This window comes from Pseudoalteromonas sp. SANK 73390 (assembly GCF_054966645.1).
Map to the genome: position 1 here is coordinate 1 of NZ_ARPN01000047.1, position 57,671 is coordinate 57,671.

General features: G+C 39.5%; 59 protein-coding genes and 1 pseudogene (1 of these 60 running past the window's edge). 26 read left to right on the top strand and 34 right to left on the bottom strand.

Going from position 1 to position 57,671, the window contains the following annotated elements; translation table 11 throughout:
• Positions 1-64: 64 nt before the first annotated feature.
• Positions 65-469 carry a DUF4267 domain-containing protein gene (locus SANK73390_RS05430; RefSeq protein ID WP_462764469.1) on the top strand — a complete coding sequence of 135 codons (405 nt, stop codon included), beginning with the start codon at positions 65-67 and terminating at the stop codon, positions 467-469.
• Between the two features lie 115 nt (positions 470-584).
• On the opposite strand, the gene SANK73390_RS05435 is transcribed toward SANK73390_RS05430, so the two are convergent.
• Complete coding sequence (locus SANK73390_RS05435) at positions 585-2,705, bottom strand: TonB-dependent receptor (RefSeq protein ID WP_462764471.1); 2,121 nt, start codon at positions 2,703-2,705, stop codon at positions 585-587.
• A 25-nt stretch (positions 2,706-2,730) separates the two neighbouring features.
• Positions 2,731-4,155, bottom strand: coding sequence for a hypothetical protein (locus tag SANK73390_RS05440; protein ID WP_462764473.1), 1,425 nt, complete (start codon positions 4,153-4,155; stop codon positions 2,731-2,733).
• 437 nt (positions 4,156-4,592) lie between these two features.
• On the opposite strand from SANK73390_RS05440, the gene SANK73390_RS05445 reads away from it, so the two are divergent.
• The 9 genes from SANK73390_RS05445 (at position 4,593) to SANK73390_RS05485 (ending at position 8,683) form a co-directional block, all read left to right on the top strand.
• Complete coding sequence (locus SANK73390_RS05445) at positions 4,593-4,820, top strand: sulfurtransferase TusA family protein (RefSeq protein WP_462764475.1); 228 nt, start codon at positions 4,593-4,595, stop codon at positions 4,818-4,820.
• A 15-nt stretch (positions 4,821-4,835) separates the two neighbouring features.
• Positions 4,836-5,006 (top strand): hypothetical protein, encoded by a 171-nt coding sequence (locus SANK73390_RS05450; RefSeq protein WP_462764477.1) that lies wholly within the window; start codon positions 4,836-4,838, stop codon positions 5,004-5,006.
• 218 nt (positions 5,007-5,224) lie between these two features.
• Positions 5,225-5,635, top strand: coding sequence for a hypothetical protein (locus tag SANK73390_RS05455; protein ID WP_462764479.1), 411 nt, complete (start codon positions 5,225-5,227; stop codon positions 5,633-5,635).
• Positions 5,625-6,101 (top strand): aminotransferase class V-fold PLP-dependent enzyme, encoded by a 477-nt coding sequence (locus tag SANK73390_RS05460; RefSeq protein WP_462764481.1) that lies wholly within the window; start codon positions 5,625-5,627, stop codon positions 6,099-6,101. The genes SANK73390_RS05455 and SANK73390_RS05460 overlap by 11 nt, the downstream gene beginning before the upstream one ends.
• 29 nt (positions 6,102-6,130) lie before the next feature.
• Positions 6,131-6,796, top strand: a complete 666-nt coding sequence (locus tag SANK73390_RS05465; protein ID WP_462764482.1) for an aminotransferase class V-fold PLP-dependent enzyme — start codon at positions 6,131-6,133, stop codon at positions 6,794-6,796.
• 135 nt (positions 6,797-6,931) lie between these two features.
• Positions 6,932-7,096 carry a hypothetical protein gene (locus SANK73390_RS05470; protein WP_462764484.1) on the top strand — a complete coding sequence of 55 codons (165 nt, stop codon included), beginning with the start codon at positions 6,932-6,934 and terminating at the stop codon, positions 7,094-7,096.
• Positions 7,093-7,290, top strand: coding sequence for an EamA family transporter (locus SANK73390_RS05475; RefSeq protein ID WP_462764485.1), 198 nt, complete (start codon positions 7,093-7,095; stop codon positions 7,288-7,290). The genes SANK73390_RS05470 and SANK73390_RS05475 overlap by 4 nt, the downstream gene beginning before the upstream one ends.
• A 23-nt stretch (positions 7,291-7,313) precedes the next feature.
• Positions 7,314-7,985, top strand: a complete 672-nt coding sequence (locus SANK73390_RS05480) for a DMT family transporter (RefSeq protein WP_462764566.1) — start codon at positions 7,314-7,316, stop codon at positions 7,983-7,985.
• Positions 7,982-8,683: an aspartate/glutamate racemase family protein gene (locus tag SANK73390_RS05485; RefSeq protein ID WP_462764487.1), complete on the top strand. Its 702-nt coding sequence runs from the start codon at positions 7,982-7,984 to the stop codon at positions 8,681-8,683. Before SANK73390_RS05480 ends, SANK73390_RS05485 begins: the two co-directional genes overlap by 4 nt.
• Positions 8,684-8,883: 200 nt before the next feature.
• Here the strand turns inward: SANK73390_RS05485 and SANK73390_RS05490 are convergent, their stop codons facing one another.
• Together SANK73390_RS05490 and SANK73390_RS05495 are read right to left on the bottom strand one after the other, a co-directional pair.
• Complete coding sequence (locus tag SANK73390_RS05490; protein WP_462764488.1) at positions 8,884-10,050, bottom strand: LamG-like jellyroll fold domain-containing protein; 1,167 nt, start codon at positions 10,048-10,050, stop codon at positions 8,884-8,886.
• A 315-nt stretch (positions 10,051-10,365) separates the two neighbouring features.
• On the bottom strand, positions 10,366-10,929 hold the full coding sequence (locus SANK73390_RS05495; RefSeq protein ID WP_462764490.1) for a DM9 repeat-containing protein: 564 nt from the start codon (positions 10,927-10,929) through the stop codon (positions 10,366-10,368).
• 595 nt (positions 10,930-11,524) lie between these two features.
• On the opposite strand from SANK73390_RS05495, the gene SANK73390_RS05500 reads away from it, so the two are divergent.
• Positions 11,525-11,695: a hypothetical protein gene (locus tag SANK73390_RS05500; RefSeq protein WP_462764491.1), complete on the top strand. Its 171-nt coding sequence runs from the start codon at positions 11,525-11,527 to the stop codon at positions 11,693-11,695.
• 9 nt (positions 11,696-11,704) lie between these two features.
• Here SANK73390_RS05500 and SANK73390_RS05505 read toward each other — a convergent pair whose 3' ends face one another.
• Positions 11,705-13,192, bottom strand: coding sequence for a winged helix-turn-helix domain-containing protein (locus SANK73390_RS05505; RefSeq protein WP_462764493.1), 1,488 nt, complete (start codon positions 13,190-13,192; stop codon positions 11,705-11,707).
• A gap of 280 nt (positions 13,193-13,472) precedes the next feature.
• On the opposite strand from SANK73390_RS05505, the gene SANK73390_RS05510 reads away from it, so the two are divergent.
• Positions 13,473-14,984, top strand: coding sequence for an amidohydrolase family protein (locus tag SANK73390_RS05510; protein ID WP_462764494.1), 1,512 nt, complete (start codon positions 13,473-13,475; stop codon positions 14,982-14,984).
• Between the two features lie 178 nt (positions 14,985-15,162).
• On the opposite strand, the gene SANK73390_RS05515 is transcribed toward SANK73390_RS05510, so the two are convergent.
• The 12 genes from SANK73390_RS05515 to rpoE all read right to left on the bottom strand — a co-directional run bounded on the left by SANK73390_RS05515 (position 15,163) and on the right by rpoE (position 25,074).
• Positions 15,163-15,699: a GNAT family N-acetyltransferase gene (locus SANK73390_RS05515; RefSeq protein ID WP_462764496.1), complete on the bottom strand. Its 537-nt coding sequence runs from the start codon at positions 15,697-15,699 to the stop codon at positions 15,163-15,165.
• Between the two features lie 40 nt (positions 15,700-15,739).
• Positions 15,740-16,585, bottom strand: a complete 846-nt coding sequence (locus tag SANK73390_RS05520; RefSeq protein ID WP_462764497.1) for a kinase — start codon at positions 16,583-16,585, stop codon at positions 15,740-15,742.
• Between the two features lie 85 nt (positions 16,586-16,670).
• On the bottom strand, positions 16,671-17,405 hold the full coding sequence (gene pdxJ, locus SANK73390_RS05525; RefSeq protein WP_462764499.1) for a pyridoxine 5'-phosphate synthase: 735 nt from the start codon (positions 17,403-17,405) through the stop codon (positions 16,671-16,673).
• A 4-nt stretch (positions 17,406-17,409) separates the two neighbouring features.
• Positions 17,410-18,099, bottom strand: a complete 690-nt coding sequence (gene recO, locus SANK73390_RS05530; protein ID WP_462764501.1) for a DNA repair protein RecO — start codon at positions 18,097-18,099, stop codon at positions 17,410-17,412.
• Positions 18,100-18,999: a GTPase Era gene (gene era, locus SANK73390_RS05535; RefSeq protein WP_462764502.1), complete on the bottom strand. Its 900-nt coding sequence runs from the start codon at positions 18,997-18,999 to the stop codon at positions 18,100-18,102.
• Positions 18,989-19,666, bottom strand: coding sequence for a ribonuclease III (gene rnc / locus SANK73390_RS05540; protein WP_261593302.1), 678 nt, complete (start codon positions 19,664-19,666; stop codon positions 18,989-18,991). The genes era and rnc overlap by 11 nt, the downstream gene beginning before the upstream one ends.
• A gap of 2 nt (positions 19,667-19,668) precedes the next feature.
• On the bottom strand, positions 19,669-20,607 hold the full coding sequence (gene lepB, locus SANK73390_RS05545; protein ID WP_462764505.1) for a signal peptidase I: 939 nt from the start codon (positions 20,605-20,607) through the stop codon (positions 19,669-19,671).
• A gap of 13 nt (positions 20,608-20,620) precedes the next feature.
• Positions 20,621-22,408 carry a translation elongation factor 4 gene (gene lepA / locus SANK73390_RS05550; protein WP_261593300.1) on the bottom strand — a complete coding sequence of 596 codons (1,788 nt, stop codon included), beginning with the start codon at positions 22,406-22,408 and terminating at the stop codon, positions 20,621-20,623.
• A gap of 67 nt (positions 22,409-22,475) precedes the next feature.
• Positions 22,476-22,925 carry a SoxR reducing system RseC family protein gene (locus SANK73390_RS05555; RefSeq protein ID WP_462764507.1) on the bottom strand — a complete coding sequence of 150 codons (450 nt, stop codon included), beginning with the start codon at positions 22,923-22,925 and terminating at the stop codon, positions 22,476-22,478.
• A complete protein-coding gene (locus SANK73390_RS05560; RefSeq protein WP_462764509.1) occupies positions 22,922-23,872 on the bottom strand; it encodes a MucB/RseB C-terminal domain-containing protein in 951 nt (316 codons plus the stop codon). The genes SANK73390_RS05555 and SANK73390_RS05560 overlap by 4 nt, the downstream gene beginning before the upstream one ends.
• 4 nt (positions 23,873-23,876) lie before the next feature.
• A complete protein-coding gene (locus tag SANK73390_RS05565; RefSeq protein WP_462764511.1) occupies positions 23,877-24,491 on the bottom strand; it encodes a sigma-E factor negative regulatory protein in 615 nt (204 codons plus the stop codon).
• A 1-nt stretch (position 24,492) separates the two neighbouring features.
• The gene (rpoE, locus tag SANK73390_RS05570) at positions 24,493-25,074 is read right to left on the bottom strand and encodes an RNA polymerase sigma factor RpoE (protein ID WP_462764513.1); all 582 of its coding nucleotides are present in this window, start codon (positions 25,072-25,074) and stop codon (positions 24,493-24,495) included.
• Positions 25,075-25,340: 266 nt separating this feature from the next.
• Between rpoE and nadB the strand changes: the two genes are divergently transcribed.
• A complete protein-coding gene (gene nadB, locus SANK73390_RS05575; RefSeq protein ID WP_462764514.1) occupies positions 25,341-26,936 on the top strand; it encodes an L-aspartate oxidase in 1,596 nt (531 codons plus the stop codon).
• A 393-nt stretch (positions 26,937-27,329) separates the two neighbouring features.
• Here the strand turns inward: nadB and SANK73390_RS05580 are convergent, their stop codons facing one another.
• Positions 27,330-27,581, bottom strand: a complete 252-nt coding sequence (locus SANK73390_RS05580) for an FAD assembly factor SdhE (RefSeq protein ID WP_462764516.1) — start codon at positions 27,579-27,581, stop codon at positions 27,330-27,332.
• Positions 27,582-27,772: 191 nt separating this feature from the next.
• Here SANK73390_RS05580 and ygfZ point away from each other — a divergent pair, with 191 nt between their 5' ends.
• Together ygfZ and SANK73390_RS05590 are read left to right on the top strand one after the other, a co-directional pair.
• Complete coding sequence (ygfZ, locus tag SANK73390_RS05585) at positions 27,773-28,687, top strand: CAF17-like 4Fe-4S cluster assembly/insertion protein YgfZ (protein WP_462764518.1); 915 nt, start codon at positions 27,773-27,775, stop codon at positions 28,685-28,687.
• Positions 28,688-28,699: 12 nt separating this feature from the next.
• On the top strand, positions 28,700-29,185 hold the full coding sequence (locus SANK73390_RS05590; RefSeq protein WP_261593288.1) for an FKBP-type peptidyl-prolyl cis-trans isomerase: 486 nt from the start codon (positions 28,700-28,702) through the stop codon (positions 29,183-29,185).
• A gap of 21 nt (positions 29,186-29,206) precedes the next feature.
• On the opposite strand, the gene SANK73390_RS05595 is transcribed toward SANK73390_RS05590, so the two are convergent.
• The 3 genes from SANK73390_RS05595 to SANK73390_RS05605 form a co-directional block, all read right to left on the bottom strand.
• Positions 29,207-29,647, bottom strand: a complete 441-nt coding sequence (locus SANK73390_RS05595) for a hypothetical protein (RefSeq protein ID WP_462764521.1) — start codon at positions 29,645-29,647, stop codon at positions 29,207-29,209.
• Positions 29,648-29,658: 11 nt separating this feature from the next.
• Complete coding sequence (locus SANK73390_RS05600) at positions 29,659-30,447, bottom strand: DUF481 domain-containing protein (RefSeq protein WP_462764568.1); 789 nt, start codon at positions 30,445-30,447, stop codon at positions 29,659-29,661.
• A 63-nt stretch (positions 30,448-30,510) separates the two neighbouring features.
• Positions 30,511-30,834 (bottom strand): DUF440 family protein, encoded by a 324-nt coding sequence (locus SANK73390_RS05605; RefSeq protein ID WP_462764523.1) that lies wholly within the window; start codon positions 30,832-30,834, stop codon positions 30,511-30,513.
• A 165-nt stretch (positions 30,835-30,999) separates the two neighbouring features.
• Here SANK73390_RS05605 and SANK73390_RS05610 point away from each other — a divergent pair, with 165 nt between their 5' ends.
• The 4 genes from SANK73390_RS05610 to SANK73390_RS05625 all read left to right on the top strand — a co-directional run bounded on the left by SANK73390_RS05610 (position 31,000) and on the right by SANK73390_RS05625 (position 33,756).
• Entirely contained in the window at positions 31,000-31,791 is a 792-nt protein-coding gene (locus SANK73390_RS05610; RefSeq protein ID WP_462764525.1) for a crotonase/enoyl-CoA hydratase family protein, read from the top strand.
• A gap of 88 nt (positions 31,792-31,879) precedes the next feature.
• Complete coding sequence (locus tag SANK73390_RS05615; protein ID WP_462764527.1) at positions 31,880-32,236, top strand: CidA/LrgA family protein; 357 nt, start codon at positions 31,880-31,882, stop codon at positions 32,234-32,236.
• Positions 32,229-32,915 carry an LrgB family protein gene (locus SANK73390_RS05620; RefSeq protein ID WP_462764529.1) on the top strand — a complete coding sequence of 229 codons (687 nt, stop codon included), beginning with the start codon at positions 32,229-32,231 and terminating at the stop codon, positions 32,913-32,915. The genes SANK73390_RS05615 and SANK73390_RS05620 overlap by 8 nt, the downstream gene beginning before the upstream one ends.
• Positions 32,916-32,928: 13 nt before the next feature.
• The gene (locus SANK73390_RS05625; protein WP_462764531.1) at positions 32,929-33,756 is read left to right on the top strand and encodes a mechanosensitive ion channel family protein; all 828 of its coding nucleotides are present in this window, start codon (positions 32,929-32,931) and stop codon (positions 33,754-33,756) included.
• Positions 33,757-34,043: 287 nt separating this feature from the next.
• On the opposite strand, the gene SANK73390_RS05630 is transcribed toward SANK73390_RS05625, so the two are convergent.
• A complete protein-coding gene (locus tag SANK73390_RS05630; protein WP_462764533.1) occupies positions 34,044-34,910 on the bottom strand; it encodes a mechanosensitive ion channel family protein in 867 nt (288 codons plus the stop codon).
• Positions 34,911-34,990: 80 nt separating this feature from the next.
• Positions 34,991-36,370 (bottom strand): cysteine--tRNA ligase, encoded by a 1,380-nt coding sequence (gene cysS / locus SANK73390_RS05635; protein ID WP_462764535.1) that lies wholly within the window; start codon positions 36,368-36,370, stop codon positions 34,991-34,993.
• Positions 36,371-36,570: 200 nt separating this feature from the next.
• Between cysS and ppiB the strand changes: the two genes are divergently transcribed.
• Entirely contained in the window at positions 36,571-37,065 is a 495-nt protein-coding gene (gene ppiB / locus SANK73390_RS05640; protein WP_261593278.1) for a peptidylprolyl isomerase B, read from the top strand.
• 70 nt (positions 37,066-37,135) lie between these two features.
• Complete coding sequence (gene lpxH / locus SANK73390_RS05645; RefSeq protein WP_462764537.1) at positions 37,136-37,870, top strand: UDP-2,3-diacylglucosamine diphosphatase; 735 nt, start codon at positions 37,136-37,138, stop codon at positions 37,868-37,870.
• 48 nt (positions 37,871-37,918) lie between these two features.
• Here the strand turns inward: lpxH and miaE are convergent, their stop codons facing one another.
• On the bottom strand, positions 37,919-38,677 hold the full coding sequence (gene miaE, locus SANK73390_RS05650; RefSeq protein ID WP_462764539.1) for a tRNA isopentenyl-2-thiomethyl-A-37 hydroxylase MiaE: 759 nt from the start codon (positions 38,675-38,677) through the stop codon (positions 37,919-37,921).
• Positions 38,678-38,957: 280 nt separating this feature from the next.
• Here miaE and SANK73390_RS05655 point away from each other — a divergent pair, with 280 nt between their 5' ends.
• Entirely contained in the window at positions 38,958-39,749 is a 792-nt protein-coding gene (locus SANK73390_RS05655) for a PhzF family phenazine biosynthesis protein (RefSeq protein ID WP_462764541.1), read from the top strand.
• A 43-nt stretch (positions 39,750-39,792) separates the two neighbouring features.
• Here the strand turns inward: SANK73390_RS05655 and SANK73390_RS05660 are convergent, their stop codons facing one another.
• Positions 39,793-42,747: an LVIVD repeat-containing protein gene (locus tag SANK73390_RS05660; protein ID WP_462764543.1), complete on the bottom strand. Its 2,955-nt coding sequence runs from the start codon at positions 42,745-42,747 to the stop codon at positions 39,793-39,795.
• Between the two features lie 405 nt (positions 42,748-43,152).
• On the opposite strand from SANK73390_RS05660, the pseudogene SANK73390_RS05665 reads away from it, so the two are divergent.
• Positions 43,153-43,359: pseudogene (locus SANK73390_RS05665) on the top strand (PhzF family phenazine biosynthesis protein); the annotation flags it as partial.
• Between the two features lie 96 nt (positions 43,360-43,455).
• Here the strand turns inward: SANK73390_RS05665 and SANK73390_RS05670 are convergent.
• Positions 43,456-43,920 carry a DUF2846 domain-containing protein gene (locus SANK73390_RS05670; RefSeq protein WP_261625734.1) on the bottom strand — a complete coding sequence of 155 codons (465 nt, stop codon included), beginning with the start codon at positions 43,918-43,920 and terminating at the stop codon, positions 43,456-43,458.
• Between the two features lie 352 nt (positions 43,921-44,272).
• Between SANK73390_RS05670 and SANK73390_RS05675 the strand changes: the two genes are divergently transcribed.
• From SANK73390_RS05675 to SANK73390_RS05685, 3 genes are all read left to right on the top strand, one after another.
• Entirely contained in the window at positions 44,273-44,872 is a 600-nt protein-coding gene (locus SANK73390_RS05675; RefSeq protein ID WP_261593270.1) for a Yip1 family protein, read from the top strand.
• A 174-nt stretch (positions 44,873-45,046) separates the two neighbouring features.
• On the top strand, positions 45,047-46,471 hold the full coding sequence (locus SANK73390_RS05680; protein WP_462764546.1) for an alpha-xenorhabdolysin family binary toxin subunit A: 1,425 nt from the start codon (positions 45,047-45,049) through the stop codon (positions 46,469-46,471).
• Between the two features lie 68 nt (positions 46,472-46,539).
• Positions 46,540-48,927 carry a hypothetical protein gene (locus tag SANK73390_RS05685; RefSeq protein WP_462764548.1) on the top strand — a complete coding sequence of 796 codons (2,388 nt, stop codon included), beginning with the start codon at positions 46,540-46,542 and terminating at the stop codon, positions 48,925-48,927.
• Between the two features lie 41 nt (positions 48,928-48,968).
• Here the strand turns inward: SANK73390_RS05685 and SANK73390_RS05690 are convergent, their stop codons facing one another.
• The 8 genes from SANK73390_RS05690 to accD form a co-directional block, all read right to left on the bottom strand.
• On the bottom strand, positions 48,969-49,595 hold the full coding sequence (locus SANK73390_RS05690) for a response regulator (RefSeq protein ID WP_462764550.1): 627 nt from the start codon (positions 49,593-49,595) through the stop codon (positions 48,969-48,971).
• Positions 49,596-49,599: 4 nt separating this feature from the next.
• Positions 49,600-51,330 (bottom strand): sensor histidine kinase, encoded by a 1,731-nt coding sequence (locus SANK73390_RS05695; protein ID WP_462764552.1) that lies wholly within the window; start codon positions 51,328-51,330, stop codon positions 49,600-49,602.
• Positions 51,331-51,338: 8 nt separating this feature from the next.
• The gene (locus tag SANK73390_RS05700) at positions 51,339-52,814 is read right to left on the bottom strand and encodes a transporter substrate-binding domain-containing protein (RefSeq protein ID WP_462764554.1); all 1,476 of its coding nucleotides are present in this window, start codon (positions 52,812-52,814) and stop codon (positions 51,339-51,341) included.
• Between the two features lie 206 nt (positions 52,815-53,020).
• On the bottom strand, positions 53,021-54,547 hold the full coding sequence (gene purF, locus SANK73390_RS05705) for an amidophosphoribosyltransferase (RefSeq protein WP_462764556.1): 1,527 nt from the start codon (positions 54,545-54,547) through the stop codon (positions 53,021-53,023).
• 17 nt (positions 54,548-54,564) lie between these two features.
• Complete coding sequence (locus SANK73390_RS05710) at positions 54,565-55,059, bottom strand: CvpA family protein (RefSeq protein ID WP_261593268.1); 495 nt, start codon at positions 55,057-55,059, stop codon at positions 54,565-54,567.
• 61 nt (positions 55,060-55,120) lie between these two features.
• A complete protein-coding gene (locus SANK73390_RS05715) occupies positions 55,121-55,759 on the bottom strand; it encodes an SPOR domain-containing protein (protein WP_462764557.1) in 639 nt (212 codons plus the stop codon).
• Positions 55,760-55,777: 18 nt separating this feature from the next.
• Complete coding sequence (gene folC / locus SANK73390_RS05720; RefSeq protein ID WP_462764559.1) at positions 55,778-57,028, bottom strand: bifunctional tetrahydrofolate synthase/dihydrofolate synthase; 1,251 nt, start codon at positions 57,026-57,028, stop codon at positions 55,778-55,780.
• 25 nt (positions 57,029-57,053) lie between these two features.
• Positions 57,054-57,671: the 3' portion of an acetyl-CoA carboxylase, carboxyltransferase subunit beta gene (accD, locus tag SANK73390_RS05725; protein WP_462764560.1), read on the bottom strand. The gene runs 258 nt beyond the window's last position; the window shows 618 of its 876 coding nt (coding positions 259-876); its start codon lies beyond the right edge, outside the window; it ends in the stop codon at positions 57,054-57,056.

The window sequence follows — 57,671 nt, forward strand, 5'->3', positions numbered from 1 at the left end:
TTATACAGTTTGATATTTTAAGCAATTAAGCGCGAAACACTCCCTAGGTTTAAGTAAATAAAATATGACAAATAACACAACTAAATTAGAAAAAGTAGCAATCACTTTAGTTTTACTAATGATTCTACTACAGGCCTTTTATGGTGCATTTGCATACTTTGACCCTATGTCGTTTGCAACTGTCAGGGGAGCAGGGTTATTTGCCATTGCTGATGCTGATTGGATAGTAATATATGGTTCGCGAACAGTTTTTATCTCTGTGGTTCTTGGTTACCTTCTTTATTCAAAACACTATGTTGTTTTAATGTGGTGTGCCTTATTTGGCATCGTTATGCCAGTTACCGATGGTTGGCTTGCCTATGAAGCTCAAGCACCATATAAAGTGGTTTTAAAGCACATAGCTACTGTGTTGTATTTGTTAGTTACCTTTGCTGTTTTAAAAAAGCTGGCTGACCAAAAAAACGTTTAAAGAATTTAGCTCAAGAATGTAAGTCTTACCATCTTATATGAGCTGAAAACACACAAAGATAGATACGGCCATATACAAGCCTCTACCTTTCTAACTTTGCGTGCTATTTACATCGCTAAAATTGGTACTTTAGACCAACATACAGTGTTCTCGGCGCGCCCGGTTGAATACGCGTTCTACCATAGCGAATTTCATTTTGTAAGGCATACTTTCTATCGTTGAAGTTGCTTACTCGAGCGTGCAGCTTCAGCTTATTTGTTAACGCATAATTGGCTTTAAAATTAATTACGGTATAGCCCGAATACTGCTGTGTATTTTCAACATTTAAGTAATAGTCACCAATGCTTTGTACCTCTGCTGTAACAAGCAGCCCTGCTATTGTTTGGCTGGTATAATTAAACCTTATATTGGCAACATAATCAGGTGCCATTTGCAGGCTTTTACCTGATAAGTCTTGCTCTAGCATTTGCTGAGTTTTGCGGTCAATCCGTCCTTTATCTTGAATATAATGTTTAAACTTATGTTTAGATTGACTGTATGCTAATGCAAATGAAAACGCTTTATTAAAATTATAAGTGAGTCCTAACTCAGCACCAATGTGCTCAACGCTTGATGCATTCACACGATACGAAGCACCCAAGTCATCATAAGCGGTAACTATGGCGTCGTTTACATCCATTAAGTAATAGGCAAGTTCAATAGATAATTTATCAAAATTGGCTTTGTACCCTATCTCGTAAGTATCAGAGGTTTCCTCATTAATGCTGCCCAATTGCGCGCTACTTTGTTCGGTTTTTAGGTTATACAATTGTGCAGCAGTTGGAATGCGAATAGCTTGAGCATATCGACTATAAATACTCGACTGTGCATTTAGCAAATAATTTAAGCTCAGTTTAGGACTTAAATGCTTAAATGTATCAGAGCGAGATGCAATCGACCGATTACCAAAACCATCATCACTATAAACTGGCAAAGCATTATCAAACGTGTACTTATTATGATCAAAGCGAACACCCAGTGAATAGCTTAAATTCGGTGAAAAATAGCCTAAGTGCTGAACATAAGGAGAAACGCCGATAAAGGTAGTATCGTTTTTATAAAACACATGGTCTTTTGGGTAAGTCGCAGCCCCCCAGCCACTGGTTGTGCGTTCAGTCGGCTGAAAAGAATACCCCTCACCTGATGAGTGCTCAACATCAACACCTAATGTGGTTTCTCCACCACTACTGTGAATAAAGTTGCTAAGTGCAAGCACCCCAAATGACGTGACGGTTGACTCCACTTTAGGCATGTTAGGTTGCCATGTGGCAATATAATCGTTGGTTCGATAACGTGCATAGGGTATCACCGATGCGTAGAAATCATTACTATCAAAACGATATTCTGTACTTAAACGAAAGTAATCGGTTTTACGCTTAGGGTCTATCTGCAACACTTCCTCAGGTAAACCGGCCTGCATTGGGTCTTGAATAAATTGCGCTTCAGTCAACGTATTCAGCATTTGTTGTTCTAAAGAAGAAACAACTAAAGATGTTTTAAAATGCTGCTTGTCATCAAGCTGTTTTTCATGAAGTAAATTAATTTCCGCTTTATCTACAGCGCTATGCGTACGCCATCCGGCATTACTAAGGTATGCCCCTGATACACGAAAACCATCATTAGTCTCATTCAGCTGTGTAAAGCTGCCTGCAAAACGCTTATACCCCTGCTCTGCTAATGTTAAAGAAAGTGTATTGCTATTAGTTGCTATAGGCGCTGAAATAACATTCACAGTGGCTGCCACGGCACCGGATCCATGCAAGCTTGTACCAGCTCCTTTTAATACTTCTAAACGCGACAAACTGGCATTACTACTTGCCCACCATAACGCGTTGTGATTGTAGAACGCAGCAGATTGTAATGGGATATTGTCTTGTAAATACAAAGTATAGCCACCAAAATTAATCGGCATGCGTATAGCTGCATTATGCCCTTGCCCACCAGATAACTGGTTCAATAACACACCTGAAATCGTTTGTAGTGAATCTGATATGTGCTGCGCGTTATCATTGGCTAACGTTTGCGATGAGACACTGCCAATACTTAGTGGTAAATCTATATTTGCTTTAGCTGTGCGCGTGGAAGTAACCGTGATCCGCTCAACATTATCATCTACTAAGGTCTCTGCATTTGCTTTATATGGGTAAACTTGCACCAGAGTAAGGGCGAGCAAAGAGTATGAAAAGCGAGGATCCATGATATTCCTTTTAGTTTTATTGTGATTAGATAGTTGATAAACGACGTTGTAAAGCTTGCTGCTGCCTTTTTCGGCGCGCTAAATATAAACAAAGTCCCATGGCTGCGCTAAATACCAAGCCCAGTATAATTAGGGTAATAATGATATCTCTTACTTCTTTAGAAAGTAGATTTAAGAAATGATACTTGTGTAAGTATCCAAAATGCAAACTCCGTGCTTTTTGCCAGCTATTCTCGATAGCAGCAATATAGCCTGAACTAAGCTCTATACTATACAATACGTCTGGCTGTGATTGATAACGAAGCTGCATAACGGGTAAGCGTTTATTGATAAAACCATAAGTTGGCCCAAATTTATCAACTTTTTGGCTATGAATCAGCTCACCTCTCACATTTAACTGGTTTTGCAAGATACTTTTTGCAAGTATAGTATTGCTTATAGCCGCTTGATTTTGCTGCCAGTATTGATAATGCTGAGTGCGGTTTTCACTTGTCACAACTTGACTATAAACACCTTGCCCTACACTCACCAACACAAAATTATCGCCTTGCGCTTGCGCTAGTACTGATATCGGGTCATGATTTATCTGAGCAGTTTGAATCGAATTTGCTGGTATTAATGTACGGAATATTTGCGGATAAAACTTATCGATTAAAATATGTGAACTACTCGATGCAAAACCCAACATACATAAACTTAAAACCAAACCGGATACTCGGTGCAATTTAGCCACTTTCCACTGCTTGTTGCTGAGCTTTTTCCATAATACGCTGTAAGCAATTAAGCCCAGTAGACCCATAAAAAATAGTGCTACGGTCACAATCAACATAGGAATAATGCGAATATAACTATGCTTATCACCTATAAAGCTAAAGGTGTGTAGTGTTCTAAACCAATAAGAGAGCTGTTCACGTAATTGCGTATTATGCGCTGAAATTCTCTGCCCTAGGGTGTCTATATATAGACGGTTACCATTATCTAGCGATACACGATAAACAGGTAAAATACGATTGATTTCCCCATACGCTGTATCAAATTCAGTAAGCTTTTCAACACTGATAGTACCCTGTAACGCCCATTTATGGGCCAAGTATTCTGCATATTGAGGGTCTGAAAGCGATGCCGCCACCTTACTCTTACTAAGAGGAAAATAAGCAATTTTCCGCAGCCCTTGTTCCAAATAAGCCACTTGGTAATAATAGATATTTTGGTACTCAACAAGGCTGGCATGACTAAAGCGTACTATGTTCTCTCGCTGTAAAACTTCTTTAATTGGCTGATAATTTTCAAGTTTTGAGTAATCAATAGGTGATACACGGTCACTGAGCCGCTCAGCTTTTGTAAAGTGCGACATCATAGGATGGAGTAAACCACTTAATGCCCACACCATAAAAGGAATGACAGCAAATAAGGCAAGCTTTTTATGCCAGGATAACAAAAGTTTAAGCATATTTTGACAGCGTTGTTATTATTTTCTTCGTATTATAGAAGCTCACGTGCTTTTACAGATGTGACAAATTGTCGCACCCTTTTACGCTACACATATCGTTACTTATTGATAAATAAATAGTAAAAATAATAACTAAGTATTGTTTTTTAGTCAAAAAACTAATCCTAAAAAAGGTAATGCGTTGAATCTAATGATTTAGTTCAATTCTGCTTTTTGTAAATCTATATTCATTAAAATTCGAGTAAAAATAAAATGTAAAAACAAAGAAACAAAAAAGAAACGCAACAGTTAATTTTTTAGGTTAAGATGACAGCGATGTTTTATTTTCATGCGTATGAAGGTTGCTCAGCAATCTCGCTGCCAACCGGAACTGCATGCACGTCGTGTAATACAGTTTAGTGTACGAGTAAATTATTATTCTAAAAAAGGAATGAACGATGAATATAGCACAGGAGTTGGATTTAAAAGGCTTCACCTGCCAAGTCCCGCTATTAAGAACAAAAAAAGCACTGAAGAATATAGCTTCAGGAGATTTACTTAAATTACTTATCACAGATCCAAATACAAAAAGCGACTTAGCACGCTTTTGCCAACGTGGAAGCTGTCAAGTTATCGAAGAATCCAAAAATACAGATCACGACATTTATATCATCGAAAAATTATAAGTGGAGTGATATGTTATGCAAAGTCATTTGCCTCAAGCACCATCATCTTTAGTCGCAAAGATCATTCAGACCAAAACAGCAAAACAGAATAAAGAGGTTGCCATACTTGCAGGTCACTATTATGTTGCCCCCCAATTGTCAGAGTTATCTCACGAAGGGAAGCTGAACATTTTTCATTTGCTTTAGGTGTCGCAGTATACCGTGCCCTTGTCAAACAATCGATTACTGCTCGTCTGATCTTATGGGTCAATGATATTGGTATTAGTTCTGAGCAGCGAGAACAGCTAAAACAACAATTTGCCCTGCCACAAAACTATGTCAGTATTTTGCAGCACGCTCAAATTCCAGTCACTACAGTGGAGGTGATTTTTGAGAGCGCATCACGAAATAAGGCCTCCACACTATTGCGCCAAAAGATTAAAAAAAACCCCGAGGGCTTTCAAAAATTAACGAGTGAAGACCCTGACTTAGTACGTTGTATCGACCTTGATAGTTGCAGTATTGAAGTAGGTAAAAGCGTATATGCAATCACCGGTCCTGAAGGGTTACCACTGGTCATGAAAGAAGGCAGTAACCCCAAGTGTAACCTAATTTTAGCAACGCTATTTTATCGTATCGCACAAAGTAATCCAGACTTACTATTTGTGAATATATTCAACGATATCTATATAGAAAGAATTCGTCTTGGCATATTTGTGGCCAAACAAGTTTATGAGTTACCACAACCGTTCATTAATTTGTTTTGTGATGATGATAGCTATTTTGAGGAAAATTTTACCGAAATAAAGCACAAGGAAGAAGCTGATGTCGTTTAATTGTTTTAAAAAAGCCTTTATAGGTACTGATCTTATGTGTGTTAATGCACAGGGTAAAAACCTCCCTCGAACATATTTAGACTCAGCCGCTTCAACTTTAGCATTGTTGCCAGCACAGCAAGCAACTCAAGCGTTCTTAAAATATTATTCAAATACGCATTCATCAGTTCATCTGAGTGCAAAAGTTAGCTCCGGCGTGGTAACTTGGGCTCACCAAAGTATTTTATCATTTTTCGGTGCAGAACAAGGTTACAGTGCCATTTTCCATGGTAATGGTGCTACATCGCCTTTGAATCGCCTTGCTAAAGGCCTGAGCGAATTACGTCGCGACAAAAAAACGGTATTAGTATCTTTAATGGAGCACCACTCTAACGACTTGCCACACCGAGCTCATGGTAATAAAGTAATCCACATCGACATTTATGACAGCGATGGAGAGTTTCAAGGCATTGATTTAAAAAAATAGAGTTACTATGCCAGCAGCATCAACTGCAATTGAATTATATTGCGGTGACTGCAGCAAGTAATGTCTCGGGGCACATCAGTCCAATCTATGATATTGCCGAAATCGCTCATAAGTATGGTGCGTATATTGTTGTCGGTGGCGCTCAGATAGCAGCACATGCCCCCATTGAACTTGCTCAAGAAAACCCTCAAAGAAATATCGACTTTTTTGTGTTTTCTGGCCATAAAACGTATGCCCCAGGCTCTCCTGGAGTCTTGATAGGAAAAACCCAGTTGCTGAGTCAATTAAAACCAGAGTTTTATGGGGGAGGCATGGTTGCACAAGTTTCAAAATTCGATTTCACCCTCTCTGAACAGATATTTGATAAAGAGCACGCAGGCACCTTAAATATTCCTGGAACCTTTATGTTGGCAACAACATTAGAGTTTTTAAGGCAAATAGGCATGCCAGTCATTTATCAAAAAGAATGTATGCTCACTCAGTATTTAATCAATACTTTAAAACAGTTGGATGGCATAAAAGTGTATGCTGATTCTGTTAAAACGCAGCGAATTGGTGTAATCAGCTTTAATATTAGAGGTTTACCTCATGAACTGTTAACACTAATACTAAATGATTACTTTGCCATAGTAGTTCGAAATGATTGCTTTTGCGCCCACCCATTTGTGCGAGAATGCCTCGTTGACGAGTTATGAGACATTGAAGATGAAGATCAACTCCCGCTTTATCAAGGAATGGTAAGAGCAAGTATTGGCTTATATTCCAACAAGGGTGATATAGATACACTTAGCGAAGCCTTAAGCACTATCATAAAACAAAAAGCGTATTATGTGGCTCAATATGAACGTACTAAAGACAAACATTTTGTGCATAAAACGTTCAATCAAGATACTCAGAGCTATTTTAATATCAATCACACCTTAAGCAGTTACTTTAATGACTATTTAACTGAAGAGGGTGTTGTACTACCCACTCAACATGAGGCGATGGTATGAAGTTCCCACATATACTGGTTGCAATATTTGTAACATTAATTTGGGGCTCCGCTTTTGCGGTAATAGAAATTGGTATGCAAGGATTTCCGCCTATTTTTAATGCTGCACTGCGCTTTTTAACCGCGAGTATTCCTTTGGTCTTTTTATTAAACGCCCTAAAGTCAGTCCATTATTTTTGCTACTATTTGGCATGAACTATGTGCTTATGTTCAGCCTTATGTATGTTGGGATGAAATGGGGCATGCCTTCTGGGTTAACCTCTTTGGTACTGCAAACAGCAGTATTATTTGCATTGATATTGTCTGCTTTTGTTTTACAAGAGTTTCCTAATAAAATACAAATACTTGGAGTGCTCATTGGCTTATCTGGAATAGCTTTGATAGCAACAGATAAAGAAAGCTTTACCTCTATTAGTGCGTTTTTACTTGTGCTCGGCGCTGCATTTTTTTATGGTGCCAGCAGCATAATTATGAAACGAGCAGGTAATGTAGATATGCTCGCTTTGCTGATCTGGGGTTGTTTAGTTCCACCTATCCCTTTATTAGGCTTGTCTTTAATACTTGAGACTGGGCAATGGCACGCTTTTAAAAATATGAGTTTAATGGGCGGCTTTTCGATTTACTACACATCACTCCTAGGTACTGTATTAGCATTTGCACTGTGGGGTTGGCTACTAAAACGCTACCCTGCAAATATGGTTGTACCATTCAACTTACTCGTTCCAGTATTTGGCATTATCACCTCTTATATTTTATTAAACGAACAAGTTACCAACACTTCAGCTACCGCGTGTGTAATCATTTTTACCGGGTTGCTCGTGGTATCATTCCATAACAGAATTAATAACTGGACCTTGCAAAGAAAACGCATGCTAAGGAGTCAACAATGAATCAAATTACCACACCTGGGCGCATCGGCATCATTACGGGTGCAGGCCCCGATGCCGGTATTAACCTCTGGCAGAAGGTTTTAAAGCACAATAAGTCTTTGTATAAAGAACATTACCAAGGTGACTTAAGCGCGCCCGAAGTTGTCGTATATTCAATTCCGCAACTTGGGTTAGCCATGGATATAAAAAGCAACGAGGCTATCTTATGGCAAAGATTACAAGAGGTACTGCAACGCTTAAACAGTCAAGTAGATTATGTGTGTATTGCCTGTAATGTACTACATTATTTTGCTGATAAAATTAACCAACTCAAACTAAATATTGAATTCATCTCTATTGTTGACGTAGTCGAAAATTACATTAAGAAACATGGCAATGTCGCTTTACTATCAATTAGTAAAGTGATTGAATTTGGTCAATATTCTCCCTACACCCCCAGTGCTAAAAAGTATCCGTTAGAAACCCCGAAACCAGCGGCAATGGACTCACTAGTCAGTGATATAAAACGCCTTGGTGGCGAGCACCCAGATACGGTTGCTCAATTTGATGAAATCGTTGCACAGCTAAAGTCAGATAAATTGATTTTAGCATGTACAGATTTACCTTTATTACCACTGGATAAATACCACAAAGAGTTTGTTGATGCTTCTGATATGCTGGCGCAAGCATTGGCAGAAAAAGCATTTCACCATTGTTAAGCCTATCAGCACTTCAAATATTGTTGATGAAAGATCAGACTAAAATAAATGGGCCTCAATGCAGGTCCTTTACCGATTCAAGAATGACTTTTTATGTTTGAAAACACTACCTGGTACATTACACCAAAATACAGAAAACTTGCCATATGTTAGCTACGTATCTATCAAATCATAAATGTGTAATTAGAGCATAATCTGCGTTATTGTAGATTATAACTTTGATGGCTCGCTACTTGCGGCACACCTCCTTTGTTAGCAATACTGTAACAGCGGCGTACATTCCCCTTATTAAACTCACTGGCAATATAACGTTTTTCCAGTGCCCTATGATACAGCGCAACTTCTGCTATTTGTCCTCGGAATAACCCCGTTAAATAAGACGAGCGGCTACCAATTCTAAGGGGCATATCATTGGCAAGTGACCCCATTCTCTTTGTTGGGTCATGGCGGCAAGTTTGTTCTCCATCAACAAAAAAACGCATGCCACGAGGATCATCACGATCAATTGACACAGCTATATGGTGCCACTGACCATCAGCTATAAAAGCTTTTGAAAGATAAGTTGTACATGACGCATCGGATTGCTCACAATACCAACTCCCATTTCCATCAGCTAATTGAAAACCGAGCCGTCCTTCATCTACAAATAATACATACCCTTGCACATAGCCCGTTTGATCTTCATAGCGCTTATCAACAATCACTCGTTGTTCTAACGTTTGAGTTCTCAGCCAAGCAGTTATAGAGAAATCTCCTGTGGCAACGTCTAAATCATCAGTGTCGGCAACTTCTATATAGTCATCAAAACCGTCAAAACAAAATGCTAATTTATTACTAACAGCCGTAAAACGAATTGCTTGCTCGCGTTTGACGGTAAACTCTAAACCTTGGTGGCTAACATTATTTTTTTTAAAATAAAAAAACCATGTGGTTATTAATAGGGTTACTACACCAACACCATAAAATAACAACTTACTCGGTGTTGCATCAAATAGATTATAAGTAGGTTGTAACCAACTTACTGACGCATCAATATAATAGCCTTTACCCCTAGCATTCTTTATATATTGCCTTTCTTCATTTTGACCAAGTGCCAAACGTAACATCCGGATCCGCTGTTTTACGTTTTCATCCCCTGTGATCACTTCACCCCACACTAGATCTAATAATTGAGCACTCGACAACGGTTGTGGTGCATAATAAAGTAAAGTCACAAGTAAACGAAAGGAGAGCTCACTAAGCTTAAGGTCACATTTATTTTTATAAACTTTTCTTTCTTTAAAACAGATGTAAAGATCTAAATATTTAACCGCTGAGAATTTTTCAAAATCAGTTAATGGTTGTTGTACCTGACTTTTATTAAGCATTACTAAACATCCTATTATCTAATTCCATCGGCGCACTTCACATGCTAAAAACAGCAATCTCTTATACACCTAAATCTTGTTATAAATCCACATTTTTATGATTGAAATATTAATAGATATAAAAGGAAATGTATTTATAAAATCGCATTAATTTAAATTTCACAATAACAAGCTAAAACTTTCAAAAAATGAGTGAAGAATGTATTTTAAAGTAATTGTATGAAAGGCGGAATATGATTAAGAAACTTAAAATAAATTTTTTCTTCTAGCAGTTAGGCAATTGTAATTAGGTAAGATCACAATTGCCAGAAAAGGCTATCGCCAGCTTTGTTTTGTATCAATTAATACTTGGAACTTGTCTTCACTAACACTGAGTAAATGTTCACGCCCAGCATGGCTATAATAACAACCATGGCCACGTACAAACTTACCAACAACTGTATGATTATAATATTTACCTCGGCAGATATATACGTCATGCCCTTCAGAGCCACCCACTACGGCATCACCTCTAATATCATTTGGTTTAACTCCAGGTACTACAGGCCCTTTTATACGAGCTGACCACTCTAAACCAGCAAACTTCGTCTGTAAGCTCTTGAAATAATAAGATCCATATTGTCGACCTCTGTAGCTCACATAGCACTTTCCATTCACATGTTTACCTGGCAGATTCAGATATTGACACACATAAACAGGTGAACTTAAGTCATGTTGCCCTGCATAAACTTTATTTGCGTACTCGACAGGTGCTACATTACTTGCGTGCCAACCGATGTCAAAGTTCCAATTCTCAGGGTCTGAATATGCAGATGCAGAACCACTTACAAGCGCTGCCGTGATCATCACTAATAGGTTTGTTAATGTGCTTTTTTTCATGTTTCCCTCAATATTAACAAGTTAATTGCTTTATAAACCTATCGCTACAACTCCAATACAAAAGGCAGAATGCAGCAACCCATGCATCTTCAAAAAATACTTATACTTACGCAAGAAAAACTCAGTGAAACTCAGTTAACTTACCTTTTACCTACCATATAACATTGATTTTTATAAAAATATTATATTTCAGCGTTAGGATGAAAATGAAATTCTTCACAAAGTAATACTTGGATGTTTTATATAAAATTGTCATTTAGTTAGATGCTGGAATAGGCACTAATATCAGAAAAATGGTTACTTACGTATCACCTACCAATGAATAGATGATTTTTAGTAGAAGTTTATATTCATAAAAATACAATAAAAACATATTCACTTTTTGGATTAGCTCATAACTCGTTAAAAAGTTAAAGCCCAAGTCATGAAGAAAGTAGGCTTAACTTCAATGAGCTATCAAAAAATAAAAGTGCTGAAATATAACACCGTAGTATTGATGGCCATATAATAACGAGTAGAATTTGCCGATAACAACTAACCCTGCTATATTACTCGGGTACAAAAATTCGGTGCATTTAACACCTTTGGGAAGAATATGAACACTGTATATCGCTTTTTAGTACTCTTTGCATTACTTGTTGCTGCTATCGCATCATACACTTACAGCAGTTCCACCGGGTTATTCATTTTTGTTATGTTGGGCTTTGCTTTTGAAGCCGCATTTTGGTTAAAGGTATTTCCTAATAAAAAGTTAAGTTACATATAAATTAACAGGCTAACGTAAATTGACATCTTGAGATTGTTTTTCTACCTGCTTTAACAATGGTAATACTTTAACTAGTTTTTTTTCTTCAATGAGTTTGCTTGCAGAATTTAAATACTCTTGTCCTTGTTGTTGTTTGTGTTGAGTAAACAACAGTCCAGCTAAATCTAAATATCCTTGTGCTATACCCATGGGGCATTTTAATATTTGCTGATATTGTAAAGCCAAATTAAAATGCTGATTTGCTTGTTCAAAACGTAACTGATGCTGCCTGATCAATCCTAATATAGAGTGTGTATACCCATAGTAAAGCCAATCAAAGCTGTCTTTAGCAAGCACTTGGGCTTGTATTAAATTATTTTCAGCCTCTTGTATGTTCCCTAAACTAAGCAATGCTGCAGCTTTTAAGTACTGTAATCTATGCTTATAGCCATCTAGGTGATTTTCTGATAACTCAAGCAATGCTTTATCCACCGATAACATCGCCTCATTAGCATTGCCTAATTCCATATTTATTTTTGCTGAAAAATACAGTGCTAAGATGTTATTTGGTTGATTAAGTAATGCGCTTTCTATAAAAGAAAGAGCAGAATCTGAGTCTCCTGATTCTAAAAACCGCATTGCGTTTGCGAGCAGCTCATTTTGAAATTGTAAATTCACTTGTTTCAATGGCGCCGCTGTCATGCTCTGCATATGATTAAACTGTTTAGCTAACTTTGGTAGTGCGCTATTTATATCTTTAGCATGTAATACTTGTGTAATATGTTTATGCCGAGTGTAGAGTGTATAAACAATGTTTAACTCTCCCAGTTGCCCACCAATTGAGGTTTCGAGTATGTGAGATGCCCCTGACCTTTGAAAGATTTTATCAATGTTCTTACGCTCACCGATTGCGACTCGATTAAGAATATCAATTACATCCTCAAGATGGAAAACAGTTGCCTGCTGATTCGGTGAGATTAAACTAATCAGTCCCTCCATAGCACCAAACCTGAGCCATTGCATATCTTGCAAAGAATCATTAATTTGAAATGGCAGCACTAATATACCTTTATGCTCTTTTACATCAGTTTCAATCGTGCTGTTAGAGCTACTCATTAAAGCAACATATACAATAGTGATAGCTAAAAGTACGGTGAATAAAACGGCGACTAACTTAAGGGAATATTTATTCTTCTGAACCGAAATACTTAAAGGGTCAATAAACTGCGTTCGTTCAACATTCCATTTATACCCTCTTTTTGGATAAGTTGTAATAACATCCGCTTGCCCTAATGCTTTTCTTATCTCATTAATTGACTGAAAAACAACCTGCTCTTCTATCACGCTGTCTTGCCAAACTTGAGTTAAAATTTGCGATTTTGAAAATACTTGATGCGGGTTTTGAGCCAACAACATAAGTAACTCATGTGTTTTTGGCCTGAGCACATGTGAGGCACCATTGAGCTTTACTTCGCCAGTTACTCTATTTATTTCGCACACAATAAATGACGATGACACAATACATTCCCCAAATTTAACTGACTTAACTGCCTGCCCAAAGCAGCAAACATTTTGTATTAGATTTTAGCAATTAGCCTTCGTAAAGCATTCTACACGAAGTCCTCACTAACTGAATCATAAAACGATTTTCACAACACTAAAGCTTAAACTCCAACACATTGAAATTATAGCTTTTAATTTATTTTTAGAGAAATTATAGCGTTATTTAAGCGCCGTTATATGGCAATTGATATGAACAAGCCCAAACATAACGTAACTTTATTATCAGGAATATATCATGCACTTAATCAAATACGTCTACATCATACTTTGCTTTGCTCTGTTGTTTTGCGCTATAGCTGCATGTCAGAACTTACATAGTACGGCTAAGATTGAAGAATATGAAAATTCGCCTAATAAAATTGCATTTGTAGGCGCGAATGTTGTTAACCCTGGTGTGTCTGCGGCATTTTCCAATACCACTATCTTGGTAGAGCAAGGTAACATAATTAAGCTTCAGCCTAGCTCTAATCCAATCCCTACTGGCTATAAGGTATTTAATTTAAAGGGCAAATGGGTCATACCAGGACTAATTGATGGTCACATTCACTTAGCACAGTCTGGTGGTGCATTTACCAGGCCTGACACTATAGATGCCACTAAACTAATCCCATACCAGCAAGACCAACAGTGGTTATTAGACAATACAGCAAACATCTTAAAACGTTACTTACAACTAGGGATTACAACCGTGTTTGATTTAGGTGGTCCCTCAGAATACCTGAAACATTATCGTCAGGTTTCAAGCTCCGGTGTCTTTCCTAATATTTACGCTGCAGGTACCTTACTTTCTCCTATGACAGTTCCTCAGTTAAGTATTAATGGTAATACTTTCACTCAGGTGAATTCAACACAAAGCGCACTTGAATTAGTGAAAAAACAGCTGCAATATAATACCCATATTATTAAAATTGTATGGTCTCAAGAAACAGGGCTATCGAGCGAACAACTATATGATTTATATCAACCTGCAATTGCTTTAGCCCATCAGCACAATAAAATTGTAGCTATTCATGTTGAAGATCTACGCAATGCAAAAATGGCAGTTAAAGCAGGCGGTAATATTTTAGTCCATGGTGTGATCACCGACCCTATCGACAATGAACTTATCACATTAATGAAGCAGTATGACGTAACCTATATGCCTACACTTTCAGCATATAGCCATTATTTTGACTTATTTAAAGGTTCGCTATCATTTACTGACTTTGAACAAGCCCATGCACATAAAGCAATTATTGATAGCTTTATGCAGTTAACTCAAAATGCGGCTAAAACAGACCAAATGTTCCAATTACTTTTAAAATATGTGCCTATGGTTGATATGCCAGCAGCAGATATTGCTAAATTAACGCAGCGGGAGCAATCTATTATTGGCCAACTTAGGGGGATGTTTTCAAGCCGTTTTGAAGATATTCAAAAGTCGAACCTTAAATTAGCGGCTAACTCTGGGTTGAACATCGCATTTGGTACAGATGCAGGCAACCCGGGTACTTTGCATGCGGTTTCTATATTTGGGGAGATGGCGCAATGGCAAAATGCTGGACTTAGTAAACAACACATCATCACTGCAATGACTTATGGCAATGCCAAAGCATTTAAGCTACAAGATAAGCTTGGCTCCTTGCTTGCGGGAAAGCAAGCCGATTTTATAGTGCTAGAGCACAATCCATATAAAAATCTAGATAGCTTAAAGCATCCTATTATGGTCGTTAAACGGGGTGCGATAATCAAGCCCAATGCAAAGTAAATAATTATATGAGGTTTAATACCAATTGCATTGAATATATGGCCAGATACAGCGACAGATAAATAACTGAGTAGCCAAGCAAAAAATTCGGCATGTCGTTATTGTATATGAGTTATTTTTAACACAGCTAATGTGTCATTTAGCTCACTAGAATAATCAATGATTAATAAAATTGGTATTATCCCGTATATTCGTCTTGTAACATCGCGAACAGGCATTCATCCCCCCACTTTCCTTTAAATAAAATATTTTTCACAAAATGAGCTTCTTTTCTAAAGCCTAATTTAGTGAGTAGTTGACGTGAAGCCAAGTTATCAGCATCAGTAATCGCAATAACCCGGTGTGTGTTACGCTCTAAAAACAAATAACTCAATAATTGTCGCACACTTTGAAACGCGATACCTAAGCCCTGATGTTCAGGGGCAATTGTGAAGCCAATTTCTACTTGTTGGTCATCAATAAAGTGTACAGCCAAATCACCTAATAATTGCTCACTTTGAGAGTCAGTTACCGCTAGCTGATACCAATTTCCAGCTTTACCAAATGTACTGTAATCTGTACTTTGTAAGAGCTTTTGCGCATCCTCTAATGTGTAATTTTCCCAACTCTGATATCGAGCTATCGATTCACAATTACGATATTGTGCAAATGCACCCAAATCATCGATTTGAAGTGCGCGTATAAGGATGTGATTGATGTTGAGTATTGGCGTCATAATTTTCCTTATCAGATCAAAAGTTCAAATAATATCTATACTAAAAAGCATTCACATAAAAGCGGTGCTGCTTATCTACCTTTATATGTAAATCACATTGGTGCGGCAGACACTCAAAACCCCACTCTGTTAACCTTTGAAAATACTTTATAAAATCATAAACCTGCTGCTTATCCATACCTTTACCATTATTTGCTGTAAGCTGCCTCTCTTGTTGCCAACGCCATGCAAAAACTCGTTCAAAGCATTCAATATCAAGATAAATCAGTTTATCTAAATACGTAAAGGCTGATTGATATTCGTCACTAAGAAATTGGTTAACTTGATCACGAAATACTCGATCTGAATCAACTATCTGTTCCCAGTCATTTACCGCATATTGCAATCTTACTCGTGGTTCTGGTTTAAGCCCTAAACACCAACCTTCAATTATCAGTACATCCAAAGCCACTTTATGATGCGACCACTTAGTTTCGTCATAGGGATTGTCGGTAACTTTATTAAAGCGGGGCAAAGTAACACCATACTGCAGTTTGAATTCGTTTAATACTTGCTTAAGAAGCCTTACATCATGCGTGCCTGGCACGCCACGAGTTGACAATAGTGGGTGATATTTATCAGCACATGTTTGTCGCGCTTGTGAAGATAAATAAAAATCGTCTAACGATACGTTATCAGCTCGGTATCCATGGGCGTTTAAATATGCCACTAAATACGCAGCAAGCGTAGATTTACCGGAGCCTTGTGCGCCGTTGATACCAAAGCAAAAGGGTATTTTAGACGACTCTAACTGCTCAAATAACCACAAAGCAATAGGTTCTGCATCCTGAATATATCGCGCAGATAATTTTTTTCCTTGTATAAAATCAATTTGCCAGGGTGCCATATTACTCTCTTTATCAAGTAGTCAATATCTAAACAAAAAAGGTCACATAAGCGACCTTTTAAAGATACCTTTCCTGCGACGAAAGTTACATTTGTCTTGCTTCTATCATTAAACGCTTCATATCTCTGACCGCTTTATCAAGGCCATCAATGGCGGCGCGAGCAATAATAGCATGACCAATGTTTAATTCGTAAATTTCTGGCATTTGCGCTATCGGCTTCACGTTATGATAGTGCAAGCCATGACCCGCATTGACAATAATGCCAATACTGTGGGCATATTGCACACCTTCACGAATGCGCTCAAGCTCTTGTGCTTGTTCTTTATCATTATGTGCATCAGCGTATGCGCCAGTGTGAATTTCAATATAGGGTGCGCCAGTGGCTTTAGCTGCATCTATTTGCGCTTTGTCTGCATCAATAAACAGGCTCACTTTAATACCCGCGCTGGCAAGTAGCTTAACAGCCTCGGAGATTTTAGTTTGATTGCCAATAACGTCTAAACCACCTTCGGTCGTCAACTCTTCACGTTTCTCTGGCACTAAACACACATATTCAGGCTTTACTTCTTGCGCGATAGCAAGCATTTCATCAGTTACTGCAATTTCAAGGTTCATACGTGTTTGTATGGTTTTAGCCATTACGTATACATCTCTATCTTGGATATGCCGACGATCTTCTCGCAAATGAATGGTTATACCATCAGCACCTGCATGTTCGGCTACGCTAGCCGCATGAGCTGGATCTGGATAACTAGTACCGCGCGCTTGCCTTAGCGTCGCAATATGGTCAACGTTAATACCTAATAAAATATCTGTCATAGCATTACCTTGATATAAATAATTCTCGGCTCTTTAAAGCCTTGTTTCCTAACAACGGTTTTAATAAGTACCGGCTTAAATGCTTAGCGGGTGTGCGGACGATGGGTTTGGCAAAATCGTGTTCAGCCATAGCCAGCAACACAGCACCTGAAAAACCATAATGCGGTGTGTCAGTTGGCATAAAACCAAGCTCTGGTATGTATTGATAGCTTAAATTTGCGCTGATTTGTTCACCATCAGCATCAATATCAAACTCCACACCAAAACCAAGCGCATTGAGTAATTGAAACTCATAACTGCGTAATATAGGCTCTACATCCGCTTGCTCAGTCAATGAGTTTAAATGCGTTTGATATAACTCAAACACCTGCTCTAATGGTTCATTGCGTGGCACAATGCGATACGTTAATTCATTTAAATAAAAACCACAGTACAACTGCTTACCCTGCAATAGTAATGGATTTTTTGCCAGTTCAAAGGTATTTAGATACTTTAAATCGTAGCGCCCACTGTATTGGGCCAAGATAGGAGTAAAGGGTCTTAAAGTTGCATTATGTTTAAGCGATTGCTTGCCCTTAATACGGGCTATCATGCTAAGGTGACCAACACCTTCAACAAGCATATTGAGCATCAACTGAGAGTCGCTATGTGCACGTCGATGCAATAAATATACTTGCCGAAAGTCGTTATGCAATCAGTCTTCTCCGTAACCTAAGCTGCGCAGTGCACGCTCATCATCAGCCCAGCCAGACTTCACTTTTACCCAAAGCTCTAAAAACACTTTATTCTCTAACATGTTTTCTAAATCTTTGCGTGCCTCACGGCCAATAACCTTGAGTTTTTCGCCCTTGTTACCAATGACCATACGTTTTTGAGACTCACGTTCGACCAAAATCAACGCATTGATTTGCCAAACACCATTGTCTTGCCATTTAAATTGCTCAATCTCAACAGTAACAGAGTAAGGTAACTCATCTCCCATAAAGCGCATAAGCTTTTCACGCACAATTTCTGCGGCAATAAAACGCATTGAACGATCGGTTACGTAATCTTCTGGGAAATAAAACTCAGATTCAGGCAAGCGGGCTCGCACTTCTTTTTTAACCAGATCAATATTCTTTTCTTGTTTTGCAGACACCGGAATTATACCTGCAAAATCACCTTGCTCTGATAACCATTGCATATGTTTGAGTACATCTTCTTGTACTTTTACTTGGTCAACCTTATTCATCACCACTAGCACAGGCCGGCCACTTTGCATGACCTTATTCAATACCATTTCATCATCATTGTTCCAAAGTGTGCCCTCTAGAACAAAAATAATCAGCTCAACGTCACCAATTGAGCTTGATGCTGCACGGTTCATTAAGCGGTTAATTGCTCGTTTTTCTTCAATGTGTAAACCCGGTGTATCGACATATACTGCTTGGTAATTATCTTCAGTGTGTATGCCCATAATACGATGGCGAGTAGTTTGTGGCTTACGTGAGGTAATACTCACTTTTTGCTCAACAATTTTGTTTAATAATGTTGACTTTCCCACATTGGGGCGACCAACAATGGCAACCATGCCACAGTGTGTATTAAGCGTCATTCTTTAAAATCTTCAATGCTTTTTCGGCGGCTTTCTGTTCTGCTTTACGACGAGAGCTACCTACTGAAATTATGCTCTCCATCCCTTCCACTATACATTCAACCGTGAATGTTTGGTTATGCGCTTGCCCTTTAGTATCGATCACTGTGTAGCCAGGCAATGGCAATTTACGTGCTTGCAAATATTCTTGTAATAGTGTTTTTGGATCTTTTTGATTAAGCCCAGGCGAAATTGCGTCTAGGCGCGTTGCATACCAAGCTAAAATCAAGTCGCTACAGGTGTTAATACCTGAGTCTAAAAAGACCGCCCCTATAATGGCCTCAACGGCATCAGCCAGTGTCGACTCACGGCGAAAACCACCACTTTTTAACTCACCAGGACCAAGCCTTAAATAGTCACCTAAATTAAACTCAACACCAAACTCAGCTAAAGTTTGTCCTCTCACTAAGGTAGAACGCATCCTGCTTAAATCACCTTCACGTGCTTTTGGGAATTGTTCATATAAGGCATTGGCGATAACAAAGCTCAAAATTGAGTCACCAAGAAACTCTAATCGCTCATTGTGCTGGCCTTTATGACTTCGGTGCGTCATAGCCTGCTCAAGCAATGCCTCATTGTTAAAGTGATATCCTATCTTACTGTATAGTTCTGCTACGTTTCTTTTCATTGTTACTGAATATTACCTAGGCGTCCAAAACGAACACCAGTTGGAACCCAGCCTGGAAGTAGGCTATCTGGGCCATTTTCAAAATCAAAACTCATCCAAATAAAGACAGCTTTACCTACCAAGTTTTCCTTAGGAACAAATCCCCACATACGACTGTCTTGGCTATTATTTCGGTTATCACCCATAGCAAAATAGCTATCTTTTGGTACTATCCACTCATCTTTTCTAGTACCAGATTGCTGTGGACGATAACGCTCCACAGGCTCAACAGCCTGAGGATTAATCAGTATATCATGCGACACATCTGGCAAACTTTCTGTCAAACGTACCAATGGCATTGAACCTTGCTTGTATTCGTCGTTATTAACGATATCAAGCTTTATTTTATTATACTCACCACAAATTAAAGTACCTTGCTGCTGCTCACCTTCAGCGCAGTTTGGCTTAATATATAGTTGACGATTGCGGTAAACGATATGATCTCCTGGTAAACCGATAATGCGCTTTATAAAATCGATACGCTCATCAAGTGGAAACTTAAATACCGTCACATCTCCGCGCTGAGGCTCCCCAACATCGACCAATTGAGAGCGCCAAACTGGGTCTTTAATACCATATGCGTACTTTTGAACCAAGATAAAATCACCATCTAGTAATGTAGGCATCATTGAGCCTGATGGAATTTGAAACGGTTCAAAAATAAATGAGCGAAAAATAGTGATCGCTGCAATCATTGGAAAAATAGACTTTGCGCCTTCAATAATGGCAGGTTCAGGTGCAATTTGTGCAATAACGTCTTCATCCAATGGCTGCTCTGAAGAGCCTTGTGCCAATGCAATACGTTCGTTGCGCTTAGGTGCATAAACCAAGTGGTCTAATAGCCAGATTAAGCCTGAGCCTATGGTTAATACCACCAAAAATATAGAAAAATAGCCTGCCATTCAAAAATTCCTGTTATTTACCCACTTTTAATATGGCAAGAAACGCATCTTGGGGAACTTCTACATTACCCAATTGTTTCATACGTTTTTTGCCTTCTTTTTGTTTCTGAAGTAGTTTCTTCTTACGACTTACATCACCACCATAACACTTTGCAATAACGTTTTTGCGTAACTGCTTAATCGTTGTTCGGGCAATAACATGACCACCAATTGCAGCCTGAATCGCAATATCAAACATTTGACGAGGGATAAGCTCTTTTAATGCATCGGCCAACTGACGCCCGCGGCTTTGTGCACCTTCACGGTGAGCGATAATGGCTAACGCATCAACTCTGTCACCATTAATTAAAATATCGACGCGCACCATATCTGACGCTTGAAAATACTTAAAATTATAATCCAAAGATGCAAAACCACGGCTGGTTGACTTCAACTTATCAAAAAAGTCCATCACCACTTCCGCCATAGGAATTTCATACGTCACAGCAACTTGCTTACCATGATAAGCCATTTTTGTTTGCATACCACGCTTTTCAACACAAAGGGTAATAACATTACCTAAGTACTCTTGGGGTACTAAAATATTGGCTTCTACTACTGGCTCGCGAATTTCTATAATGTCGTTCACCGGCGGTAAATCAGATGGATTATCAATTTGAATTAAGCCATCTTTAGTTTCAATTTCATAAATTACCGTAGGTGCCGTGGTGATCAAATCCATGTCATATTCACGTTCTAAACGCTCTTGGATGATCTCCATATGCAACATACCTAAAAAGCCAACGCGAAAGCCAAAACCTAACGCGGTTGAATTTTCAGGTTCAAAAAACAACGAAGCATCATTTAGACTTAGCTTGTTCAGCGCGTCACGGAACGATTCATAATCATCTGATGAAATTGGGAACATACCAGCATAAACTTGTGGTTTGATTTTTTGGAAACCAGGTAAACGCTCAGGTGCTGCATTTTTAGTTTGTGTGATAGTGTCACCCACAGGTGCACCATGGATATCTTTAATACCCGCAATCATAAAGCCTACTTCACCCGTTTTTAAAACACCGGTATTCGTTTGTTTTGGTGTAAAAATACCCACTCTATCGGCAATATGGGTTTGATCGGTTGACATGATTTTAATTTTATCCCCTTGGCGCATTTCACCATGCTTGATGCGTACCAGTGATACAACACCTTGATATGGGTCAAACCAAGAGTCAATAATAAGGGCTTGTAACGGTGCTTCAGGATCGCCCTCTGGTGGTGGTATATCTCGTACGATGTTCTCAAGTACATCGTCAATACCAATACCTGTTTTTGCACTACACTGTACAGCGTCAAGAGCATCAATGCCTACAATGTCTTCAATTTCTTCCGCTACACGCAATGGATCAGCTTGCGGCAAGTCAATTTTATTCAAAATTGGAATAACTTCTAAATCCATTTCAATTGCGGTGTAACAGTTAGCTAAGGTTTGTGCTTCAACGCCTTGACCTGCATCAACAACTAGCAGTGCGCCTTCACAAGCCGCTAAAGAGCGAGATACTTCATAGGTAAAATCAACATGCCCCGGCGTGTCGATGAAGTTCAGCATATAAGTTTCACCATCTTTGGCTGTGTAGTTCAAAGTTACACTTTGTGCCTTAATGGTGATACCACGCTCGCGTTCGATGTCCATCGAATCCAGAACCTGCTGCTGCATTTCTCGGGCTGTAAGGCCACCGCATACTTGAATTAGGCGGTCAGAAAGTGTTGATTTGCCATGGTCAATGTGGGCGATGATAGAAAAGTTACGGATATGCTTCATATACTGGATTCTAAACTTCTATTAGTCACTAAATGGATTAAAGTGCAGATTTTACCTTTTATTTAACTCAATCACCATCTATTTGCGTCACCGCCATGCTAATTGGGTAAATTTTTACCACTTTCACATCATGTTTTAGGGAATAAACTCGTTTTCTGGCAACGAAAATACCTAAGCAACCCCCTATTAGCGCAGCAAATATCTGCCAAGGCTCTCCAAGATTTAATATCAAAGCGCTCATGAATACAAAAATAAACGCAAAAATAAGCGGAAACATATACACGTAGAAGGCATGATTAACAATTTTAGAGTCATCTAAACTCAGTTTCACTTTTTGCCCAACTTGGAGTGGCTCTTCTATCGTAATAGGAAAGGTTTTCTTGTGAGTTCCAAATAACTTACTAAAAATTTGCGAGCCACATTTACCATTACAGCCCTCACATGCTACTTTTTGTTGCGCCTGCAAATGAGCTGTAGTGCCAGAGACTGACACCACAGTGAGTGTTTGTTCAATCATAGCGGGCGTTTAACCGACTCAGCGATATTTTTAGCTGTAACTGCGGGGATATTGCCCACCACAGAGACATCATAGGCGCCAGAATTATGTACATATACGGTAGTTGCCCCAGAAGATAATGCTCCGCTTGGGCGCTTCCCAGGCAATGGCCGCTGTACAAATACTGAGATATCTACTAATCCATCTGAAAATAAATAATAGTCAGCCAGTTCGTTATTTAAATCTAACTTATGGCGATCTGACTTTAACAGCTTAAAACCTTCAGGTAGCCATCCTATCTGCCAGTTACTCTGCACTGTTTCATCTTTGTTTAGTTTCAGTGCTGGTAGAGGTGCTGGAAACTCACGCTGCGCGAGCTCTAAAACCTGTTCAGCAGGTTCTGGGGTCACACTAATATGTGTTAATTGCAACTGCTCCAGCAGTTCACCTTGCTGATTTACATATGCCGCTTTTAGTAACAGTGACGATTGCGTATCTATCCAAAGCCAATAGTTATATTTCGTGTTATCTTTTGCTTCCACTCGAACTAATTGAGCTGGACGCCCAGCGATTCGACCTTTTCCACCCAACACAAAATCATAGTGATCAAGTAAGGCTTCTACACCTTTGAATAAAACTTCTGGAATTGGGCCTGCAATAGAATCTGTTTTTACTGAATATGGTGCAGACTGGGGTTCATAATAGGTCACTAAGTCATCGACTCGAACAATTTCTAGACCCGCTCCATTGAGTAGGCTTAGCAATTCTAACTCTTTACCTTGATATTTGGCATGCACCCAGCGGTAAGGCTCCATACCTTTGCCTTTTTGGACCACAAAAGAGGCATCAAAATTTCTTGTGTGGACCGCCGTGGCCATATTTTTTAACAATTGCTTTGCAGAAACGACGTCATTGGCATGTACCGTGGTAGCCAAAAATAAACCTAAAATACAGGCAAGTAATCTCATTTAACTACTTCTTTTCCTCAGGTTGTTCATCTGCAGCTTTTTGTTTTTGCTGCAATGCATAAGCCACACGGGATTGACGTTGATGCTCTAACACTAAAGCACCAATACGCTGTTGTTGTAAATCACGCAGACCTTGCTCAGCATTTTGTAATGCAGGTTGCTCCGATGAAAAACTAACTGGTGCAACGCCCCCCGCTAACGGACGTGATTGCAATATCGGCATTTCATCAATCGCAGGGCCACTTTGCTGGGGCATAGTATTAACACCAAGCACTGCTACCAACGCCACACTTGCTGCTATTGCAACCTGAGATAAAGGCTTACGCCAAGCGCTAAGTTTAACCACCTTTGTGCCATAATCATGTTGCTCATCAAGCGTTGCCGCTTCATTGGTCATACTATAACAAGGCTCATTTTCTAATGCACTTGCAACACTTGCCGTGATATCAATACTAATACCACCTGATTGTGCTTCACGCATTACATCACCAATTTTCGCATAGCGCGCAAACTTTTCTGTGTCCACTTGACCTTCAGAAGAATGCTCTAGCTGCAAATCGCCATCAAGCAAGCGTGATGCTGCCTCTTGCGGTGATGTTGTAAGGTTCTCTTTTGTCATATTATGACTCACCTATTAGTGGGTTTAAATTATTATCTATTGCTTCTCGTGCCCTAAATATACGAGAACGAACGGTACCAACTGGACAATCCATTACGACCGCTATTTCGTCATAGCTCATACCTTCAATCTCTCTTAGGGTAATTGCCGTTTTTAAGTCATCAGGTAAACCATCAATGGTGGCAAATATTACAGAGCGCACCTCATCACTTAGCAATAGATTTTCGGGAGATGCATTAGAGCGCAATTGCTCAGCGCCATCGTAAAACTCTGCATCTTCTGCATCTACATCATTGGCTGGGGGTTTTCTCCCTTGAGCCACCAAATAGTTTTTTGAGCAGTTGACCGCTATGCGGTATAACCAAGTGTAAAATGCACTCTCACCTCTAAAATTTGGCAATGCACGATACGCCTTGATAAAAGCCTCTTGGGCTACATCTGCTACGTCACCATGATTTGACACATAACGTGAAATCAGCCCGGCGACCTTATTTTGATACTTGGCAACTAAAAGGTTGAAGGCGTTTTTATCTCCTTGCTGTACCCGCTTAACCAGTTCTAAATCCAAATCCTGCTCGCTCATTCGAGCCGGTACTCCTCTTTGTTATAGTTATAACTTAATGTTTCGTTGCCATTATTTACAGCTACTCAGACTAGACTATGAGTAAAAAGTTCTGTTTTTTTATACTTTTTTTTAAAATAATAATCAAAAGCATGGCTTAAACGTACATATCGATGCCAAATTTGCCTATACAAAGCACATATGGTTTACCTTAATTAGGTGTATAATAGCAAAAAATGCTGCATCTAGCTGTATGTAGCGTATATAAAAAGCGAAGATCCAAACACATGAAGTCAAATAAAAACCATCACACCGATGTTGTCGTTATCGGAAGCGGCGCAGCCGGCTTAAGTCTGGCGTTGTCTTTAGCCAATCATTGCCACGTTACAGTAATCAGTAAAGGCGCCCTAAAAGAAGGTTCTACGCTATACGCACAAGGTGGCATTGCCGCGGTATTTGATAAAAAAAATGACAGCATTGAATCCCACGTTGAAGATACACTAGCTGCAGGTGCAGGACTGTGTGATAGAGATGCGGTTCACTACACAGCAAGCAATGCCAAAAATTGCTTAAAATGGCTAATTGAGCAAGGCGTACCATTTGATATGGAGTTTGATAGTAAGGGCAAAGAAAGATTTCACCTTACTCGTGAAGGAGGGCACAGCCATAGGCGAATTTTACATGCTGCCGATGCAACAGGCCAAGCCGTTCAAACTACTCTTGTAAGCCAAGTTCAAGATCACTGCAATATCACTTTGCTTGAACAACATAATGCAATTGACCTTATCTGTAATAAAAATAATAAACAAACACGTATTGATGGTGTTTATGTGTTCAATCGAGAGAAAGCACGTGTTGAGACTATTTCAGCTAAATTTGTTGCACTTGCCACAGGGGGGGCTAGTAAGGTTTACCTCTACACCTCTAACCCAGATGTATCAAGTGGCGATGGTATAGCAATGGCTTGGCGTGCTGGTTGTAAAGTTGCCAATATGGAATTTAATCAATTTCACCCTACCAGCTTATATCACCCAGAGTTACAGAATTTCTTAATCACTGAGGCCATGCGCGGTGAAGGGGCTTTACTAAAGCGCCCTGACGGCTCTCGTTTTATGCCTGATTTTGACGAACGTGAAGAACTTGCTCCTCGTGATATCGTTGCTCGAGCCATAGACTATGAAATGAAACGTCTCGGCGCCAATTGTGTTTACCTTGATATATCTCATAAAGACAAAGACTTTATTATTGAACACTTTCCGACTATTTATGCCAAATGTCTCAGTGTTGGTTTAGACATTACCAAAGAAGCCATCCCTGTTGTACCAGCAGCACATTACACCTGTGGTGGGGTTGTCACCAACTTTAATGGTAAAACCGACATTGATAATTTATACGCCATTGGTGAAGTGGCTTATACAGGACTGCACGGCGCCAATCGCATGGCCAGCAACTCGTTACTTGAGTGTATTGTTTTTGCGCATGCCGCTGCTAAAGATATTTTAGCAAAAATAAAAACCAGCCCCACACCACCTCCATTGCCAGAGTGGGATGAAAGTCAAGTTAATGATTCAGATGAAGAAGTTGTGATCACCCATAACTGGCACGAGTTAAGGCTGTTTATGTGGGATTACGTTGGCATTGTACGTTCAACCAAGCGTTTAGAGCGAGCCTTGCGCCGTGTTGAGTTATTACAGCAAGAGATCAATGAGTACTATGCCCATTTTAGAGTCTCTAATAACCTATTAGAGCTTAGAAACTTAGTACAAGTGGCCGAGCTTATTATTCGCAGTGCGCTTGAACGAAAGGAGAGCCGAGGTTTGCATTACACTATTGATTACCCAGGGCAAAACGAATCACCACAGCCTACGGTTTTGACCCCTTAGGGAAGCGCCCTAGACAACACCGGCACAAGCAAGACCAGTCTTGTGCCGACAACGCATCTCGGATAATAAATACCCGTCTTTTCGCACCTGCTTGTCCTGCTATACGTAAACACAATATATTTAAAAAAAAGCTCTGCATCAGTCACTCTTCCTTGTATAGAGTGGGACCCTTGTAGCTCTATATAGTTATCTGATTGAGTTATTAAAATAACACCATGCTGGGGGGTGTTGTGGCGGCATTGCCACAGGCATAGCTTAAAACCAACAAACCCTAGAACAACCGAAAACAAGCCTAAGTAAAAGCTAGGAAATAGCACAACACATATAAAAATCGTGCTCGTAAATAGGACCACAAAAGGCTTGCGGTCTAACACATTGTTTTGGAATGTGAACTTATACGCGTACTCGGTCAAGGATCAATCTTACCATAGTGTTAAGTTCAGCATCAGAGCACGTCTTATGGCCCATAAACCATGCAAACAAGTCTGGGTCCTCTTCAGCAAGTAAACGCTGAAAAACCAATTTATCTGACTCACTCAACGCATCATATGCATCATCGACAAATGGCCCTAACAATACGTCTAGCTCCAACATACCACGTCGACATGCCCATTTTGTGCGAGACTTTGAATACAGCTCTGCCATTTAAATACCCTTATCTATAATTATTAACGTATAGCGACTTGATTATATCTTAGTTTGATAAATGAAACACCTGAGTTCCCATGAAAACCGACTGGTTAGCCTCCCTCGCTATATTTCTTTTGGTATGGGCGTTTATGCGCATGCCAATATAAGTTAATATTACGCTCATTCTCATACTAAGGATTAATATTATGTCACTCGCATGTGCTGTTAATTTACCTTATAAACTAATTGCTGTTACAGGCTCCGAGCAATTGAGTTATTTACATGGCCAATTAACCCAAGATATGAACCTTATCACTGAGCAAAACTTTTTATGGGGTGGTCACTGCAGCCCAAAAGGTAAGCTCTGGGGCGCATTTCGTATTTTTAAACACCAGCAAAGTTATATGCTCTTGGGATCTGAAGCAGAAATCAATGCTTCAGCAAAAGAGCTTAAAAAATATGGTGTATTCGCAAAAGTTGAAATAGACCTGGTCGAGGACGTTAAAATCATCGGTATACAAAGCACGCAATTGAATAATGTATGTGATTCGCTAGGCTTAAACTTTGAAAATGAACACACTGCGTGTGACTTTGGCAATAACAAAGCACTAAAACTAGATAGCACAAGGCTGCTCTTAATCATCAATGATGACTACACTTTGCCCGATGATATTGACCTTACCACTGATCCCAGTGCGTTTATTGAGGCCAGCATTTTAGCTGGAGAACCGCAACTCAATGAAAAGAATATTGAAGAATTTGTGCCACAAATGATTAATCTCCAAGCATTAGATGGTATCAGTTTTAAAAAGGGCTGTTATACCGGGCAAGAAACAGTCGCGCGTATGCGTTACCTAGGCAAAAACAAACGTGCCATGTACATTGTGCAAGGAACAGCACCAAGCTCAATTGATGAGACTGATCTTGAACTACAACTTGGGGATAACTGGCGTCGTGCTGGCAAAGTTGTACATCAAGTTTATAACGAAGCCACCAGTACCTATAGTGCCTTAACCATATTGCCCAATGATACTGATAGCACAGCACACCTACGTGCAAAAAACTCACCTGAGGTAGCATTGACAATTTTACCTCTACCCTATTCTCTAGATGACCAATAAGCGGGATATACTATGAAAATCGCACCAAATAAAGTGGTAAGAATGCATTACAGCGTTTTAGATAATGACAACAACACTATCGATAATTCGTTCGATGGTGAGCCACTGGTGTTTATCGTCGGTACTGGATATTTGATTTCAGGCCTTGAAAATGCACTAATGGATAAGCAGGCGGGTGACAAACTCAGCGTAACAGTTGAACCTGAAAATGGGTACGGAGAACGCCACGACGACTTAATGCAAGCTGTACCTACATCTATGTTTGATGGTATGGAAATTGAAGTGGGTATGCAATTTCGTGCTACAACTGACGATGGTGATCAAATGGTCATGATCCTTGATATTCAGGATGAAGAAGTGATTGTTGATGCCAACCACCCATTATCTGGTATCACCCTTAATTTTGATGTTGAAGTGCTAGAAGTACGTGATGCAACAGAAGAAGAAATTGCACACGGCCATGTTCATGGTGAAGGCGGCTGTGGGCATGACCACTAAAAAATAGCTTATCGCAAGCGCTTAATCAGCGCTTGCAATTTTCTCACTCAATGCATCAAGTAGTTGCGCTTTATCGTTGGTGCCTAAGCGATATTTCATACCATCGGGTAAACTCACTTCAATTGCCGAGAATCCTGATGCAGAGTAAACCCAGCCATCATTAGTTATACGCATACCAACGCCATGGCGAAAAGAATTAGTCACGCCTTTTATCCCTTCTATATCGTCAAAACTAAGTGTCTTTTTTGCCACCCCAGGGCCAAACCACCAACTTAGGGTTCGTTCCTGATTGTTGACTTCAATGGTAAGTCCATAAAACAAGCTCGCCATTATCGCGAGAATAACGGCGAATACTAATACCATCACGTTATAGCCTAACAGCCATGTTGCTAAAATTAAAAAACTCGCGATCCAAGCTAAAATCGCCATAATTGCCCACGAAAATTGAGTGTGACGGTACATATATTTCCTCATTAAAAGCTATAAACTAGTGTCGCTCCAAGCTCTGTATCTACTTTTAGCTTCTCTTCTTCAGGCTGTGAATTATAACGGTAGACATAAGACATCTTCAACGACACTCCACCTAATACTTGGCTTACAAGTGAAGTTTCACTAATAAGCCGGTCATTGAGTCCAGATAAAGAAACTTCCATGCTCACATCCTGGTTAAAACGCGTGCGTTTAGAGATATTTCTTTCCCATTGCAACGCAATACGCATGAGCTGACCTTGTTTTAGCCGTGACTTTCCCTCTGCCAATTCAGTCTCTTTATCCGTTTTTGACAAATACAAGCCCGGACCAATATCAAAATCAACGGTATTTTTTGAACCTTCATAGAGCCGATTACCATAGCCAAGTGCCATCGTCGTGGTGTAGTCTTTACCACTAAATTTATCATTTAGATAATCACCATAAAGAAAGAAAGACGCATTATCTTGCCCTACTTTATAGTTGCCTTGACCTGAGACGAAGTAACGTGATGCCGACACTTCATTTTGCTCCGTATCGTCATCACTATCTTCTCGGTATAAAGCATCGAGTTTAAAGTGATTTCGCCATTTCGTAAAATCTTGATAAACATTACTTTTTAACTTGGATGCCGTACTTTTTTTATTACCGTTGCTTGCCGTTAAGCCAAACTCGACATCACCATACAGTAAGTCGCCTTGGTGCTTTTGGTGTATCTCTGCATCTGACAAGTCACCATATTTATAAAAATCTTCTAATGGGTCGCTAGCATAGCATTTTTCTGCTAACAGCATGCTTAATGCACAAGCTAATACTTTTAAATACTGCACAACTTTACTACTACTTTAATGTTAGGCTTACTCTGTCTCACTTTGCTTCCACAAAACATGACAAAAAGGGGCATCAAGGTCACGGCTTATCAAAATATTGGCCAGTACTTCATCACCATCCTCATATTCAATGCCGACCAGTACTTGTACAAAATGCTCTGACTCACTCTCCAACGCCACACGGTCTTGCCAACTATCATCAGGCTCACTATCTTCAATAAAACCATAGTCTTGATGGTGCAAATTAAACTGCTCTATATCTTTGGCTGATAAATTATCAGGTGCAAGTTGCTGAAAAATTTCATATGCTTGATGGGTTATTTCTTCAACACTACATAGACGGGCTGACATAGTTGATGCTCTCACAATTAATGCATTAATTGCTATGATAGCAAAATCATAAAATCAAAGGCTATGGCGTTTCGCTAAATAAGCTAATTTCTATGCTGAAATTATCAGTATTAGTCTATAAACTCTAAATAAAATAAAGTTATAACAACCAAAACAGGATTTTTAATGCTTTCTTTAGATTATCGTGACAATGTGGCATGGATCACACTTAACCGGCCAGAAAAGCAAAATGCGCTTACACTTGAAATGTTCATTGCCATTGATAAAACCGTTAAACAATTGAAAAAAAAGCGCCACCTAAGAGCGGTGATCATTCAAGGAGCTGGTGGTAATTTTTGCTCGGGTTTAGACGTAAAGTCCGTTATGAAAAAACCATCAACTATTTTTAAACTGCTGTTTAAATGGCTGCCAGGCAACGCCAACCTAGCACAACGTGCTTGTCTTGCTTGGCACAGTTTACCCGTCCCAGTTATCGCGCTTATTGACGGTAACTGCTTTGGTGGCGGTTTGCATATTGCATTGGGTGCAGATTTTCGTATTGCAACCCACAAAGCACAGTTAGCCATTATGGAATCTAAGTGGGGGTTATGTCCAGACATGGGCTCAGGCGCGATACTACCTCGCATACTTAGCTATGATAATGCACTCAAACTAGCCAACTTAGGTACCAGTATAAATGCCAATCAAGCTCTGGATTTAGGACTAATAACAGAAGTAAGTGACAACTTACAGGTAAGCTGCGAACAACTATTAGCTCAACTACTAATACGCTCTCCTGATACCCTTGCAGCAATCAAACGAGTTAACCAAACAGCTTACAAACAAAACCTTAGAGCTACTTTAGCGAAAGAAACATTTGCGCAACTTAGGCTGCTGGTGAATAAAAACACCAAAGTTGCCATGTACAACGCAACTCATGATGAACTAAAGCCATATAGCGACAGAAAAAAGTGGTAAATTAATCCTAAGCAACAAAGAATACCTATTTCAAAGCTACTTTTATTATTATTGGATACAAGTTAGGCAACAAAGACGGAGAAGCCTATTGGTTGCTATATTAAAGTTTTTTGTGGCGCTTAGTCTATTATTAGCGTGTTTATACAGCGCTAAATTGATGACATTATGGTGGCAAGTTCCACTTCCTGCACCGCTTGTCGCAATGATATTTATGTTAATATTGCTTAGTAGTAAAATAATACAGCCAAACTGGCTAACACCTGCATGCGAGCCAATTTTAAAATACATGGCGTTGTTTTTTATCCCAGCAGGGGTCGGCATTGTGCAATACACGCCATTGCTTATTTCACAATGGCCGTTACTACTGAGCATTTTAATTGTAGTGCCTACGGTTGGTATTTGCTTGGTAGCTGTAGTAGCCCAAAAGGGGCTCAAAGATGATTAATTCACTCTTGGTTGTTACTTTAATCTGCTGTTTGTTTTTTACCTTTAGAGGCATATCTTACAAAGTATCATCACCATTGTTAAACCCTTTACTATTATGTATAGCGCTTATAAGCACTATACTATTGGTGATTGATGTTGACTATCAAACATTTTTTATAGCTACCAGACCGCTACACTTGTTTTTAGAGGTTGCAGTTGTCGCACTCGCCTATCCTCTATATTTGCAATTTCATGATATTAAGTTTTACTTTTTACACATACTCATCTGTAGCTTTATCGGTGTTACCAGTGCAACTTGGCTCGCATTTATACTCTGTCAGATGTTCTCAGTACACGAACAATTAAGTGCCTCACTGGCTGCTTTATCTGTCACTACCCCAATTACAATTTTAATCAGTGATGAGCTGGGTGGAATAAATGCCATTGCCGCTGTTATGGTTATATTAGTAGGGATATTTGGCGGTATATTTGGCATATCACTACTCAGGCGATTAAATATAACCCACCCAAAAGTAATGGGTATCGCACTCGGTGTTTCTTGCCATGCAATTGGCACAGCAAGTGCGTTAGAATATCATCCAACAGCAGGTGCATATGCATCTGCAGCCATGACCATAAGTGCAGTGACCACCGCTATCTGGGTCCCGCCGTTTTACACTTGGCTATCCGTATTATAAAAAGGACAATATTTTGATTGAGCAAGAAATTGAACAGTTTGAACATTACTTTAACCTGCTCAGAGACTACCTAGTTACCTACAGTATGCAAGTGGTCGGTGCGTTACTCATTTTACTAGTTGGTCTTTGGGTTTCAAATCGACTCTCTAAAATGGTTGAAGCACTTATGTTACGCCATAAGGTCGATGTCACTTTGACCAACTTTATCAGCAACCTTGTAAAAGTGTTATTGATTGTGATGTTTGTGATCATCGCATTAGGTAAAGTCGGCATAAGTGTAACACCATTTGTTGCAGCAATTGGTGCAGCATCATTGGGAGCCGGTTTAGCAATGCAAGGCATGTTATCTAACTACGGTTCAGGCTTAGCTATTATTGCAACTCGCCCTTTTATCGTAGGGGATACCATTCAAATCAAAGGCGTAAGCGGACAGGTTAAAATCATTGAGCTGGGGCACACCATTTTAGTTAATGAGGAAAAAGTAGAAATAACCATTCCTAATAAGCATATTATTGGAGAGATTCTACATAATTCTTTTGAATATTCGTTAGTTAAAGGTGAAATTGGCATTGCCTATCACAGTAACAGTGATAGTGCGATTGGCGAGATAACAAATGTTATTCTAGCCAATGAAAAAGTCGCTAAAAGCCCCCAGCCACAGGTCGGAATAGAGCAGTTTGCAGACAGTGCTGTTATAATCAGTTATCGTTACTGGGTGCCTACAACACAAATTATTGAAACTAAGCTTGCAATCAATAAACAAGTATACAGCGCAATAAAAGCAGCTAACATCGATATTCCATTCCCGCAACGTGTGGTAACTATTAACAAAGAGCATTGACCAAAAATAAAAGGCACCTTACGGTGCCCAATAGTTGGGAATTCATCTAGAGTCAATACAATCAAAATCAAACTGCACTTCACTATTAGCCATAAGTTTAGTGGCTAAAATTAATTACACTAATTTAACTATAATGCTAATTGCGTTTTGTGCAAAATTAATCATAAGCGAATGAATAGCTTTCCAAGCTTATCGATACACTAAAACCAAAAAGCTTGCTTACAATCAGAATGATAAACAAAAATTAATAACGAGACACTTAACTTGACACGTCCTGTATTATTCTACTATTCAACACAATTGAATTTTGATGAGGGTGTGCGGATATGTATATCTCGTTGTGGGAATGGGATCTCAATATCATACTTACGAAACGCATCATCAATTGCCCATAAATAGTCTGATACCAGTGCTGTTGGCCGCTTTACTTGCTCGGGTTGCACCCAAACACCTAGGGTAAAGTTTAAGCTGCTATCACCAAACCCTGTCATCCATACTGTTGGTTCTCGGCCAAAGCTACTCAACGTATAAGGTACTTTATCCGCTGCTTCTAACACAGCAAGCTTAACCTGCTCTTTATCACTGCCATAAGCCACAGAAAAGGGAATACGAAAACGCCTGACCTTCTCAGCTAACGTCCAATTAGTTACCAACCCTGAAACAAGCTCTGCATTGGGGATCAATATATCAACATTGTCATTCGTTCTAATTAACGTTGCTCGCATGTATATGGCCATAACCTGCCCAACTACACCATTTGACAACTCAACAAAATCACCAACTTTTACTGTTTTTTCAAGTAATAGCACCAAACCAGATACAAAATTATTGACCAACCCTTGCAGACCAAGTCCAATACCAACACCTAACGCACTAGCAACCAAAGCCAGTTCCGTCATCTCCATGCCTAATGATGTGAGCGCAACAATGAAACCAATAAACAAAACAATATAGTGTATTAAACGCCCTATGACATAAGCTGAAGTATTCTCTATGACACCTTGACGCTTTGCCACACGGCCAAATGCGGCTCTCAAAATACGTGAAATAATAAATGTTATGAGCAAAACAATAAAAAATGACAACACTTCACCCACCAGCAAAGTAAAGTCTCCCATTTTAAAAAGTTCTCTATTTAGCCAATTCATATCCATTTATTCTTCCTCAAAAAAACGCCACACTAACTTAGTGTGGCGTTTTCATTAAAATCTGCAACTAATTAATTCGGCTAATCTTATGCCTTACGCCAAGTCGTTTTACCAGCGCTGTCTTCAAGTATCACACCCATCTCATTGAGCGCATCACGCGCTTCATCGGCCGCAGCCCAATCTTTACTCGCACGCGCGTCATTACGTTTAACAATTAATGCTTCAATTTTAGCCACTTCATCATTATCTTGCTCACCTTGCAAAAAACGCTCAGGTTCTTGCTGCGCAATACCCAGCACGCCAGCAAGCTGAACTAAAACAAATGCCAATTCACCTGCTGTTTTAGCATCTTTGTCTTTAAACAAATTAACTTCTTTAGCAAGCTCAAATATTACTGGTAATGCTTCTGGCGTGTTAAAGTCATCATTCATTGCCGCTTCAAAGCGTTTTACGTACTTATTACCCTTAAGTGATACGTCAACAGGTGCTACACCTCGCAATGCGGTATAAATCCTCTCAAGCGACGAACGCGCTTGGTCTAAATTATCTTGCGAATAGTTTAACTGACTACGATAGTGACCATTAATCAAAAAGTAACGTACCGTTTCGCTATCATATTGCTTAAGTACTTCACGTACGGTGAAAAAGTTGCCCAGTGATTTAGACATTTTCTCTTTATTTACCTGAACCATACCAGTGTGGATCCAAGTATTTACATACTTACCATTGTTGGCACAGCATGATTGCGCAATCTCATTTTCATGGTGTGGGAACTGCAAATCAGAGCCGCCACCATGAATGTCAAAAAATTCGCCTAAATGCTTTGAGCTCATAGCGCTACATTCTATATGCCAACCAGGGCGCCCATCACCCCAAGGCGATTGCCAAGCAGGCTCACCGGCTTTAGCTTTTTTCCAAAGTACAAAATCTAAGGGATCATCTTTATCTTGTGCTACTTCAACACGTGCACCCGCTTGTAGCATATCTAAATCTTGCTGAGAAAGCTGGCCGTACTGTTCAAACGTTGATACATCAAATAACACATCACCACTACCTGCTACATAAGCGTGGCCTTTTGTAATTAAAGTGTCGATCATGGCGATGATCTCATCCATGTGACCTGTCACGGTTGGCTCAATGTCAGCTGGCAGAATATTTAAAGCGGCAAAATCATCATGCATGGCTTTGGTCATACGTACGGTTAAGTCGTTAATTTCTTCTTTATTTTCTGCTGCTCGTTTGATGATTTTATCATCAACATCGGTAATGTTACGTACGTAAGTCACGTCGTAGCCTAAATAGCGCAAGTAACGATTCATCACATCAAATGAAACATAGGTACGAGCATGTCCCACATGGCAGAAGTCATAAATGGTGATACCACACACATACATGTCGACTTTACCTTCGACTAATGGTTTAAAAGGCGCTTTTTGGCGAGTAAGTGTGTTGTAAATCTGCAACATGTAGTGCTATTCCTAAACAAAAAAGACATGAAACACAATGATAACACTTGCCCCGCAACTGCTCTACACCCAATTTATGGCTATTAACTTAAATTTGGTTTTTTTATTCAAATAAGAATAAATCTCTCGGAAAATTGTCAGTGACTATCTTTGTACTATAGAATACCCACTTTATATATTCTAAAGATTAGGAAGCCGAGATGGTTGTTCTACACACTAACTTTGGTGAAATCAGCATTAAATTATTTGCTGAAGATGCACCTAAAACAGTTGAAAATTTTTTAAACTACGCAAAGTCTGGTTTTTATGATGGCACTATTTTTCACCGTGTTATCGACGGCTTTATGGTTCAAGGTGGCGGTTTTGCACCTGGTATGGAACAAAAGTCAGTTCAATCTCCTATTGAAAATGAAGCCAACAACGGCTTAAGCAATAAAGTGGGTACTTTAGCAATGGCGCGCACGCCTGATCCACACTCAGCAACAGCGCAGTTTTTTATTAACGTAAATGACAATGATTTCTTGAACTTCAGCAGTGAAACGTCACAAGGCTGGGGTTACTGCGTATTCGCTGAAGTTGTTGAAGGCATGGACGTAGTGAATAAAATTAAAGCGGTTGCCACTGGCTCTTCAGGTTTTCACCAAGATGTGCCACTTGAAGATGTAACCCTGGAAAAAGTAACAATTACTGAATAAATAACCTGAACTCGGGCTAGGTAATAAACTTAAGCGGGCTGCTTGCCCGCTTTATTAAAAAAGAAGACCCATGCGCAAAACCTACTTCATTTCTGACTTACACCTAAGCGAAGAACACCCAAAAATTACACAAGCTTTCTTCAAGTTTTTATCACAACACATCAATGCAGATGTGGATGCACTCTATATTTTGGGTGACTTTTTTGAAGTTTGGATAGGTGATGATGAACAAAGTCCGTTGGCGATTGAGGTAGCCAATAAATTAAGCGCAGTATCACAAGCAGGGGTTAAGGTATTTTTTATTCATGGTAATCGCGACTTTTTGCTTGGTACACGTTACGCCAAACAAGCTGGATTAAAGCTACTCCCTGAACAACAAGTAATTGACTTATATGGCACACCCACTGTCATTCTGCATGGCGATGAAATGTGTACACAAGACCTAGCCTACCAAAAATTTCGTAAAAAAAGCAGAGGCTGGTGGTGGCCTAGACTTATTTTATCTTTACCATTGAGTGTTCGGCGCAATATTGCACGCAACGGCCGCGCCAAAAGTAAAGCCAAGCAAATGAATCAAGCAAATGACATTTTAGACGTAACGCAAAGCGCCGTTTTAGAGATGTTTGAGGGGTATCAAGTTGAGCATATGATCCACGGCCATACTCATCGCCCGGATGTACATCATTATGAACATAGCAACAAAACACTAACTCGGGCTGTGTTGGGTGATTGGTACAGTCAAGGTTCGTACTTAGTCGTGAATGAGCACGGCGAGCACACCCTAGTCAAAGATGCGCCTGCGTAGAAGAACAATAACTACCACACAGTAAAGTAAGTGGTCACTTAACAATAATTACGCGTGATTTGGCGCACCGCTATGAAATTTAAAATCATCATCAGCAGTTGATATTAACTCAGCTTCTTTTTGTCCAAAAAATGCCACGCGTTCGCTTATATCAAACTCACTAATTTCTTGTGCTAAAGCTAAGTAATCTTGGAAGTGCCTCGCTTCAGAGCGCAGCAATGATATATAAAAATCACCTAAACGCTTATCTACATGCGGTGCAAGCTTTGCAAAGCGCTCACACGAGCGGGCTTCAATATATGCGCCTACAATCAGCTTATCAACTAATGCATCAGGCTCGTAAGTTTTAACGTGTCTAAGCATCCCCTTTGCATACCTGCAAGGAGTAATACTTTGATATTCAACTTTATACTCGTCCATAATTTCTAAGACTTGATAAAAATGGTGCAGCTCTTCTTTAATCAGCATCACCATTTTGTCTATTAAATCTTGTCCATAAGAGGTATTTGACTTTGGGATCATTGACTTGGTTAACTTGTTTTTATCCGCAAGTTCTCGCCAGTTCCCTTCGCGCTTATAAATAAGTGTCTCAAACGGTTTTAGCCACTCAAGTAATGCATCTGCACTTTCTTTATCTACAGCATATTTACGAATTAAAAACATGGCAGATTGCGCGGCTTTTAACTCACAAATAAGATGATCAATTAAAACCACAGATAAATTTTGCGGCTTTATTGCTTCAGTTATCCAAGCATCTGGCGTTTCACACTGTAAAAAGTGTTTAATAGGTTTAAGTAATTCTTCCAACGTAACTTTCTCTATTTACGGATTTGCTAAGTACAAACTCTTTAAGTTGATTGTGCGCATTGTAACACAACTGACTATTGACGGAATGAGTCGAGATCATAGCTATTGAGAGATTCATATAAAAAATATATAGCTGTGACTTAATTCCGCTTATTTAAGAGCTAAACTATTCACCAATAAGCTAGGAATAAAAAGCTCTGCTCTAACGTACAAAAATATATCATTCTGACAAAGGTCAGGATCTCTCGCATTAGCCCAGCTCGCTCTGCAAGGAAACCTTATGAAGATAAAGATAGATATTATAGATGCATTTACTGATACACGCTTTAGTGGCAACTCTGCGGCCGTGGTTATCACTGATACTTGGCTGGATGATGATTTAATGCAATCTATCGCATCTGAAAACAACCTCTCAGAAACCGCATTTTTGGTAAAGCACGATGAGCAATATCTTATCCGCTGGTTTTCTGTGCTAACAGAAATCGACTTTTGTGGGCATGCTACTTTGGCGGCATCTTATGTGATTTTCTCTCGTTTTCCCGCACAAATATCCATTTCACTTTACGCCAAAGCCGTGGGTAATATGGTGATAGAAAAGTCCCCTGATGGACGCATTAAAATGGACTTTCCAAATCGCATGCCGCAAAGGCTTGAAACAGTCCCTGAGCAGTTACTTCTTGGGCTATCAATAAGACCGAGCAACGTATTAAAAAATGCTCAGGCCTATTTTGCTATCTATGATAACGAAGAAGATGTGTTGGCCGTCACTCAAGATAAAACACAACTGATGCAATTAGGGCCACTTGATGTGGTAGTAACCGCTCTATCTCACGGTAAATACGATTTTATCTCTCGCTATTTTTGGCCTGCTAACGGCGGCGATGAAGACCCGGTGACGGGATCTATTCATACCGGGCTTGCGCCATACTGGGCACAGCAACTTGGTAAAACCAGCCTTGTTGCATATCAAGCCTCAAAACGCGGCGGTGTATTGTATTGCGAGATTGAAAGCGAACGCGTGTTTATTAGCGGGTACGCGGTGAAGTACCTAGAGGGAACAATAGAAATATAGTAAAAGGCAATTCGGGCCTCTTTGACCCGAATTGCTTAGTGTTTTATTTTAACAATTTAGATCTGCGTTGCATCAACACGACAAAAAGTACAAGCAAATAGTACCACCCAAGGCTGCCACCACTGCTTCCCTGTTCACTGCTGCTCGTATTATCTTTAGTGTTGGGGTTAGTCGTTTGTGATACTGGTGCTGAAATAGTCACACTAACCGTTTTGCTTGCCGACCCACCTGATATATCAGATACAGTAACTACAAAACTGTCCGCGCCAGTGACATCTGCATTCGCCATATAAGTCACTTCACCTAGCTGATTTATGCTTGCAATACCTTTACCTGCTTGCTCAGCCAGCGCATATGTTAACGTATCTCCATCACTATCTGAGGCCGTCAGTATCACCGTTTGGCTTTGGCCACTTACAACCGAAATACTTGCCTCTGTGTCATCAAAAACCGGAGCGTGATTAGGCTGTACAATGGTTACACTGACAGTCTTTTTAGTGAACTCGCCACTAGGGTCCGTTGCAGACACAACGAAAATATCTGTTCCCGTTGCATCCGCATTCACTGTATAGGTTACTTCACCCAGATGATTGACCGTAGCCTCACCTTTACCTGCTTGCTCAGCCACTGCGTAAGTCAAAGTATCGCCATCTACATCCTGTGCAACTAGTGCAGTGGTTTGGCTTTGACCACTAATAACTGAGATACTGACAACGCTTTGGTCAAAGGCTGGCGCGTCGTTCACGGGCTCAATGTCAATAACAACCTCAAATTGGCTAGCACCACCATGGACGTCTGTTACTAAAAGCAGCGCTTTATCAGCTCCATTTTTATCGTTGGCACCTTTAAAAACTAATTTTGCGTTATCTTTTATTGATAAACTGCCTTTTTCCGGCTGACTAACAATGCTGTAAGTTACAGCATCATTTTCATTATCTGTCGCTGAGAGTAAAGTCTCTACTTGACCTTCTTCTTGTACAGCCATGCTTAAGTCTAAATGAGTAGGCGCCAAATTTACTTGACTGCGATGTATTCGTCCACCAGTATTGCGAGACACGGTAAATAAATTATTACCACTGCCTAAACTTATGCCATTACTACTGATTTCGAGGTTTTCATCTATTTTTACAGGGGTTACTGGGTCTGAGATATCAAAAAGAGTTCCCTTATTGCCAACCGCCATTAAAAAGTTACCATCAATATGCAAAGTAGCGTTATACCCTTCACCGCCAGCCAAAACACTAAACAACTCAACTGGCTTTTCTGGATGACTTATATCAAAGGTCGTAATCCCTAAATCGTTAGAATCTAGCCTTCGGGGAACATACAAGTGTGCCCCTTTAACTGCAATGTTGCCTATTTGAATTGAATCAAGGTCAATTCGAGTCAACTCAACAATATTAGATAGATCCGAAGTGTCATAAATAATTAAATCTGCAGTGTCATATAAGGGAACAAATAATAAGTTATCAGAGGATACCAGTTGCTGTATAAGATTATAGCTACCGCCAATTGAGCCTAACTCAATGGACGATACAATATTGAATAACTCATCAATAAAATAAAGTTGATGAAATGCTTGAGCGACATATCCGTTTTTTATTTTGATGATTTGCCCATCACTACCTCCCCAGCCTAAACTACCATGAGATTCTGAAAGACCGACGTTGTTCTTTAAATTGCCAGCTAAGTGAGATTCTAGATTTGCATGATGATTAATAACAACTTTATCGCCATTCCATGCAACGCCTTGTAACGTGTTCACAGTATTATACGTCGCACTCTTTAAAGCAGGCTCATTTTCAGAAAGAGACCAAAAATGTAAGTTATTATCTAAAGCAGCAACTGCCAGCTCATTCTCATGCATTGCCATATCAATCACTTGACCAGATTGATTAAAGCTACTTAAATGTGTCACAGATCCATCGTCGTGAATTTTGGCTACTTCAATCCCTTGTGCTGACTTGGTAAAAAAGATTTCATCGCCTACAATTTGTGCATCCATTAGGAAACCATTTGTTTGTAGTTTAGATTTGTAAGTAATTTCGTGATTGTTTCCAATCTCATACACATCAATACCGCTAAAAGTGTCAAACCCAAAAAACAAATTACCTTTAATCTCAATTTTATTATACCAAGTGCTTTCATTTGATTCGTATATTACACTCAGCTTATTACCTTCGATCTTAGCGACTTGAAATCCCCAGTAATGATATGATAAGAGCCATAAATCCCCAGTTACTTTTGACGTATGATAAGCAGACTTGGCATTTTTAAAAGTAAGTGTCGTTGCTTCTCCTAGTCTGCCATCTTCATATAAAGGTAATCTATATAATACTGCGGGAATATCATCTTGGTTGCTTGTGATGTACAAGGCTTGATTGCTGTATGAAGCACTAAAATTGTCAAAGTAATTCGGTTCATTAGGCGCAACTCCGAAGGTTATGTGTTCGCTTTGCTTAATGGTACCGTCATTTGCTATCGTAAAGTGTTCTACTGTTATGCCTGCTGAACCACTCGCAATCACATACACATTGTCACCATCACCAGCAATAAGCTTGGCGTCATAACCATAAACCTTCGATTTTAGCTCATCGACAACAACTAAAGAGTTATCAGATGATCTTGCGGAAATAAGATAATTACCCAACGAGCTAGAGCCAAATATTAAAAAATGACCATTATGAGTTATCATATCTTTGGGGGTTATAACTGCTGTACGATCCTTTTTATTGGACAACCTAATTTGATTAACAAGTTCTAATCCCGCTTCTCCGTATTTTAAGATATCTAGGCTCTGGCTAAACGCGTCAGCTCTGCCTTCTTCCCTCAATCCTGACACCACAACAGTGCCATCTTGATAAAGGATTCGATTATAAGAGTCTGAACCAAAAGTTTCTTTAAGTACGATGGATGCTGCTTTTTCCTGAGCATTAACATCCACTCCTGTAATTATTACTGCTAGAAAAAGCAGTACTTTTATAGTGTGTGAAAACATGTGATGCAATACCTGCATTTTACAACCCTGTATCATTATTCTGTGTATATGTTTTTGATGAATTTATGTTAAGTAATATCAGACTTTTTCTGGATAAAGCGCAAAGGAAAGATCGATACACCTTTTTGTGAATATTCCAATTATCGAGTCACTTTAAGAGGTTTACCTATAATAGAAAACCCAGATAATCATACGCATCACTAATGTTATTAGCAATTAAGCAACAAACGTCATGTAAATGAATGTAAATGCCTTAGTCCAAGTAAGGGCTATAAAGGTTTTTCTAATGAATTTGTTTGTTTTATTGCAAATGGTTAAAACGGTATTTCACACTAAATAGTCAACTTTAGGAGATATATTATCTTAGCGTTCGAAATGTTCTGAGCATGTCAATCAGGCAAAAGTCCCGTCTCTTGTGACGATGAAGACCCGGTAATGGGCTCTATTCATACAGGCCTTGCTCCTTACTGGGCGCAGCAACTTGGTAAAAATAGCCTTGTCGCTTATCAAGCGTCAAAACGTGGTGGAGTATTGTACTGCGAGATTGAAAGCGAACGCGTGTTAATAAGTGGGTATGCAGTGAAGTACCTAGAGGGAGTAATTGAGGCTTAACTTTTGTAAGGGTGGCATAAATCTCTAATTTAAGCCTAAACCAAATGGTATCCAAATATCTCTATTTAGATACCATGTTACAAACCAGTTAAAGCATTATAATTGGCTATTGCATTTGCCTTGTTTGGCCAGTTTTAAGGCTGAAACCGCTTTTTTACCTTCTTCTTCGCTAACCACTTCTACATTAGCACCACCAACGAAAGCACCTAACTTAATGTACTGTTCAACAAAATAATGCTTACCAGTTTGTGTCTCTAGCTTCAGTTCATTTGCAGAAAACTCAGATTCTGTTGCTATTGCGTGTTCTTTATTTCCCTCTACCTCAGTATAGAAGAAGACTTTTGGTGCTGTTTCCCCAACACATTTACCATCCACCCAAACGTCTTTTTTGAGAGCAGCTCCAAGCATTGAGTCTCTATAAATATATAACCCAGCCATACCATCAGAAGGTGCTGAAAACTGCTTTGCCTGTTCCGACAACTCTTTTGGCTCAAGTGGAACTGACGAACATCCCGCGAACAATGTAACAGCAGCTACAAATAATAGTGATTTTTTGAACATAGTTACTCCAGTGCTCATTATTTTTATATTTCCTAAAATTAGGCGAGCTGGATAATACTTCTCAAATACATTATTAACAATTAAGAAATAGTCTCGGTGTAAATATTTGTAAATGAAGTGGTAATAGGTACAGTTGATTTATTGACAAATTACACAGAACCTATTCACAGCCAGCGATTAACACCTAAATAACTTCATTAGTCGTTAGTACTGTACGAGAGGTAAACTTTGCTAGGTTCTGAATGTTTCAATTAGACAAAATTTTAACCTAATCTTGACAAAAATCGGCCCGTCTCTCATAACTATACAGACGCTGTATAAAAATAACACAAGAACACTAAAGAGGCAGATTATGATTTTAAACCACTTATGGGGCTTATATGCTCATCCACTCGAAGAGTGGCAAACCATCGATAACCGTCATGAAAGCATGAGATATAGCCTATCCCACATCGCTTTAATTGCACTTATTCCGAGTATTATGGGTTATTACTCTTCAGTGCATCTAGGTTGGAGAATTGGTGTAGGAGAAGCGGTATATCTTACCCATGAAAGCGCACTACTCATTGCGGCTGCTATGTACAGCGCATTGATTTTAGGAATTTTTGCGTTATCTTACTTATCTCATTGGATGGCTGTCACATTTGGCGCTAAACCTACTTTTACACAAACAATTGAGCTGTCGGCTTACACCGCAACACCAATGTTTATGTCGGCGTTTTCAGCATTCTACCCAGAGCTTTGGTTTGTGGTCAGTGTTGGCTTGGTGGCATTAGCTTACTCTGTCTATTTGCTATATACCGGAGTACCTATACTCATGCATATTCCAGAAGAGCGAGGTTTTATTTACGCAAGCTCTGTAGTTACTTGTGGCCTTATTCTATTGGTGATCATTTTAGCGGCTACTGCCATTTTATGGACCAACGGCATTATTAGCCCAACTTTTAGTTAACGCTCAATGTCTCCCATCAGGGAGAAACTAATGTAGTTTCTTCCTGAATTACTTCATCACACTTACCAAACTTAGTCATAACTACTTTTAGGGTTTTTACCCTATATAGACACATCAGATATTTTGTCATGATGAACTCGCTTTAAATCTATTTAATTAACTCGAGGAACAATCATGAAAATAAGTAAACATTTTTCTATCTCTTTACTAAGCGCAACAATGTTAATGAGTATGAATGGCTATGCCAACGAGTATGTAACGTCTGGGGAAGTCTGTCCAACTGAGCATCGTCATGTCACATCAGCGGAAGTTAAAGCAGATCCTCAAAAATATTGTGAAATAATTGGCACATGGTCAATTGTAAGAATTGGCAATGGAGCATCAATTAGCGGTAGTGGATACGGGTGTTCTGTTTTTGAAAATGACACGCGAGGAATGGGTGAAACAATTTGTACAGATCAACCAACACTAAGCACTCTCTCTCCTCAAACCCTTTTCACGGATGATAATGATTTCCTACTCACAGCTGATGAATGGATTGATATTCAAAACTACGTTGCGACTGCTTATGCTTTACCAACAGATGAACCCTCTATGAGGTTGCAACTTCATATGCCAGACGACTTAGGATACGGTGCCAAGTTTCTGGCATTAGCCAATATATATAGCCAAGTAAAAGCAAATGCACGCAATTGGCGAGTCGACACGTACCCATCAGCGGTAGACCTCGCACATAGAATTCACTCATATGCTGGCACCATAGACGATTATTATGATCCACTGATCGCAGCTATAGATGGCTTTATTAATAATGATGATGATAGTTCAGCAGAGTTTGCACAAGTGCTATTAGCAGACTTAGCAGCAACTGCTGAAGCAAATCAGCAGGAGGCACAAATTGTTTTTGAAAAGATCCAACAATTTTCTGCCAAAAATAACGAGTACCATGCATCACTATCTGAAATGCAAAACGGCTTTAAAAAAGATACTTTAAATCTGAGATTAAGTCAGGTTCACCAAAAGCTAGCAAACGCCAAAGCGACACTTGATGATATTGAAGATGAATATCAACATTACGTCACTGTCGCTGCTACTACTCCGACCTATGCATGGGTGCCAGTCGCAGGGTGGATTGCCGCACCTGTAGTCGCTGGTACTTTTGGTGCAAAAGCCGCGCAAGCGATGTCAGCAATGCATACTGTAGAAAAAGAAATAGATGATTTACAAAAAATAGAGCGTCACCTTGTGATCACTATTAATGCTTATGACGCATCTGTTAATAGCCTAAAAAACACTGAAGCGTCTTTAAAAGAAGCTCAACAGTCGGTCGCAAAAATTGAGTCTCACTGGCAATTTATTAAAAGTGACCTAGGAGACATAGTTAAAGACCTAGATGCAGTGGGTAGCAACCTCGAAAAACGATCCAAAATGAAAGCGCGTTTTGCAAAACTCAAACTCGATGTGTGCAGAAGTGACGAAGTTAATCGCTGGAAAGAGGTTGAGAATGATAAATGCAAAAGTGGCGTAATTAATCTCTGGAAAGAGGTTGGGAATAGAGCTTACAAATTTATGGCAAATGCTTACGCCATTTACAATTAGTCTAAAACAGTTGACATGAAACACGCTCATTGGTGGCAACCATCGCCACCATCTCTATAAGGATTGTTATGAAACATCATCGTTTAATCAACTCAATATTCTCGTTGCTAGTATTGCTTTATACCTTTACCTATGGGCTAGTACATGCACAGCCTTGGGATAAAAATCATCAGCTTAGTAATATTGCGCTACACAATTTTAGCTACACTGACGCCAGCGACGATAACTATTTTTTAGCTTCTCCTGTGATCGAGTTTGACTCGCTTCTTAACAGCACACACTGGAATGATAATAATATTTTATATGTGCTGGTAGCCGATACACTCATTATGCCCACTCAAGATATCGACTTAGGAGATAAAATAATTCTCGTGATAGCGCGTGAAGTACACTCCTCCGATGGCGAAAATTTTATTTTGCTAGATGGTGAAGAAAGCGCTTTAGGCTCTTTTGTCGTTTTGCATCAACAATTCAGCGGCAGCTTGCAATTTGGTGCATATTTACCTAGTGGTGCCGAGCAATATCACGATTATCAACAGCAAGATTTAATAGATGGCAAACTAGGGTTTGAATATCACTTCAATGATGGTCATATCAAATCCGGATTAGTATCTGACACCTCTGAATACTTGGAATTAATGAACGATACTCAAGCTGATAAATTTCATGATTTTATGAAATTAGCGATGACAACCTTCGATCAAAACCCGACACTTAGTATTGCACAATTTAATTGGCTCGAGCGTATATTCCACGCAGGGCAAGGGTTACAAAATAATAATAACTTCTCACAACTATATTTAGATATTGTCGCAGCAAAATCATTTTACCAGTCAACATACATGGCGAACCAGATTAATGCCAGCTATGTACCTAAGCTCAATCAAGCGCTATACGTTGATACATTCGATGCACACGCATCCCGGATGCAATACTACAAACAACAATTAGATCGTTTTTCTGATACATCAAGTTCATTCAATGACAAAATCAGTGCAACGAATGCGATGAGAACGCTCCACCAAGATACGTCTCATGCTCAAAAGCAAATACTCGAACGTATTCAAATCAATATTGATAGCCTAATGGCAGACATTAAAGTAAGTCGAGAAAACATATTCAGCCAGCGACTTGCACTTATCAATGCTCAAACGCAGTTCAGTATTGGCTTAACTCGTTGGAAACATGACCAAATCATTGGCTCTATTATCAATGGCTTAAACGCTTCGATGTCGTTTGCAAAAGGTGCGGCAAGTGTTTATGCGGGGGATCCAAATGGCTCGGCAGACATGCTATCAGCTGCTACCTCAGCATACTCTAGCTCAGTTACTTTGGCAAAAGCAATGAAATCACTCAATGGCATGATAGATAACTTAGATGCGATAGAGGCTCAATTAAGTAGTATATACAATGAGCTAAACGCTGATTCACAGGTTTCAGAAATAACCGATAAATTACAAAAATTAGAGGCAATCTCAGTACGTACAGAATTTGATTTAATGCTGTGGGATGCATTTTTAGCAGAGGCTTCTATCAACATTCAGACAGCCATATCAAAAGGTGTCGCTGGTGCATCTAATTATTTAGCCGCATTAAATAAGCTGGTGATTTATAGTAAAACTCTGACACAAATGAAAAATACCATCGCTGTTGAGCAGGCGAGATATCTAGACATAATGCTGATGGACAAAGTAAATCAGAGCCATGCTCAACGACTTTCACAATTAATCAACCACTATCAAAATACACAGCAAGGTTACGATACCTTAGTAGCACAAATTGCTCGAGAACTAGAGCAAGCCAAACGTCCTCTATTCACGGCTCTACAGCACTATATCAGCGCCTATGAGTATTGGAGCTTAAAACCGTCCTCGATCACTTTATCTTTTAACATGAGTTATGCCGACCTCTTATTGTATCGAACAAAAATAGAAGAGGACTACCAACAAGCATTGATCGCTTTTCCAAGGTCACCCCAAACATTTTCCAATATAAAATTGATTATTGATGATGAAGCCCAAATAAGACAACTTAAAGAAACTCGTTCGTTAAATTTAACGATCCCTTTATCTCAACCGGAATTTATAGGCTTAAATCGAGTAAGACTAAACAAAATAAGAGCATGGGTTAAGGGTAAGGATATTCTATTTGGCACTAAAATCACCCTCAACCTGAAAAACTCTGGTGTCTATGAGGATAAATATAATGGTAACGTTTATCGATTTGCTGGCAAAGCAACAAAGCGAGGCTTTCAATACTTAAACTGGGCACAATCCCCAAAAATACTCATTGATGGGGATGTGAGCAACGAGTTTCAATTTGCTTATTTCGAACCAACACCGTTTACCCAGTGGCAAATCACTCTTGCGGATGACGATTTAAATCAAGGTTTCCAAGTTGAGAATATTGAGCGCTTAGAGCTAGAGTTCTTTGGTAATGCGATCACCCAATTTTAGCACCTGACTCATGTATGAATCATCTAAATGTCTAAGCTCGACTATATGTCGAGCTTTTCATCAAATGCGTAACGCGCAAGTTCAACAGATTTATGTAAATTAAGTTTGCGCATAATTTTAACTCTATGCGCATCTACCGTTTTATGAGAAATATATAACCTTTCCCCAATTTCTTTATTGGAGTAACCATTAACAATTAATCTCACAATTTCCTTTTCTCGTTCCGTTAATTGTTGTTCGGTTGAGTTGGCTCTATGTGTATCGAGCTTTTGTTGTATTTGACTATTCAAAAAACACTTTCTGTGTAAAACACTATCAATGGCCAAAGTCAATTCTTCAAAAGCAGCATCTTTAACAATATAGCCATCTGCGCCGGCGTTTAAAGCACGATCGACAACACGTAGGTCGCAATGCATAGAAAGCATAAGTACTTTGCAAGGTAAGTGTTTTTGTTTTAGTCGACTAGTAAGCTCTATGCCATTTAACATTGGCATAGAAATGTCTAAAATTGCCACATCTGGTACTCGTTCTACAATAAGCCGCTGCGCGGTTTCACCATCAGATGCCTCTCCAACTAAAGACAGTTCTGACTTAGACTCTATTAAAGATATAAGCCCCTGTTTAAATATTTGGTGATCATCCGCGACGAAAATTTTTGTCTTTTTCATCGTATCACTCCTTTGGGATAGGTAACTGAAATTCAACTCGCGTGCCGTCTGGGTTCACCGGTTTGAGTGAAAATTGTGCGCCAATTAAATTTGCTCTTTCTTCCATCGTTAGAAGGCCCAGTCCATTTTGCTTATCTCGTTGCGAAAGCCCTGTGCCGTTATCTTCAACTGCTAATACAATAAACCTGTCTTGTATATACAATTGAACACAAATTACCGAGGCCAATGCATGCTTCTGCGCATTACATAAAGCTTCTTGGAAACAACGAAAAAGGTGCTCTTTTTGGCTTTCGTTGTGCAACTGCAAACTTTCAAGGGACAACTGTATTTGCACATCATTGCCGACAAATTTTTCTACAAACCCTTCAATTAATTGAGATAAAAGGCATTCCGCGTAATCAGGTGCTCGTAACCCATGTGCAAGGCGCCTTAAATCTTGAGATGCAGACGTAATCATATCTACCAACTTAGGTAATGACTCCCCGCCTTGAGTAGACGCAATGCACATTTGAATATGTATTTTTATTGCCAATAGTTGAGGTGCAACACCATCATGAAGCTCCCGAGACAATCTGGTTCGTTCTTCTTCTTGTGTGCTGAGCAGCTTGATTGCCAACGACTGCCTTTTGTTCGCCAGTAACTTTGCACGCATAGCAACCTTTTTAAGTTCGGCTCGCTTTTGAGCTACTTCATCCCCTCGTGTTTCTACCTCTTCGAGCAAAAATGAGTTATCAAATCTTAAAACATGTTGCCCTCGTATTTTGTCCCCAAGTTCACTTAACATGTACTGTCGATTAGAAAGTAAAGAGTCGATACATTCTTGCACCACTGCCTGCAAATTTCTCACCTCTTTGCATTGTACAGATACCATAGGTGACAAAGAATGGGCATTTAGAAGCTTAGGATCACCTCGAACCTTGGAAACAAAAAAGGTGAATTTTCTAATACTGCGTACCGATCGGTAGTACTTCATGTGGAAGTATATACATACTAAAATTCCTACCAAAGTCAGTAGAACCAAACTTAAAAGTGGATAATACCTAGAGTGCCAAATGCTCTGCTCTTGAGCTAATTCAACTTTGAGATACATTTGATTAATAGGCCGAGCCTTATTTTTCCCAGTGGTGTAGCTATCAGCAATATATATTGGAAATATTCCGCTGCTTGGTATTATAAACTGCTTGTTGCTATGGTTTACCTTATTTTGTACGAAGGAAAGCTTTAACCCTATCGTTACTTCTTGCTGTTTCACCTGCCTAAGCGAAAGCAACTGTCTTGCAACCCAAATAATAGGAGTCTTACCAAGCTCATCTTTGATAATTTGTGTTTCTAATATCAAATGCTTAGTTTCATTTTGCTTAAACTCGGAAAGTAACCGTATCTCTGGAGCCTTTCTTAATTGAGAATAGCTTGGCAATGGCGACAATGTAATATCACGTTTACCAGATAGATAGGTATGTTGGGAATATGGAGACACTTTCACTATCTGCATGTTCTTGGGAAACAGAGGGCTTTTAGACAAATTTGTGTCAATTGTGCTATTTTGAACATCTTGTAGCATTTGTAACACAAAGATATTATTACTTGCCCGAAGAAATAGCTTTTCCAAAAAAAGGTTAGCCCCACTCATTAGCTGACTTTGAGTAGCAATATGTAATCGATTTAATTCTAGGCCCATCAAGGCCACTGTTAAAAACAGGAATACACACAGTGCAACGAGTGGCTTAAATGGCATCAATATTTTCAAAGTGTAACTTGGTCTTCAGGTAAAAATGGGCGATGTTGTATTGGAAACGTCAAAACAATATCTTTATTTTCATCGTGCTCAACAAAACATGTCGACATCGCATGAACACATACTAAGAGATCGTCATAATCTAGTTCTCTCGGAATAAGTATAGAGGCAGTCATATTCGTTCCCTGCTTTACTGCGTTATAGCTAATTTCGTACCTAACATGCTCAGCAATCATAACTAAGTTGCACCAATACACATGAGGAATAAGTACTAAGTAGCTGTGATTAAGCCATTTACCTGTGTAACAATCATCAGGTAATAATGATAAACACTGCATTTCAAATTGTTTTTGTATTTCAAATAAACTTGTCAAACCCAGTTCATCAGCCAACAAGTCGGAACCATCCATTTTTAATAGTAATGGCAGGTACTCCCCCACACTATTTTGCTGGGTTGTTTCAATTATTATTTTTTGAATTTCACTTCTACTGTATATTCTTCGATTAGGCTCATGAAAGGTTTTTTTGTGGGCTAACGCTAGTGTATTTTTTTGCCTTCCTCTGAAAAGGATAAATAGAATCAAACATACGACAACAAATAAAATAATTGCACTTTCGGAAAATAAAAGTACCCAAGCCGGGATTAAATCTGTTGTTGCATATTTATTTTCCCAATACTCTTGAATTACTCTTTTCTCATTTTCACTGATATTTTGTACGGCTTTGTTTAAGACACTTAATAAAACATCATCATCACTTCTAACAGCAATACTTAACATCATATGCTCAGGCAAGCGCTCTGCGATTTTTAAATTCATATACCCGTAGTGGTTTATTGAGAAAGCAATAACCATCGCACTATCAACAAAACCATCTACCTTCAGTGCTGATGCTAAGTTCATTCCTTCACGCACAGATTTCACATAACGTAGTTTAATATTAGGATAATTAACCCTTAGCTTTTCTTCGTAAGAATATCCTTCTACAAGAGCGATCGTTTTGTTTCTGTAAGACTCGTTTGTACTCCAATCAATATCTTTATGTGTTGTTATTGCAAATGCATAGGACAGGTAAGGCTGGGTAAAATTAACATAAAGATCCCTTACTTGCGTTTGCATTGCGGCTGATATGAAATCGCAGTCTTTTCTTTTTATTGCTTCTAACGTGCTGGTCCATGTATTTGTCGGAAATAACTCGAAGTCAATACCTAACCCACTAGAAACAAGCGCTAAGTAATCAGCAATATAGCCCTGATGAACTTGCCCACTATCTATCCACTCCAAAGGCATCCACTGTGGATCTGCGCAGTATGTAAACGAGAGTTGGTCATCCAAGTAATTTCTTTCTTCAGCAGTTAAATATCTGAGTAAACTCCCTTTGCCTTGGTAGAGCAAACCCTTGGTTTCTCGACCTTCGCATATATTCCAATATGTGATGCTAAATAGGGATATCATGAAAACAACCCACAAGCTGATAAGTCGCATGGACTTCCCACAAAAAATAAACTTCAATCATTAGTTTATACCAAAAGTTAACATATGTATCAACATTGGAAACTTAAAACTCACAAAAAAACAACAGTTATTCAGCCTGAATTTCTGTGTGATGTTTTCTGACGATATAAAAATGCCTGATGAATAATCATCAGGCATTTCTTGGTGGAAGCACTATGAATGGTGAGAACTAGATATTACTCACCTTCTCCAGTTTCCTGATTATGTAGCTCTAAGCTAGAAGACATCGCTTTTTCACGGGTTGATTTTGCTGAATCATTACGCATCGCATCCACACGGTTCAAATAGTTCTGATCAATATCCCCAGTAATGTATTGACCATCAAATACGGATGTTTCAAAACTGGTTATCTCAGGATTCTCTTCACGTACCGCTGCAATTAAATCTGGTAGTGATTGATAGATTAAACCATCAGCACCGATACTTGCGTTGATATCTTCAACCTCACGACCATGGGCTATCAATTCCGCTGCAGATGGCATATCAATGCCATACACATTAGGGAATCGTACTTCAGGCGCAGCAGACGCAAAGTAAACGTTCTTAGCACCAGCGTCACGAGCCATCTCAACGATTTGCGCTGAGGTAGTACCACGTACAATTGAGTCGTCGACTAATAGTACATTTTTCCCTTTAAATTCACTGTCAATTGCATTTAACTTACGACGCACCGACTTTTTACGCATTTCCTGACCAGGCATAATGAAAGTGCGGCCAATATAACGGTTTTTAACAAAGCCTTGACGGTATGGCAAATCTAATATTGAAGCTATTTCTAAAGCAATATCACAAGATGTTTCAGGAATAGGTATTACCACATCTATCTCTTTATCTGACCAATCTTTAGCTATTTTTTCACCTAACTTAGTACCCATGTTCATACGAGTTGCGTACACCGACATTTTATCCATAACAGAATCCGGACGTGCAAAATATACAAACTCAAAAATACAGGGTGAATGACTGGTTTTTTCAGCACAAGATTGTGAGTAGAATTCACCAGCTTCGTTAACATAAATCGCTTCACCCGGCGCTACATCTCGGACAAAATCATAACCATCAATTTTCAGCGCCACACTTTCAGAAGCAAACATGTACTCAGTACCTTGCGCGGTTTCACGCTTACCAAATACTAAGGGGCGTATACCACTTGGGTCTCTAAATGCCAAAACACCATGACCAATGATCATGGCAATGCTTGCATAACCACCAATAACTTGACTATTGACTTCACTGATAGCTGCAAACATATCTTGCGCATCCAGCTTCATCTTTTGTGTCTTGCCCAATTCGTGAGCAAGAATATTCAAAAGAATTTCTGAGTCCGACGTGGTGTTAACATGACGACGAGCCTGAGTAAATAACCGCTCTTTTAGTGCCTCAGCATTGGTTAAATTACCGTTATGCGCAAGCGCGATTCCAAAAGGTGAGTTTACATAAAAAGGCTGCGCTTCAGCTGAGCTTGAAGATCCTGCAGTTGGGTAACGTACATGACCGATACCAATGCTGCCTTGTAGCCGCTTCATATGACGTGTATGAAACACATCTTTTACTAAGCCATTTGCTTTACGTAAGCTAAACGTATTGTTGTCAATGGTAATTATACCTGCCGCATCTTGACCACGGTGCTGCAAAACAGTTAAGCCATCATAGATCGCCTGATTAACAGGAGACTTTCCGACTATCCCAACGATACCACACATTAAATTTTCCTCGCCGATTAACGGTTTACTGAATTTAAAAAGCTGGAGTTATGCTCTAGATAGGAAAAAAACCACTCTATTACAAAGCCAAATTCAGGGATCAAAGTAGATGCTGGCCACCACTGCGTATTTGGCGCATTGGTGAATGCATCCAGAAAAAACAATAAGGCGCTCACGACCAACACGCCCCTTAAAGCACCAAACACTAATCCAAAGATCCTGTCTGTGCCGGTTAAGCCTGTGCGTTGCACAATCTCACCTAAAATATAGTTAACAAATCCACCCAACAGTAACGTCGCAAAAAATAATATGGCAATTGCGGCGGCATTTCTTAAAAGGGGTTCTGAAATGGGAGTTAGGAAGGTTGCTAAATATTGGTAAAACAAGCTGGAGATGAAAAAGGCGCCAATCCAAACGGCTAATGACATCGCTTCTTTTACAAAGCCACGAATTAATCCAAATAAAGTCGATAATCCGACGATACCGGCAATGGTGTAATCAACCCAGATCATATAAACCAATAAGTCGTTAATTTGGGGCGCATTCTATAAGAGCTGCAGGGTAATTACCAGATCATTTTACAATTTCAAATTGTGTCAAACGCCCATTAAGTTTAGTTAATGTCTTTAATTTTGGTAACTTAGCTTCGAGTTTTGCCTTATTTAAATCAGGCCCTACAAACACTTTAGTGAGTGTACCGTTAGGTGTTTTAACTGGTCGTGTAAATGCTTTAAAACCATTTTTCTTGAGCTTGGCCACTAACGCATCAACGTTTGGTTTGTGAGAAAAGCTGCCTAATTGAATCACATAGGCCATACTTGTTAAGTTAGAACTAGGCACGCGTTTAGGTTCTGACGCTGATATAGCAACCTGCTTAGGCGTTGATTTTTGTTCAATTTTAGGTTTATCGCTCTGTGTTGGCGCTTCTTGGGATTCAACGGTAATATCGTCATCAGTACTTGCGGCAACAAACTTGTGATCATCAGATGCAATATCTTCAATCGGTGCACCTTGCACCTGCGGCCCTTGAGCTGCACGTTCATCAATAACAGCTTGTAAGTCTACGGTTGCGAACTCAGGACGCTCAGGAATTGCTTTGAAGCCTTCTTTGAAGTGCACTTTTTCACCATCAAGAATATTTGGAATAAAAATGATGGCGGCTACAACAACAATACTAGTGCCCACTAAACGGTTTATAAATCCTGAGTCCACGTTACTACTCTCTATTTTTTATTTTTGCCAATACTCAATGGCTTGAGCCACTGTAACAAACGAGCCAAATATAATAAGTGCAGTATCACTTGGCTGCATCGGAACAATATTATCTAGCGCTAAACTAATATCACTGTAGCATGTTGCTTGTAAGGGTAATAAAGCACGCAAGTTCTCTGCCTGTTCAGCCCTTGGACCTTGCAAAGAAGAACATGACCAAATATCAACCACGCCAGATACTTCGTTGATCACACTTGCTTTATCTTTATCTGCAAGCATAGCGATTAATGCATGAATTTTAAACCCTTGTGACTTTAGCTGAATCATTTTTTGTCGTAAATAGCGCGCTGATTCAGGATTATGCGCCACATCGGTATATACTTTAGGCGTGTCACTCAAGCATTGAAAACGCCCTTCTACGGTAAGTGAAGCTAAGCATGAAGTAATCACCTCTTGCGCTGGTAGTAAAGCCAGTTTAGCAAGTAGTGTTAGCGCTGTTGAAACATTTTGAATCGGGATAGTTGGCGTGGCAAATTCATAATGGTAGTTTTGATACTGCCATTTAAAACCCTCAAGCGTAACTGAATGGTTAAAATCACGATTAGCCAACACCATGTCTGCGTTAATTGCTTGACCGTAGTCAGTGACTGTGTGAGGTATATCTAAATCACCAACAATTGCAACGGTGTTAGGCCTAAAAATACCAGCTTTATCGTAACCAACAAGTTCCCTAGTATCACCAAGGTACTCTTTATGGTCTAAGTCAATAGTGGTGATCACACTCGCATAAGGGGTCACAATGTTTGTGGCATCAAAACGCCCGCCTAAACCCACTTCTAAAAGTATAAAATCAACGTTATAGCGCTTAAATATTGCAAGCGCGCCCAATGTACCATACTCAAAAAATGTCAGTTGCGTATCGCCTCTGCCTGTATCCAGCATATAAAATGCATCGATATGATCTTGGTCATCTAACGCTTTGCCATTGATACGAACACGCTCGTTATAGTGCATTAAATGAGGAGAAGCGTAAGTGCCAACACGATAACCTTGGGCCAGTAGAATGGATTCTAAACAACGAGCTGTTGTGCCTTTACCATTCGTGCCACCGATTAAAATAATCTTGCTTGATGTATTGAGTATCTGGGTTTGCTCAGCAACGCGTTTTACACGTTCGAGTCCCATTTCGATGGTTGAAGGGTGAACACCCTCAATATAACAAAGCCAATCATCAAGGCTTGATGATTGGCTTGGAGTATGAACTGTCATCAAATAGTAGCTTAACTAAAGAAATTTACGCTACTCTATGCTCTTGTTCAGTAGAAGGCAAGTCCATAAATTTTGCCAAAATGCGAGCCAATGTATCACGCATTTCGCGGCGGTCGACAATCATATCAATTGCACCATGCTCTAGTAAGAACTCACTACGTTGGAACCCTTCAGGAAGTGTTTCACGTACTGTTTGCTCAATAACACGAGGCCCTGCAAAACCAATAAGCGCTTTTGGTTCAGCAACGTTGATATCTCCAAGCATCGCTAAAGAGGCTGAAACACCTCCCATTGTTGGGTCTGTTAATACTGAGATAAATGGCAATCCACGCTCGGACATTTTAGCCAGTGCAGCACTGGTTTTTGCCATTTGCATTAATGACATCAGTGCCTCTTGCATGCGTGCTCCACCTGACGATGAAAAGCAGATCAATGGCATATCATGTTTTAAGCATTCATCTACCGCATCAACAAAGCGCGCACCAACAACAGATGCCATTGAGCCACCCATAAAAGCAAACTCAAATGATACAGCTGCCACAGGCATTCCTTTAAGGCGACCCTTCATGGCAACCAGCGCGTCTTTTTCACCACTGACTTTTTGGGCCGCGCTAATACGGTCTGAGTATTTTTTTGAATCTCT

Excerpts from the sequence above, each read along its gene's own strand:
- SANK73390_RS05430 (WP_462764469.1), top strand. The coding sequence starts at position 65 with ATGACAAATAACACAACTAAATTAGAAAAAGTAGCAATCACTTTAGTT.
- SANK73390_RS05435 (WP_462764471.1), bottom strand. The coding sequence starts at position 2,705 with ATGGATCCTCGCTTTTCATACTCTTTGCTCGCCCTTACTCTGGTGCAA.
- SANK73390_RS05440 (WP_462764473.1), bottom strand. The coding sequence starts at position 4,155 with ATGCTTAAACTTTTGTTATCCTGGCATAAAAAGCTTGCCTTATTTGCT.
- SANK73390_RS05445 (WP_462764475.1), top strand. The coding sequence starts at position 4,593 with ATGAATATAGCACAGGAGTTGGATTTAAAAGGCTTCACCTGCCAAGTC.
- SANK73390_RS05450 (WP_462764477.1), top strand. The coding sequence starts at position 4,836 with ATGCAAAGTCATTTGCCTCAAGCACCATCATCTTTAGTCGCAAAGATC.
- SANK73390_RS05460 (WP_462764481.1), top strand. The coding sequence starts at position 5,625 with ATGTCGTTTAATTGTTTTAAAAAAGCCTTTATAGGTACTGATCTTATG.
- SANK73390_RS05475 (WP_462764485.1), top strand. The coding sequence starts at position 7,093 with ATGAAGTTCCCACATATACTGGTTGCAATATTTGTAACATTAATTTGG.
- SANK73390_RS05480 (WP_462764566.1), top strand. The coding sequence starts at position 7,314 with ATGTATGTTGGGATGAAATGGGGCATGCCTTCTGGGTTAACCTCTTTG.
- SANK73390_RS05485 (WP_462764487.1), top strand. The coding sequence starts at position 7,982 with ATGAATCAAATTACCACACCTGGGCGCATCGGCATCATTACGGGTGCA.
- SANK73390_RS05490 (WP_462764488.1), bottom strand. The coding sequence starts at position 10,050 with ATGCTTAATAAAAGTCAGGTACAACAACCATTAACTGATTTTGAAAAA.
- SANK73390_RS05495 (WP_462764490.1), bottom strand. The coding sequence starts at position 10,929 with ATGAAAAAAAGCACATTAACAAACCTATTAGTGATGATCACGGCAGCG.
- SANK73390_RS05500 (WP_462764491.1), top strand. The coding sequence starts at position 11,525 with ATGAACACTGTATATCGCTTTTTAGTACTCTTTGCATTACTTGTTGCT.
- SANK73390_RS05510 (WP_462764494.1), top strand. The coding sequence starts at position 13,473 with ATGCACTTAATCAAATACGTCTACATCATACTTTGCTTTGCTCTGTTG.
- SANK73390_RS05515 (WP_462764496.1), bottom strand. The coding sequence starts at position 15,699 with ATGACGCCAATACTCAACATCAATCACATCCTTATACGCGCACTTCAA.
- SANK73390_RS05520 (WP_462764497.1), bottom strand. The coding sequence starts at position 16,585 with ATGGCACCCTGGCAAATTGATTTTATACAAGGAAAAAAATTATCTGCG.
- pdxJ (WP_462764499.1), bottom strand. The coding sequence starts at position 17,405 with ATGACAGATATTTTATTAGGTATTAACGTTGACCATATTGCGACGCTA.
- era (WP_462764502.1), bottom strand. The coding sequence starts at position 18,999 with ATGACGCTTAATACACACTGTGGCATGGTTGCCATTGTTGGTCGCCCC.
- rnc (WP_261593302.1), bottom strand. The coding sequence starts at position 19,666 with ATGAAAAGAAACGTAGCAGAACTATACAGTAAGATAGGATATCACTTT.
- lepB (WP_462764505.1), bottom strand. The coding sequence starts at position 20,607 with ATGGCAGGCTATTTTTCTATATTTTTGGTGGTATTAACCATAGGCTCA.
- lepA (WP_261593300.1), bottom strand. The coding sequence starts at position 22,408 with ATGAAGCATATCCGTAACTTTTCTATCATCGCCCACATTGACCATGGC.
- SANK73390_RS05555 (WP_462764507.1), bottom strand. The coding sequence starts at position 22,925 with ATGATTGAACAAACACTCACTGTGGTGTCAGTCTCTGGCACTACAGCT.
- SANK73390_RS05560 (WP_462764509.1), bottom strand. The coding sequence starts at position 23,872 with ATGAGATTACTTGCCTGTATTTTAGGTTTATTTTTGGCTACCACGGTA.
- SANK73390_RS05565 (WP_462764511.1), bottom strand. The coding sequence starts at position 24,491 with ATGACAAAAGAGAACCTTACAACATCACCGCAAGAGGCAGCATCACGC.
- rpoE (WP_462764513.1), bottom strand. The coding sequence starts at position 25,074 with ATGAGCGAGCAGGATTTGGATTTAGAACTGGTTAAGCGGGTACAGCAA.
- nadB (WP_462764514.1), top strand. The coding sequence starts at position 25,341 with ATGAAGTCAAATAAAAACCATCACACCGATGTTGTCGTTATCGGAAGC.
- SANK73390_RS05580 (WP_462764516.1), bottom strand. The coding sequence starts at position 27,581 with ATGGCAGAGCTGTATTCAAAGTCTCGCACAAAATGGGCATGTCGACGT.
- ygfZ (WP_462764518.1), top strand. The coding sequence starts at position 27,773 with ATGTCACTCGCATGTGCTGTTAATTTACCTTATAAACTAATTGCTGTT.
- SANK73390_RS05590 (WP_261593288.1), top strand. The coding sequence starts at position 28,700 with ATGAAAATCGCACCAAATAAAGTGGTAAGAATGCATTACAGCGTTTTA.
- SANK73390_RS05595 (WP_462764521.1), bottom strand. The coding sequence starts at position 29,647 with ATGTACCGTCACACTCAATTTTCGTGGGCAATTATGGCGATTTTAGCT.
- SANK73390_RS05600 (WP_462764568.1), bottom strand. The coding sequence starts at position 30,447 with ATGCTGTTAGCAGAAAAATGCTATGCTAGCGACCCATTAGAAGATTTT.
- SANK73390_RS05605 (WP_462764523.1), bottom strand. The coding sequence starts at position 30,834 with ATGTCAGCCCGTCTATGTAGTGTTGAAGAAATAACCCATCAAGCATAT.
- SANK73390_RS05610 (WP_462764525.1), top strand. The coding sequence starts at position 31,000 with ATGCTTTCTTTAGATTATCGTGACAATGTGGCATGGATCACACTTAAC.
- SANK73390_RS05620 (WP_462764529.1), top strand. The coding sequence starts at position 32,229 with ATGATTAATTCACTCTTGGTTGTTACTTTAATCTGCTGTTTGTTTTTT.
- SANK73390_RS05630 (WP_462764533.1), bottom strand. The coding sequence starts at position 34,910 with ATGGATATGAATTGGCTAAATAGAGAACTTTTTAAAATGGGAGACTTT.
- cysS (WP_462764535.1), bottom strand. The coding sequence starts at position 36,370 with ATGTTGCAGATTTACAACACACTTACTCGCCAAAAAGCGCCTTTTAAA.
- ppiB (WP_261593278.1), top strand. The coding sequence starts at position 36,571 with ATGGTTGTTCTACACACTAACTTTGGTGAAATCAGCATTAAATTATTT.
- lpxH (WP_462764537.1), top strand. The coding sequence starts at position 37,136 with ATGCGCAAAACCTACTTCATTTCTGACTTACACCTAAGCGAAGAACAC.
- SANK73390_RS05655 (WP_462764541.1), top strand. The coding sequence starts at position 38,958 with ATGAAGATAAAGATAGATATTATAGATGCATTTACTGATACACGCTTT.
- SANK73390_RS05660 (WP_462764543.1), bottom strand. The coding sequence starts at position 42,747 with ATGTTTTCACACACTATAAAAGTACTGCTTTTTCTAGCAGTAATAATT.
- SANK73390_RS05670 (WP_261625734.1), bottom strand. The coding sequence starts at position 43,920 with ATGTTCAAAAAATCACTATTATTTGTAGCTGCTGTTACATTGTTCGCG.
- SANK73390_RS05675 (WP_261593270.1), top strand. The coding sequence starts at position 44,273 with ATGATTTTAAACCACTTATGGGGCTTATATGCTCATCCACTCGAAGAG.
- SANK73390_RS05680 (WP_462764546.1), top strand. The coding sequence starts at position 45,047 with ATGAAAATAAGTAAACATTTTTCTATCTCTTTACTAAGCGCAACAATG.
- SANK73390_RS05685 (WP_462764548.1), top strand. The coding sequence starts at position 46,540 with ATGAAACATCATCGTTTAATCAACTCAATATTCTCGTTGCTAGTATTG.
- SANK73390_RS05690 (WP_462764550.1), bottom strand. The coding sequence starts at position 49,595 with ATGAAAAAGACAAAAATTTTCGTCGCGGATGATCACCAAATATTTAAA.
- SANK73390_RS05695 (WP_462764552.1), bottom strand. The coding sequence starts at position 51,330 with ATGCCATTTAAGCCACTCGTTGCACTGTGTGTATTCCTGTTTTTAACA.
- SANK73390_RS05700 (WP_462764554.1), bottom strand. The coding sequence starts at position 52,814 with ATGCGACTTATCAGCTTGTGGGTTGTTTTCATGATATCCCTATTTAGC.
- purF (WP_462764556.1), bottom strand. The coding sequence starts at position 54,547 with ATGTGTGGTATCGTTGGGATAGTCGGAAAGTCTCCTGTTAATCAGGCG.
- SANK73390_RS05710 (WP_261593268.1), bottom strand. The coding sequence starts at position 55,059 with ATGATCTGGGTTGATTACACCATTGCCGGTATCGTCGGATTATCGACT.
- folC (WP_462764559.1), bottom strand. The coding sequence starts at position 57,028 with ATGACAGTTCATACTCCAAGCCAATCATCAAGCCTTGATGATTGGCTT.